At 72.1% G+C, this 55,847-nt stretch carries 56 protein-coding genes (2 of these 56 running past the window's edge); 33 read left to right on the forward strand and 23 right to left on the reverse strand.

What is annotated here, in order from left to right:
* The 3 genes in view from G3I78_RS51995 to G3I78_RS16665 are tightly spaced (at most 28 nt apart) and all read left to right on the forward strand, a layout consistent with a single transcriptional unit that may run on beyond the window.
* On the forward strand, window positions 1–1,314 hold the 3' portion of the coding sequence (locus G3I78_RS51995) for a class II fructose-bisphosphate aldolase (RefSeq protein ID WP_164425063.1). 828 nt of this gene lie to the left of the window's left edge; the window shows 1,314 of its 2,142 coding nt (coding positions 829–2,142); its start codon lies beyond the left edge, outside the window; its stop codon occupies window positions 1,312–1,314.
* A complete protein-coding gene (locus G3I78_RS16660) occupies window positions 1,311–1,796 on the forward strand; it encodes a YbaK/EbsC family protein (protein WP_164425065.1) in 486 nt (161 codons plus the stop codon). The genes G3I78_RS51995 and G3I78_RS16660 overlap by 4 nt, the downstream gene beginning before the upstream one ends.
* Window positions 1,797–1,824: 28 nt before the next feature.
* The gene (locus G3I78_RS16665) at window positions 1,825–2,880 is read left to right on the forward strand and encodes a DMT family transporter (RefSeq protein ID WP_343243774.1); all 1,056 of its coding nucleotides are present in this window, start codon (window positions 1,825–1,827) and stop codon (window positions 2,878–2,880) included.
* Window positions 2,881–2,898: 18 nt separating this feature from the next.
* Here G3I78_RS16665 and G3I78_RS16670 read toward each other — a convergent pair whose 3' ends face one another.
* Genes G3I78_RS16670 through G3I78_RS16680 form a run of 3 tightly spaced genes read right to left on the reverse strand, consistent with a single transcriptional unit; the run spans window position 2,899 to window position 6,265 of the window.
* Window positions 2,899–3,189, reverse strand: coding sequence for a hypothetical protein (locus G3I78_RS16670; protein WP_343243775.1), 291 nt, complete (start codon window positions 3,187–3,189; stop codon window positions 2,899–2,901).
* Between the two features lie 17 nt (window positions 3,190–3,206).
* Window positions 3,207–3,890: a response regulator transcription factor gene (locus G3I78_RS16675; RefSeq protein ID WP_164425067.1), complete on the reverse strand. Its 684-nt coding sequence runs from the start codon at window positions 3,888–3,890 to the stop codon at window positions 3,207–3,209.
* Entirely contained in the window at window positions 3,887–6,265 is a 2,379-nt protein-coding gene (locus G3I78_RS16680; protein ID WP_203615008.1) for a histidine kinase, read from the reverse strand. Before G3I78_RS16680 ends, G3I78_RS16675 begins: the two co-directional genes overlap by 4 nt.
* Window positions 6,266–6,561: 296 nt before the next feature.
* Between G3I78_RS16680 and G3I78_RS16685 the strand changes: the two genes are divergently transcribed.
* From G3I78_RS16685 to G3I78_RS16705, 5 genes are all read left to right on the forward strand, one after another.
* Window positions 6,562–7,011, forward strand: a complete 450-nt coding sequence (locus G3I78_RS16685; protein WP_164425069.1) for a DUF5707 domain-containing protein — start codon at window positions 6,562–6,564, stop codon at window positions 7,009–7,011.
* Between the two features lie 97 nt (window positions 7,012–7,108).
* Window positions 7,109–7,303, forward strand: a complete 195-nt coding sequence (locus G3I78_RS16690; RefSeq protein WP_164425071.1) for a hypothetical protein — start codon at window positions 7,109–7,111, stop codon at window positions 7,301–7,303.
* 93 nt (window positions 7,304–7,396) lie between these two features.
* A complete protein-coding gene (locus tag G3I78_RS16695; RefSeq protein ID WP_164425073.1) occupies window positions 7,397–7,807 on the forward strand; it encodes a DUF3052 domain-containing protein in 411 nt (136 codons plus the stop codon).
* Between the two features lie 166 nt (window positions 7,808–7,973).
* Complete coding sequence (locus G3I78_RS16700) at window positions 7,974–8,867, forward strand: glycosyltransferase (RefSeq protein WP_164425075.1); 894 nt, start codon at window positions 7,974–7,976, stop codon at window positions 8,865–8,867.
* A 355-nt stretch (window positions 8,868–9,222) separates the two neighbouring features.
* On the forward strand, window positions 9,223–12,567 hold the full coding sequence (locus G3I78_RS16705; RefSeq protein WP_164425078.1) for an AfsR/SARP family transcriptional regulator: 3,345 nt from the start codon (window positions 9,223–9,225) through the stop codon (window positions 12,565–12,567).
* Here G3I78_RS16705 and G3I78_RS16710 read toward each other — a convergent pair whose 3' ends face one another.
* On the reverse strand, window positions 12,568–14,256 hold the full coding sequence (locus tag G3I78_RS16710; RefSeq protein WP_164425080.1) for a bifunctional 3'-5' exonuclease/DNA polymerase: 1,689 nt from the start codon (window positions 14,254–14,256) through the stop codon (window positions 12,568–12,570).
* Between the two features lie 144 nt (window positions 14,257–14,400).
* On the opposite strand from G3I78_RS16710, the gene G3I78_RS16715 reads away from it, so the two are divergent.
* Window positions 14,401–15,621: a DUF2786 domain-containing protein gene (locus tag G3I78_RS16715; RefSeq protein ID WP_164425083.1), complete on the forward strand. Its 1,221-nt coding sequence runs from the start codon at window positions 14,401–14,403 to the stop codon at window positions 15,619–15,621.
* On the opposite strand, the gene G3I78_RS16720 is transcribed toward G3I78_RS16715, so the two are convergent.
* The 4 genes from G3I78_RS16720 to rpmB form a co-directional block, all read right to left on the reverse strand.
* Complete coding sequence (locus G3I78_RS16720) at window positions 15,602–16,117, reverse strand: DUF4232 domain-containing protein (protein WP_164425085.1); 516 nt, start codon at window positions 16,115–16,117, stop codon at window positions 15,602–15,604. The genes G3I78_RS16715 and G3I78_RS16720 overlap by 20 nt on opposite strands.
* A gap of 987 nt (window positions 16,118–17,104) precedes the next feature.
* The gene (locus G3I78_RS16725; RefSeq protein ID WP_164425087.1) at window positions 17,105–17,611 is read right to left on the reverse strand and encodes a hypothetical protein; all 507 of its coding nucleotides are present in this window, start codon (window positions 17,609–17,611) and stop codon (window positions 17,105–17,107) included.
* Window positions 17,612–17,677: 66 nt separating this feature from the next.
* A complete protein-coding gene (rpsN, locus tag G3I78_RS16730) occupies window positions 17,678–17,983 on the reverse strand; it encodes a 30S ribosomal protein S14 (RefSeq protein WP_164425089.1) in 306 nt (101 codons plus the stop codon).
* A gap of 39 nt (window positions 17,984–18,022) precedes the next feature.
* A complete protein-coding gene (gene rpmB / locus G3I78_RS16735; RefSeq protein WP_164425091.1) occupies window positions 18,023–18,259 on the reverse strand; it encodes a 50S ribosomal protein L28 in 237 nt (78 codons plus the stop codon).
* Between the two features lie 62 nt (window positions 18,260–18,321).
* Between rpmB and rpmG the strand changes: the two genes are divergently transcribed.
* From rpmG to G3I78_RS16760, 5 genes are all read left to right on the forward strand, one after another.
* Window positions 18,322–18,486 (forward strand): 50S ribosomal protein L33, encoded by a 165-nt coding sequence (gene rpmG, locus G3I78_RS16740; RefSeq protein WP_015658813.1) that lies wholly within the window; start codon window positions 18,322–18,324, stop codon window positions 18,484–18,486.
* A gap of 5 nt (window positions 18,487–18,491) precedes the next feature.
* Window positions 18,492–18,740 carry a type B 50S ribosomal protein L31 gene (locus G3I78_RS16745; RefSeq protein WP_164425093.1) on the forward strand — a complete coding sequence of 83 codons (249 nt, stop codon included), beginning with the start codon at window positions 18,492–18,494 and terminating at the stop codon, window positions 18,738–18,740.
* Window positions 18,740–19,918, forward strand: a complete 1,179-nt coding sequence (locus tag G3I78_RS16750; protein ID WP_164425095.1) for a GTP-binding protein — start codon at window positions 18,740–18,742, stop codon at window positions 19,916–19,918. Before G3I78_RS16745 ends, G3I78_RS16750 begins: the two co-directional genes overlap by 1 nt.
* Before the next feature lie 5 nt (window positions 19,919–19,923).
* Window positions 19,924–20,157: a 30S ribosomal protein S18 gene (gene rpsR / locus G3I78_RS16755; RefSeq protein ID WP_164425097.1), complete on the forward strand. Its 234-nt coding sequence runs from the start codon at window positions 19,924–19,926 to the stop codon at window positions 20,155–20,157.
* 234 nt (window positions 20,158–20,391) lie between these two features.
* Window positions 20,392–20,634 carry a DUF397 domain-containing protein gene (locus G3I78_RS16760; RefSeq protein ID WP_031042736.1) on the forward strand — a complete coding sequence of 81 codons (243 nt, stop codon included), beginning with the start codon at window positions 20,392–20,394 and terminating at the stop codon, window positions 20,632–20,634.
* Between the two features lie 90 nt (window positions 20,635–20,724).
* Here the strand turns inward: G3I78_RS16760 and G3I78_RS16765 are convergent, their stop codons facing one another.
* Entirely contained in the window at window positions 20,725–21,249 is a 525-nt protein-coding gene (locus G3I78_RS16765; protein ID WP_239157842.1) for an ATP-binding protein, read from the reverse strand.
* Between the two features lie 365 nt (window positions 21,250–21,614).
* On the opposite strand from G3I78_RS16765, the gene G3I78_RS16770 reads away from it, so the two are divergent.
* The 6 genes from G3I78_RS16770 (at window position 21,615) to G3I78_RS16795 (ending at window position 27,160) form a co-directional block, all read left to right on the forward strand.
* Entirely contained in the window at window positions 21,615–22,439 is an 825-nt protein-coding gene (locus G3I78_RS16770) for a helix-turn-helix transcriptional regulator (RefSeq protein WP_164425341.1), read from the forward strand.
* A 112-nt stretch (window positions 22,440–22,551) separates the two neighbouring features.
* Window positions 22,552–24,012, forward strand: a complete 1,461-nt coding sequence (locus tag G3I78_RS16775; protein WP_164425101.1) for an aldehyde dehydrogenase family protein — start codon at window positions 22,552–22,554, stop codon at window positions 24,010–24,012.
* A 132-nt stretch (window positions 24,013–24,144) separates the two neighbouring features.
* Window positions 24,145–24,681, forward strand: a complete 537-nt coding sequence (locus G3I78_RS16780; RefSeq protein ID WP_164425103.1) for a DinB family protein — start codon at window positions 24,145–24,147, stop codon at window positions 24,679–24,681.
* A 42-nt stretch (window positions 24,682–24,723) separates the two neighbouring features.
* Window positions 24,724–25,365, forward strand: a complete 642-nt coding sequence (locus G3I78_RS16785) for a PadR family transcriptional regulator (RefSeq protein ID WP_164425105.1) — start codon at window positions 24,724–24,726, stop codon at window positions 25,363–25,365.
* Window positions 25,366–25,445: 80 nt separating this feature from the next.
* Window positions 25,446–26,399, forward strand: a complete 954-nt coding sequence (locus G3I78_RS16790; protein ID WP_164425107.1) for an ATP-binding cassette domain-containing protein — start codon at window positions 25,446–25,448, stop codon at window positions 26,397–26,399.
* A complete protein-coding gene (locus G3I78_RS16795; RefSeq protein ID WP_164425109.1) occupies window positions 26,396–27,160 on the forward strand; it encodes an ABC transporter permease in 765 nt (254 codons plus the stop codon). Before G3I78_RS16790 ends, G3I78_RS16795 begins: the two co-directional genes overlap by 4 nt.
* A gap of 271 nt (window positions 27,161–27,431) precedes the next feature.
* On the opposite strand, the gene G3I78_RS16800 is transcribed toward G3I78_RS16795, so the two are convergent.
* Both G3I78_RS16800 and G3I78_RS16805 read right to left on the reverse strand, forming a co-directional pair.
* Entirely contained in the window at window positions 27,432–28,838 is a 1,407-nt protein-coding gene (locus G3I78_RS16800) for a glutamate decarboxylase (protein ID WP_164425111.1), read from the reverse strand.
* 30 nt (window positions 28,839–28,868) lie between these two features.
* On the reverse strand, window positions 28,869–30,143 hold the full coding sequence (locus tag G3I78_RS16805; protein ID WP_164425113.1) for an ion channel protein: 1,275 nt from the start codon (window positions 30,141–30,143) through the stop codon (window positions 28,869–28,871).
* Between the two features lie 116 nt (window positions 30,144–30,259).
* On the opposite strand from G3I78_RS16805, the gene G3I78_RS16810 reads away from it, so the two are divergent.
* Window positions 30,260–31,021 (forward strand): MerR family transcriptional regulator, encoded by a 762-nt coding sequence (locus tag G3I78_RS16810; protein WP_164425115.1) that lies wholly within the window; start codon window positions 30,260–30,262, stop codon window positions 31,019–31,021.
* Window positions 31,022–31,040: 19 nt separating this feature from the next.
* Here G3I78_RS16810 and G3I78_RS16815 read toward each other — a convergent pair whose 3' ends face one another.
* Window positions 31,041–31,406, reverse strand: coding sequence for a YbjQ family protein (locus G3I78_RS16815; protein ID WP_164425117.1), 366 nt, complete (start codon window positions 31,404–31,406; stop codon window positions 31,041–31,043).
* Between the two features lie 131 nt (window positions 31,407–31,537).
* Here G3I78_RS16815 and G3I78_RS16820 point away from each other — a divergent pair, with 131 nt between their 5' ends.
* Window positions 31,538–32,392, forward strand: coding sequence for a VTT domain-containing protein (locus G3I78_RS16820; RefSeq protein ID WP_164425119.1), 855 nt, complete (start codon window positions 31,538–31,540; stop codon window positions 32,390–32,392).
* Between the two features lie 37 nt (window positions 32,393–32,429).
* On the opposite strand, the gene G3I78_RS16825 is transcribed toward G3I78_RS16820, so the two are convergent.
* Both G3I78_RS16825 and G3I78_RS16830 read right to left on the reverse strand, forming a co-directional pair.
* Window positions 32,430–34,097: a threonine/serine exporter family protein gene (locus G3I78_RS16825; RefSeq protein ID WP_164425121.1), complete on the reverse strand. Its 1,668-nt coding sequence runs from the start codon at window positions 34,095–34,097 to the stop codon at window positions 32,430–32,432.
* A gap of 102 nt (window positions 34,098–34,199) precedes the next feature.
* Window positions 34,200–34,691: an inorganic diphosphatase gene (locus G3I78_RS16830; protein ID WP_164425123.1), complete on the reverse strand. Its 492-nt coding sequence runs from the start codon at window positions 34,689–34,691 to the stop codon at window positions 34,200–34,202.
* A gap of 79 nt (window positions 34,692–34,770) precedes the next feature.
* Here G3I78_RS16830 and dacB point away from each other — a divergent pair, with 79 nt between their 5' ends.
* From dacB to folE, 6 genes are all read left to right on the forward strand, one after another.
* Entirely contained in the window at window positions 34,771–36,432 is a 1,662-nt protein-coding gene (dacB, locus tag G3I78_RS16835) for a D-alanyl-D-alanine carboxypeptidase/D-alanyl-D-alanine-endopeptidase (protein ID WP_164425125.1), read from the forward strand.
* A gap of 66 nt (window positions 36,433–36,498) precedes the next feature.
* A complete protein-coding gene (locus G3I78_RS16840) occupies window positions 36,499–37,635 on the forward strand; it encodes a zinc-dependent metalloprotease (protein WP_164425127.1) in 1,137 nt (378 codons plus the stop codon).
* 193 nt (window positions 37,636–37,828) lie between these two features.
* Window positions 37,829–38,854, forward strand: coding sequence for a tRNA lysidine(34) synthetase TilS (gene tilS, locus G3I78_RS16845; RefSeq protein WP_164425129.1), 1,026 nt, complete (start codon window positions 37,829–37,831; stop codon window positions 38,852–38,854).
* 53 nt (window positions 38,855–38,907) lie between these two features.
* Window positions 38,908–39,468 carry a hypoxanthine phosphoribosyltransferase gene (gene hpt, locus G3I78_RS16850; RefSeq protein ID WP_164425343.1) on the forward strand — a complete coding sequence of 187 codons (561 nt, stop codon included), beginning with the start codon at window positions 38,908–38,910 and terminating at the stop codon, window positions 39,466–39,468.
* Window positions 39,469–39,651: 183 nt separating this feature from the next.
* Window positions 39,652–41,685 (forward strand): ATP-dependent zinc metalloprotease FtsH, encoded by a 2,034-nt coding sequence (gene ftsH, locus G3I78_RS16855; RefSeq protein WP_164425131.1) that lies wholly within the window; start codon window positions 39,652–39,654, stop codon window positions 41,683–41,685.
* Between the two features lie 119 nt (window positions 41,686–41,804).
* Window positions 41,805–42,410, forward strand: a complete 606-nt coding sequence (folE, locus tag G3I78_RS16860; RefSeq protein ID WP_164425133.1) for a GTP cyclohydrolase I FolE — start codon at window positions 41,805–41,807, stop codon at window positions 42,408–42,410.
* 4 nt (window positions 42,411–42,414) lie between these two features.
* Here the strand turns inward: folE and G3I78_RS16865 are convergent, their stop codons facing one another.
* The 6 genes from G3I78_RS16865 to G3I78_RS16890 form a co-directional block, all read right to left on the reverse strand.
* Entirely contained in the window at window positions 42,415–42,900 is a 486-nt protein-coding gene (locus tag G3I78_RS16865) for a DUF3180 domain-containing protein (protein ID WP_164425135.1), read from the reverse strand.
* A gap of 57 nt (window positions 42,901–42,957) precedes the next feature.
* Window positions 42,958–43,566 (reverse strand): 2-amino-4-hydroxy-6-hydroxymethyldihydropteridine diphosphokinase, encoded by a 609-nt coding sequence (folK, locus tag G3I78_RS16870; protein ID WP_164425137.1) that lies wholly within the window; start codon window positions 43,564–43,566, stop codon window positions 42,958–42,960.
* A complete protein-coding gene (folB, locus tag G3I78_RS16875) occupies window positions 43,563–43,922 on the reverse strand; it encodes a dihydroneopterin aldolase (protein ID WP_164425139.1) in 360 nt (119 codons plus the stop codon). The genes folK and folB overlap by 4 nt, the downstream gene beginning before the upstream one ends.
* Before the next feature lie 258 nt (window positions 43,923–44,180).
* Window positions 44,181–44,684: a nuclear transport factor 2 family protein gene (locus G3I78_RS16880; RefSeq protein ID WP_164425141.1), complete on the reverse strand. Its 504-nt coding sequence runs from the start codon at window positions 44,682–44,684 to the stop codon at window positions 44,181–44,183.
* Window positions 44,681–45,541, reverse strand: coding sequence for a dihydropteroate synthase (gene folP / locus G3I78_RS16885; protein ID WP_164425143.1), 861 nt, complete (start codon window positions 45,539–45,541; stop codon window positions 44,681–44,683). Before folP ends, G3I78_RS16880 begins: the two co-directional genes overlap by 4 nt.
* 121 nt (window positions 45,542–45,662) lie before the next feature.
* Entirely contained in the window at window positions 45,663–47,474 is a 1,812-nt protein-coding gene (locus tag G3I78_RS16890) for a phosphatidylglycerol lysyltransferase domain-containing protein (protein ID WP_164425145.1), read from the reverse strand.
* Window positions 47,475–47,648: 174 nt separating this feature from the next.
* Here G3I78_RS16890 and G3I78_RS16895 point away from each other — a divergent pair, with 174 nt between their 5' ends.
* Complete coding sequence (locus G3I78_RS16895) at window positions 47,649–48,776, forward strand: alpha/beta hydrolase-fold protein (RefSeq protein ID WP_164425147.1); 1,128 nt, start codon at window positions 47,649–47,651, stop codon at window positions 48,774–48,776.
* Window positions 48,777–48,887: 111 nt separating this feature from the next.
* Window positions 48,888–50,219 (forward strand): hypothetical protein, encoded by a 1,332-nt coding sequence (locus G3I78_RS16900; RefSeq protein WP_203615013.1) that lies wholly within the window; start codon window positions 48,888–48,890, stop codon window positions 50,217–50,219.
* A 60-nt stretch (window positions 50,220–50,279) separates the two neighbouring features.
* Here the strand turns inward: G3I78_RS16900 and G3I78_RS16905 are convergent, their stop codons facing one another.
* Window positions 50,280–51,623 carry a PH domain-containing protein gene (locus tag G3I78_RS16905; RefSeq protein WP_164425149.1) on the reverse strand — a complete coding sequence of 448 codons (1,344 nt, stop codon included), beginning with the start codon at window positions 51,621–51,623 and terminating at the stop codon, window positions 50,280–50,282.
* Window positions 51,620–52,123: a PH domain-containing protein gene (locus G3I78_RS16910; RefSeq protein ID WP_164425151.1), complete on the reverse strand. Its 504-nt coding sequence runs from the start codon at window positions 52,121–52,123 to the stop codon at window positions 51,620–51,622. Before G3I78_RS16910 ends, G3I78_RS16905 begins: the two co-directional genes overlap by 4 nt.
* A gap of 31 nt (window positions 52,124–52,154) precedes the next feature.
* Between G3I78_RS16910 and G3I78_RS16915 the strand changes: the two genes are divergently transcribed.
* A complete protein-coding gene (locus G3I78_RS16915) occupies window positions 52,155–53,306 on the forward strand; it encodes an NADH-quinone oxidoreductase subunit D (protein WP_164425153.1) in 1,152 nt (383 codons plus the stop codon).
* Here G3I78_RS16915 and G3I78_RS16920 read toward each other — a convergent pair.
* Window positions 53,271–54,353: an SAM-dependent methyltransferase gene (locus G3I78_RS16920; protein WP_164425155.1), complete on the reverse strand. Its 1,083-nt coding sequence runs from the start codon at window positions 54,351–54,353 to the stop codon at window positions 53,271–53,273. The genes G3I78_RS16915 and G3I78_RS16920 overlap by 36 nt on opposite strands.
* A 118-nt stretch (window positions 54,354–54,471) precedes the next feature.
* On the opposite strand from G3I78_RS16920, the gene G3I78_RS16925 reads away from it, so the two are divergent.
* Window positions 54,472–55,674, forward strand: coding sequence for a sensor histidine kinase (locus G3I78_RS16925; RefSeq protein WP_164425157.1), 1,203 nt, complete (start codon window positions 54,472–54,474; stop codon window positions 55,672–55,674).
* An 82-nt stretch (window positions 55,675–55,756) separates the two neighbouring features.
* On the forward strand, window positions 55,757–55,847 hold the 5' portion of the coding sequence (locus tag G3I78_RS16930; RefSeq protein ID WP_164425159.1) for a response regulator transcription factor. Its footprint extends 584 nt past the window's final position; 91 of the gene's 675 nt are visible here — the first part of the coding sequence; it begins with the start codon at window positions 55,757–55,759; its stop codon lies off the right edge, out of view.

A 55,847-nucleotide genomic window follows, 5' to 3' on the forward strand; every position in this document is an offset into this window, starting at 1 on the left:
CCGAACTTCAACGTGAAGCACCCGTCCATGCTGCTGCCGTACGCCCTGCTCTCGGCCCGCACCCGCCGCGAGGTCTACTGCGAGATCTCGCCGCAGGAAGCCCTGCTGTTCGTCGCGGACAGCGCGGCGAGGGGCCCGGCCGCCGCCGTCGCCGAGGTCTTCCGCACGCTCCGCCAGGACGTCGACCGGCTCAACACCGCCCTCGGCTCCCGGCTGCGCCTGCACCTCGACCACGCCGACGACCACGAGGTGATCCAGGCCGCCTGCGAGGCCGGGTTCGACTCGGTCATGGTCGACGGCAGCGGCCGTACCCTGCACCAGAACGTCCTGTTCACCAACGCGGCCACCGAACTCGCCCGGCGCTACGGCGTCCTGGTCGAGGGCGAGATCGGCTCCATCGACGGCGCCGGGCTGCGCAAGTGGAACAAGACCACCACCGGCGACTTCGCGAGGTTCGTCGAGAACACCGACCTCGACCTGATCGGTGCGCACGTCGGCCAGTTCCACAGCTTCGACTACGGCTTCGCCGGCACCCGGCGCTCGCTCGCCGAGGTCGGGCTGCTTGACGACCGGGCCACCGGCGACGACCTGCACGCCTTCGCGGAGGCCTGCGCGCGGGTCGAGCAGGACCTCACCGACGCCGGGCTGCCGCGCTACTCCGCCGAGCACCGGCTGGTGGCGGCGCTGGCCCGCCGGGCCGCCACGGAGGACGAAGTCCCGCGCCTGGACGCCGTGTTCCGCGAGGCGCGCAGCCGAGTCCCGGTCTTCCAGCGGCCGTTGCTCGACGCCCTGGAGCGGGAGTGGCTGGAGCGCAGGCTGGCCAAGACCCGCCGGAAGACCGAACTGTGGGACGAGGTCTTCGCCACCGAGCCCGCCCGCGAACACCGGTACGCGGCCATCGACCACGGACTCGTCCAGGCCCTCACCGGAGCCCTGGAGGGCACCGGCCGCGCGCTCGTCGTGCACGGCGGCAGCTCGCTGTCCCGGGTCGACCTCACCACCCTGCCCGGCCACGGCGTCGCCCGGGTGAACTTCGGCAGCGGCGTCTACGCCGACTACCTGGAGGCCCTGCGCGCCCAACTGCCCGCCGATCTCGCCGCCGACCTCCCCGAGGGACTCAATTCTCTTACGGGTGAAGGGACTTGGAAGCATGTGCGGCGCATGTCGTACCTTGCGGAGGCGACACGTGACTGGCGGTCCTGGACCGAGGCACCGCCGTCCTTCGTCGACACCTTCGTCAGCCGGCTGGAGCGGTGCTACGCGGCCCCGCTCCGTGGCCGTACGCCCGCCGAGGCCCCGGGAGGCCGCAGTTGAGTCCCTTCGAGCAGATCGTCGACCTCCTCGAGCGTGAGAAGGCCAGGTACCGCGTGGTCGAGCACCCGGCCGAGGGGCGCTCCGAGGAGGTGTCCGCGGTGCGCGGCACCAGCGTGGCGCAGGGCGCGAAGGCGCTGGTGTGCCGGGTGAAGGGGATCGACTCCCCGGCGGTGCTCGCCGTGCTGGCGGGCGACCGGCGCGCGGACCTGAAGAAGGTCGTCGCCGCGGTCGAGGGCAAGAAGGGCGGCTTCGCCCCCTCGGACCTCGCCGAGGAACTCACCGGCTGCGTGGTCGGCGCGATCCCGCCGCTGTCGCTGTCGGGGACGCTGCCGGTCGTCGCGGACGAGGAGTTCCTCGCCGCCCACGAGGAGATCGCCTTCAACGCGGGGCGCCTCGACCGCTCCGTGGTCATGGCCACCGAGGACTACGTACGGATCGTGGCGCCCGCGGTGGCACCCATCGCGGCGGCCGCCGCGCAGTAGGACCGACAACAAAGGGGGGTGCGTCGGCGTGCGGCTGCGCATCGGGGCACAGTTCGTCGCGCTGGCGTGCGCGTGGGGCTCGAGTTTCCTGTTCATCAAGGTCGCGCTGGACGGGCTGACCCCCGGTCAGGTGGTGTGGGGCCGGCTGGTGCTGGGCGCGCTGGCGCTCTGCGCGGTCATGGCGGTCACCCGCAGCCGGATCCCCCGGGACCCCGGGCTCTGGCTGCGGCTGTCCGCGGTGTCCGTCCTGCTGTGCGTCGTGCCCTTCCTGCTCTTCTCCTGGGCCGAGCAGCACCTCGACTCCGGCATGGCGAGCATCCTCAACGCCACCACCCCGCTGCTCACCCTCGCGGTCGGCACGGTCGCGCTGGCCGACGAACGGCTGAACCGGCGCCGTACGACCGGACTGCTCGCCGGGTTCGCCGGGGTGCTGGTGCTGATCGGGCCCGGGGGCCTGACGGGCGGGGGCGGCGACCTCCTCGCCGAGCTCGCCTGTCTGGGCGCCACCGCCTGCTACGGCGTCGCCTTCGTCTACCTGCGCCGGTTCGTCGCCCCGCTCGGACTGCCCGCGGTGAGCGTCGCCTTCGTGCAGGTCACCATCGGCGCGGTCATCATGCTGGCGGCCACGCCCTGGCTCGCCGCGCCCGCGCCCCGCGTCGACGCGCCGATCGCGCTGAGCATGCTGGCGCTGGGCGCCCTGAGCACCGGCCTCGCCTATCTGTGGAACAACAACATCGTCCAGGCCTGGGGCGCGGTGAACGCCGCCGCGGTCACCTATCTCACCCCGGTCGTCGGCGTCACGGCGGGCGTGCTCCTGCTGGACGAACGCCTGGCCTGGAACCAACCCGTCGGCGCGCTGCTGGTCATCGCCGGGATCATGGCGGCGCACGGGGCGCCGAAGGGGTCCGGGGCGGGGGAGACGTTGGAAGGGGCGGACACGGTGGAGACCGTCGAAGGGGCGGACACGGTGGGGACCGTAGAAGCGGTGGGCACGGTGGAGACCGTAGAAGCGGTGGGCGCGGTGGAGACCGTAGAAGCCGTGGACACGGCGACCCCTGCCGCAGACGAGCACGTGGTGCGCTGATACCGGCGCGCCCCCGCGTCACCGGGCCCGGTCGCCCCCACGCCTCAGCATCCGCGCGCACCAGCCGATGACCGTCGCGTTGACCACGGCGCCGAACGCCACCGCGAGCACCACCATCACCCAGCCGTCCGGGAGGGCGAGCAGGACGAGGCTGCACGGGGCCGTGGCCAGCAGCGGGATGACGCCCGCCATCGACTCGTCCGAGGAGTCGCCGACGGTCACCACGATCGCCCAGACGAGGAGCGCGGCGCAGAGGGCCAGATAGATGAGCGCGGCCGGGCTGGTGAGGGCCTTGCGGAGGGCTGTCACGGGAGCGTCCTTGCTGGTCAGAGGTGGGCGCCGGGCGGATGCGGACGGGTCAGTCCGAGGTCGTAGGCGAGGATCGTCGCCTGCACGCGGTCGCGCAGGCCGAGCTTGCGGAGCAGGGCGTTCACATGGGACTTGACCGTGCCCACGGTGATGCCGAGCTCCTCGGCGATCTCCGCGTTGTTGAGCCCGGCCGCGACCAGCGCGAGGACACCCCGCTGACTGGCGGTCAGGCTGTCCAGCTCGCGCGGGCCGTCCCCGGAGCGGAAACCGGCGCCCGCCCCGGAGGCGTAGTGGCCGATGAGCCGGCGGGTCGCAGACGGGGCGAGCACGCTCTCGCCGGTGGCCACCACCCGGATGCCCTGGAGCAGTTCGGACGGCTGTACGTCCTTGAGCAGGAACCCCGACGCACCGGCGCGCAGCGCGTCGAAGACGTACGCGTCGAGGTCGAAGGTGGTCAGCACCAGGACCCGCGGGGCGTCCGGGCGCCCGGTGATGATCCGGGTCGCGGCGATACCGTCCAGCTCCGGCATGCGTACGTCCATCACGACCACGTCGGGGGCCAGTTCCTGCGCGAGCTGCACCGCGGCGGCCCCGTCGGCGGCCTCGCCGACGACCGTCATGTCCTCCTCGGCGTCGATCACGGCGGCGAAACCCGCCCGTACGACACCCTGGTCGTCGACGACCAGCACCTTGAGACTCATCGTTCCCCTTCTCCATGGCCCGCTCGCGGAACCGGCACGATCGGCAGCCGGACGCGGACCGTGCCCGCCGCGCCGGCACGGTCTTTGTCCTCGGCTCCGGCTCCGGCTCCGGCTCCGTCTCCGGCTCCGGCTCCGGCTTCGTCTCCGGCCAGGCTGCCGCCGAGCGGTGCGATCCGCGCGGCCAGCCGCTCCCGTACCGCGGCGGTACCGGGCACCCCGGTGGCCGTGAGCGTCAACGTACCGTCGTGCGCGTCGAGTTCGAGCACCGCGGGGTCCGCGCCACCGGCCCCGAGCAGGGTCTCGGCGGCGTGATAGGCGGCCAGGTCGACGGCGGTCGGCAGCCGCTCCGGCACCCGCTCGGTCAGCCGTATCTCCACCTCGCGGCCGGTGGCCCGGCACTGGTGGGCGAGCAGGTCGAGGGCCTGGAGGGTGGGCTGCGGGCGCAGTTCGGGTCCCGTCTCACCGTCCCGGACCGCGTCCAGCAGGGCCCGCATCGCGGCCAGCGCCTCCCGGGCCCGGTCCGCCGCGGGCTCCAGCCGGCCCGCCTCCGCCTCCGCGACCATGGCGGCGGTGCGCGACAGCACGGTCGTCTCCAGCCCGTCGGCGATACGGCGCCGCTCGGCCCACGCGTCCCGGACGGCCTCCTCGGTCCACCCGGCCACCCGCGCGTCCCGCTCACCCTCGACGGCCCGGTCCCGCCGCCCCCACCGGGTCCCGGCCAGCCGGGCACCACCGATCACCGCCGCGCTCCCGGCCAGCGACCCGCCGACCACCGCCCAGACAGGGGCTGTCGAACCCCGGTCCAGCACGGCGGCGACGAGGGAGACCGTGTGGGCCGCCACGGCGAGCAGGGACCCTCTCCCGGACACCTCGCCGCTCGATCCGGTACGGGCAGCCGCGCCCAGCACCACCGCCACCCCCGTGCCGAACACCCCCAGCACCGGCGGCAGCAGCACCGGCCCGCCGTAGTCGCCCACGGCCATCGCCACCGGCCACAGCAGGGCCACGCCCAGCAGCATGCCGTACGACACCCTCGGCGCCCGGCGCAGCCACAGCAGGGCCACCGCCTGGGCCGCCGCGAGCAGCGCGAACAGCAGCCCCGCCGACACCCTCGACGCGCTCGACGTGTCCTCGGCGCGGATCACCAGGGCCGGGAGCAGGGGTTGCAGGACGAGGCCCAGCGCCGCCACCACCTGGGCCACCCGGTAGCCGCGCGGGACGGCCGCGTCCACCGGGGCCGTGCTCCGGCCGGGCAGGACCGCCCGCACCTCCCAACCGCCCTCAGGCGTCGGACCGGTGGTCAGCGTGCCGCCCAACTCCCGTGCCCTGGACCGCAGGAAGCCCTGCCCGCGGCCACCGCCGAGCCCGGCACCATGGGTGGCCGCGCCCTCCCGCGGTGCCGCGCTGGTGACCACGACGTCGGTGCGCGAGTCGCCGTAGCGGCACACCACGGTCGTCGGCGCGCCCGGCGCGTACCGGGCCACGTTGGTCAGCGCCTCGCGCACGATGCCGTACGCCGCGTCCGCGACGGCCCCCTCGGGCAGCGGGTCGATCGCGCAGTCGACGCTCTGGTCCAGCCGCCGGAACCCGGCGACCAGGGCCAGCAACCGCTCCTCGGGGGAGGGGAGTTCCTCCCGCGAGGGCGCCGGTGCCCGGACCGCGCCCAGCGCACGGGTGACCTCGCGACCGGTCTCGGCGGTGAACTCCAGTGCCTCCTCGGTGAGTTCGGGGCGCCGCTCACGCAGTCCGAGCGCCGCGCCCGCGGTGACCACGACCGCGGTCAGATGATGGGCACTGACGTCGTGCAACTCCCGCTCCATACGCCGTCGTTCGACCGCCGGGAGCCGGTGGCGCTCGGACTCGGCCCGCTTCAGCAGCGCCTCGGCCGCCCGCGCCGCGTGCCGCCGACGCCGTAGCAGCAGACCGGCGCCGCACGAGGCGGCGTACAGCAGCGCGGTCAGGACCAGGTCGAGGCCGTCGTGGTCGGTCAGGCCGTGCAGGGTGATGCCCTGGAGCGACTGCCAGCAGGCCAGCGCCGCCACGCACAGCACGGCGGTGAAGGCGTCCCGCTCGGTCGCCACGGTGAGCAGCGCCAGCGCGACACCCGCCGTGCCCAGCACCGCCGTCGCTCCCGCGGGCAGGGGGCCTGCGCCCAGCGCGCAGGCCACGGCGACCACGGCCAGCGCGGTCACGGGACGGGCGCGGCGCAGCGCGAGCACGGCCGTCACCGAGCCGGCGACCAGGGCCGCGACGAGCAGGGCGTAGCCGGACGGCACGGTCCCGCGGACCAGCTCCGCACCCGGCCACACGGCGGCCTGGGCACAGAGCAGGAGGGCCGGGAGCAGCCGGTCGTCGGTTCGGTTCAGGAAGGTCATGGCCGCTCCAGGCTAGGGCGGCGGACACCTGGTCCGGCTCCCGCTGGAGGGGGATTCCGGTCTCTTACCAGGGGTGGAGGGTGTGGAGGGTGGACGGCCGGCGGGTGCCCTCCATCTCCGGTTCGAGGCGGCGATCGTCCCGCCGCACGAGGACCGGGCGGGGGCCGGACCCTAGGCTCGATCACATCGAGGAAGCGGCTGAACGGCCCTTCCGGTGGCCGTACTCGGCTCATTGTTCGACTGGCCGTACTCGGCTCACTGTTCGACTTGTCACGACTCACTCACGGGGATCCTCCATGTCCAAGCGCATCGTCCTGTCCTCGCTCGTCGCCGTCGCCGCCGTCGGTGGCATCACCGCGGGCGGGCTCGCCGTGGCCTCGGCCGCCACGGAACCGACCGTGGAACACGCCTCGGCCCGTTACACCGCACCCACCGGCGACCGCGACGGCTCCCTCTCCTTCACCGCGGACGTCTCCGACGACTCCGGCGTCCGCGACCTCAAGGTCCTTGCCTGGCCGCTGAGTTCCCAGCTCGACCCGACCGCCGAGGAGCTCCGGGACGTGGAGAGCGCCAAGTGCGTGAGCGTCTCCGACGAGACGGCCCGCTGCACCTACACACTCACGGTCACGAAGGCGGACGCCGCCGAACTCGCCACCGGGGCTTGGCAGGTGTCGGTCCTGGCGACGGGGGAGGACGGGGACACGGTGTTCGTGGGGGACGCGGCGAGGTTCGAGGTGGGGCGCTGAATCGGGCGGGGTTTACGCGTTACCGCCAAAAACCCTCCGCCCGCTTTGGCGGTCCGCCGCCCTGCGCCCCCGATTCCACCCCGGCTACCGTCCCCGCATGAGGCGACGCAAGCGCATCGGAACGAGCCGTAGCAGGTCGTTACAGCGGGTCCGGGACCGGGCGGTGCAGCGGCGGGAGGACGTCAGGACCGGTGGTTGGCGCAGACGGTTCGGGCGGCGGGCCGAGCAGGCCCGCCCCTGGCTCCAGTTCCTGGCCGACCTCGCCACGCTGCTCGCACGGGTGGTGAGGTAGCCGGGAGCCTGAGACCGTGAAGGGGGACGGGACGGGGCGGGACCGGACCGGACGGGATCGGACTTTGACCGGACCGGTACGAGGAGGTGCCCGATGTCGACGACCGGATACTCGGGCACGCCCCTCGCCCGCAAACTCGGCGTCAAGCCGGGCCACCGGGTACGGCTGGACGCCGCGCCCACCGGCTGGGACATCCCCGGCCTGCCCGCCGACTGCGACCTCGCCGCCGGCGGCCCCCAGGACGCGGACGTCACCGTCTCCTTCCACCGCGAGCACGCCCACCTCGCCGTCCGGGCCCCCGCACTCGCCGCCGGGATCGCCGACCACGCCGCGCTCTGGATCGCCTGGCCGCGCCGGGCCGCCGGCCACGTCAGCGACATCACCGAGAACGACCTGCGCGACCTGTTCCTCCCCCTCGGCGCGGTCGACGTGAAGGTCGCGGCACTGGGGGAGGACTGGTCGGGCCTGAAGTTCGTACGCCGCAGGGAGAACCGCCGCACCTGAGTCCCCGCACCTGAACCCCCGCCCGGCCCTCCCCCCCCCGAGGCCCTCCCCGCCCCTCCAACCCGCCCACACATTCCCGTACTTGAGACGTCCTTACCGTGAACGACTAGCATCGCGCCGGTTGGTGCCGGTCGGGTGCCGGTCGCGATGTGGGTGGGGTGGGGACATGGACGCGCCGAGGATCGCCGTCGCCGTGGTGACGATGGGGAACCGGCCCGACGAAGTCGACGCGCTGCTGCGGTCGGTGGCCAAGCAGGACGTCGCCGCCGACCGGATCGTCGTCGTCGGCAACGGCTGCCGGCTGCCGGAGTTCGCCGAACGGCTCTCCCTGCCCGGCGAGGTCACCACCGTCGACGTCGAGGAGAACCTGGGCTGCCCCGGCGGCCGGAACGTCGGGCTGGCCCGGCTGCGGGAGTTCGGGGACATCGACATCGTGGTCGAACTCGACGACGACGGACTCCTCGTCGACCCCGATGTGCTGCGCCGCGTAGGGGAGTTGTTCGACGCCGACGACCGGCTCGGCATCATCGGCTTCCGCATCGCCGACGAGCACGGCGAGACCCAGCAGCGGCACGTGCCCCGGATCGGGGCGGGCGACCCGTTGCGCGGCGGAGATGTCACCGGGTTCCTGGGCGGCGGACACGCCTTCCGTATGACCATGCTCGCCGAGACCGGGGACTGGCCCGCCGAGTTCTTCTTCGCGCACGAGGAGATCGACCTGGCGTGGCGGGCGGCCGACCACGGCTGGCGCATCCTGTACGCGCCCGAACTGCTCCTCCAGCACCCGAGGACCTCACCCGCCCGGCACGCCGTCTACTACCGGGTCAACGCCCGCAACCGGGTCTGGCTGGTGCGCCGCCGGCTGCCCTGGCCGCTGATCCCGGTCCACCTCGGCGTCTGGACGGCCCTGACCCTGCTGCGGAGCCGGTCGGCGAGCGGACTGCGCGCCTGGTTCGCCGGGTTCGTGGAGGGCGTACGGGAACCGGCGGGCGAGCGGCGCCCGATGCGCTGGCGGACCGTGTGGCGGCTCACCCGCCTGGGCCGGCCGCCGGTCATCTGAGCGGCGCCGGGAAGGGACGAGGGCCCCGGTCGCTCACCTCCACCGACCGCGGCCCTCTCGCGTCCCCCGGATCCGGCCACGACGGCGACACTCCCCCGAGCTGCGCGTTCTACGCGCGCACCCTCGGGCCAGATCCGATGTAGTGATCACATCAGGTGGCGCCAACAAATCGCTAACATGTGGCCAACGCACCTATCTTTCGCTGCCCGCCGATTGGCGTGAACTCGACGGACGGCACTGTGGAACCGGCGGCGGAACCGTGGGACGGTAGCGGATTCCGGCAGCGGTGTGCGTCGGACGGCTGGCGGGAAACCGCCGTTGAGAGGGCGGAAATCCGCCAGAAGTGGGCGGCGTGATGGGGCGCGGATCGCAGTCGGGGCTGCGGTTCGGACTGCTCGGGCCGCCGATTCTGTACGACGGTGACGGCGACGCCGGTGTGCGGGTCGTCGGCAGCCGCAAGCTCCGGATCCTGCTGGCCGCGCTGCTCCTGGAGGCCGGGCGGGTGGTCTCCGCCGAGTCCCTCAAGGACGCCCTGTGGGGGAGCGCCCCGCCGGCGTCCGCGCAGGCCTCGCTGCACAACCACGTCTCCCGGCTGCGCAGGCTCCTCGACGACCCCGACCGGCTGCGGGCCGTCGGCCCCGGCTATGTGCTGCGGGTGGCGCCGGGCGAGCTGGACGTGCAGGTCTTCGAGGCCCGGGTCGCCGCCGCCCGCGCCGCGCACGCCGTCGCCGACTGGCCCGGGACCGTCCGCGCCTGCGCCTTCGCCCTCGCGCTGTGGCGGGGCGCGCCGCTCGGCGGAGTCCCCTCCGAACTCGCCGGATACGCCCTGGTGCAGCGCCTGGAGGAGGCCCGGCTGCTCCTTCTGGAGTGGCGCTACGACGCTGAGCTCGCCGTACCCGACACCCGCGCCGACGCCCTGGTCCCCGCGCTCTCCGCGCTCGCCGCCGAACACCCGCTGCGCGAGTCCTACCACCGCCAGCTGATGCTCGCCCTCCACCGCACGGGCCGCCAGGCCGAGGCCCTCGCGGTCCACCGCGACCTGCGCACCCGCCTCGTCGAGGAACTCGGCGTGGAGCCGGGGCCGGGCGTGCGGGAGGCGCATGTGGAGGTGCTGCGGGCGGGGTCGTCCACCGGCGGCGACAGGGACCGGCAGGACGAGGGTGGCGGTACGGGAACGGGGGGCGGGGTGGCACCGGCATCACGCCGCAGCGACCCCACTGGGGGACACCGGGCGGCCGGTCGCGGCGCCGCCGACGAGACGCCCGGGCCCCACCGCACCACCCCGCCCCGCTCATTTCCGGCCGACGCTACGCGCGAAGAACCCCCGCCGGCAGGGGAGTTGCCGCGCCATGCCCCCGAAGGACCGTCCTCCGCCGTCCCGTTGTCGTCGTCCGGCGCGGAAGGCCCGCCCTCCGGCACCCAGCCGCCGTCCCCCGAGGTCGAAGGCCCCGACTCCGACCCGACACCACCCACCCCCCTCCAGTACCCCCGCCCCGCCCAACTCCCGCCACCCCCCGGCCACTTCACCGGCCGCGTAGACACCCGCGAGGACCTCCGCCGCGCCCTCGCCCCCGGCGACCGGCCCGCCGTGGGGGTCGTCAGCGGCATGGCCGGCGTCGGCAAGAGCGCGCTCGCGCTGCATGTCGCCCATGGGATGCGGGAACGTTTTCCCGACGGGCAGCTCTACGTCCATCTCCAGGGCGCCAGCCCGGGCATGACCCCGCTCACCCCGTCCCAGGCGCTCACCGCCCTGCTCCGCGACCTCGGTGTCGACCCGCGCACCATCCCCGAACACCCGGACGCGGCAGCCGCGTTGCTCCGCTCCCTGCTCGCCCCCACCCGCACCCTGATGGTCCTGGACGACGCCGCGAGCGCCGCTCAGGTACGCCCCCTGCTGCCGGGCGGCCACGGCTGCGCCGTGATCGTCACCAGCCGCTCCCCGCTGACCGCCCTCGACGACGCCCACCGCTTCCCCCTCACCCCCCTCTCGGCCGAGGAGAGCGCCGACCTCCTCCAGGCGCTCTCGGGCAGGCCGGACCCGGCCGCACCGGGGACTCCCGGCACCGCCTCCGCTCCCGCGGACGCCCGCACCGCCGTAGACGCCACCCACCCCCTGATAGAACTCACCGGCCGCCTCCCCCTGGCCCTGCGGGTCGTGGCCGCCCGCCTGGCCGCCCGGCACGCCCTCACCCCCGACGTCCTCGCCGACCAACTCGCCGCCACCGAGGACCGTTTGCGGCACCTGGAGTACGACGACCTCTCCGTGCGCCGCTCCCTGGCCGTCGCCCACGACGCGCTCGCCGCGTCCGGGCGCCGCACCGACCGGGACGCCGCGCTCGCCCTGTGCCGCATCGGCGCCCTCGACCTGCCCGCGTACGGCGTCCCCCTGGTCGCCCGGCTGCTCGGCACCGACGAGTCCCGTGCCGAGGACGCCCTGGACCGGCTCGTCGACGTGGCCCTGCTGGAGGAGACGGCGTACGGCCGCTACGCCCCGCACGGCCTGGTCCGGGACTTCGCCCGCGAGCTGGCCGGCGCCCGGCACGCCCCGGACATCGCCCGCACCGCCCTGCGCTGGTACGCGGCCGTAGCCGAACGCGTCCTCACCGCGCTCGTCGAACCCGGTCCCGACCTGGACGACCGCCGCCGCCCGACCGCCGCGCAGCCGCCGGAGCACGCGGCGCACGTGCTGGCCATCCCGCCGTTCGAGTCCGCCGAGAGGGCCTTCGCCTGGGGCGAGTCGGAACTGGAGAACGTCGTCGCGCTGGCCGAACGGCACCTGGACACCCCCGACGAGCGCGCCGCCGCCCATGTCTCCACGCTGCTGCGCCTGCTCGCCCCGTTCCTCCGGCGCAGCGGCCGTGTCGCCGAGACCGAGACCCTCGGCCGGATTGCCCTCGCGGTGGCCCGGCGGCTCGGCGACGAGGCGGCCGAGGCGTGCGCCCTCACCGACCTCGCCGGCCTGCACCTCCTGACCGGCCGGCCCGGCGACGCCCTGGCCCTCACCGACCGCGCCCTGACGATCTGGCGGCGGCTCGGCGAGGTCTCCCGGACCCGGCGCTGCCTCGACGACCGGGGCCTGCTCCTCGAAGTGCTGGGCCGCTACGCCGAGTCGGCCGAGGCCCTGCGCCAGAGCCTCGCCCACTCCAGGGAGCTGAACGACCCCCACGGCGAGGCCGTGACCCGCGGCCACCTAGGAGACCTCTACGAGCACACCGACCCACGCGCCGCCCTCGCACAGCACCGCCGCTCGCTGGCCATCGGCGAGGACACCGGCAGCACGGCCGTCCGGCACACGGCACACTCCGGCATCGGCCGCGCCCACCTCACCCTCGGCGAACCGGCCGCCGCAGTCCCGCACTTCGAGACGAGCCTGCGTCTCCTCGACGACCTCGCCGACTGGCCCAGCGAGTCCCGGACCCGTCTCCACCTGGTCCGCGCCCTGCGCCTGCTGGGCCATGCCGACCGAGCCGACGCCGAGTGCACGGAGCTGCTGCGCCGCGCGGACGCCCGCACCGACCGCCGCACCGGCGCCCTCGCCCGCCACCAGCACGGTCTCCTGCTGCGCGAGCGGGGCCGGACGGAGGAGGCGTACGAGCAGTGGCGGGCCGCCCTCGACGCGCTGGAGGGTACGGACGAGCAGGCGGTCCGGCACGAACTCCGGGAGCTGCTGGGCGAGTCGGACCCGGGGGACCCGCGCTGATCACTTGGCGTCGGCATAGCACTCCACCACCGCCGTCGTGAACGGGAACCGCACCGGCGTCGCCCCGAACGTCAGCCGCCCCGCCAGGTCCGACGCCTCCCGGATCGCCGCCACCACCGCCTCGGCCTCCTCCTCGGGACAGTGCACGATCACCTCGTCGTGCTGGAAGAAGACCAGCTCGGCCGCCATCCCCGCACAGGCCTGGCGCAGCGCGGCAAGCAGCAGCAGGGCCCAGTCGGCGGCACTGCCCTGCACGACGAAGTTGCGGGCGAAACGGCCCCGGGCACGGGAGTTGGTGGACGCGTAGCCCGGCATCCAGCCCTCCTCGGCGGGCTGTCCGGACGGCTCGTCCTGCGGGATGCCGGCCTCCTCCCCGGCGTCACCGGCCCCGGCCGCAGGCGGGCACGTCCGCCCCAGCCAGGTCCGCACCAGCCGGCCCTCCTCGCCCGCGCGGGCCGCGTCGTCGACGTAGGCCACCGCCTTGGGGAAGCGGCGTCGGAGCGCGGCGAGGTTCTTCAGCCCGTCGCCCGAGGTCTGGCCGTAGACCGCGCCGAGCACGGCGAGCTTGGCCTGGTCGCGGTCGCCGGAGAAGGCCCGGTCGGAGACGGACTGGTACAGGTCGGTCGCCCGGCCCGCCACCTCCATCAGCCCGGGGTCGCGGGAGATCGCGGCGAGGACGCGCGGCTCCATCTGGTCGGCGTCGGCGACGACCAGCCGCCAGCCCGGGTCGGCGACCACGGCGCGGCGGATCACCTTGGGGATCTGAAGGGCGCCCCCGCCGTTGGTGACCCAGCGGCCGGTGACGGTCCCGCCCGCCTGGAACTCGGGCCGGAACCGGCCGTCCCGCACCCAGTCCTGGAGCCAGGACCAGCCGTGGGCGACCCAGATGCGGTACAGCTTCTTGTACTCGATCAGCGGCTTCACGGCCGGGTGGTCGACGGACTCGATCTCCCAGCGCCGGGTCGAGCGCACCTTGATCCCGGCCTGCGCGAACGCCTTGACGACATCGGCCGGCAGATCGGGCCGCACCCGGCGCCCGAAGGCCCCGGACACCTCGTCGGCGAGCTCGGCCAGCCGCCGGGGCTCACCGCCGCCGGCATACCGCTCGCCGAGCAGTTCGTGCAGCACCCGGCGGTGGGTCTCGGCGCTCCACGGCAGCCCGGCGCGGTTCATCTCGGCGGCCACCAGCATCCCCGCCGACTCCGCCGCGGTCAGCAGCCGCATCCGGTCGGGGTGCGCGGTGGTGTCGTGCCGGCGCAGCTGGTCGGCGTAGACCTCGACGAGGTCGGTCAGCGGGAGGTGGACGCTCTGCGGCTCGAAGAGGGAGGACTGCGAGCCCGGTTCGGCCGAGCGCTGGGGCGGGTCGGGCGGTACCGGGCCGCCGCGGAGCCGGGCCAGGGCGGCGGCGGCCGAGCGGGGTTCGCCGTACCTCCCCGCGTGGCCGAGCAGCAGGGTCTCGGCGTCCTCGACGTCGTAGCACCGCTCCACCCGCACCCCCGCGGCGAGCAGTCGCGGATAGACCTCGGCGGTGGACCGCCACACCCACCGCGCCACCTCGGGCCGCCCCCGCACGGCCTCCCCGAGGTCCCGCTCCCGCCTGACCGGCCCGGCGGGCAGCCCGTCCGGACCGAGGGGGGCGAGCTCCACGCCACCGTCCTCGGCCGGAGCGAGCGCCCAGCGATCGGTCATGTCTGCGAGTGTCGCAGGAGGGTCTGACAACGGACCTTCCGGACACAGCGAGACGCGGCCGGACGCAGTCAGGCTCCGCCGGACGCCGCCGGAGGGGACCGGCCCTCCCTGCGCTCGTCTCACCGGGAGTGAGACGATCCCCCGGTGAGCAGCAGCGGACACAACGGCAGGGACGGCGGCACAGGCGGCCCCACAGGCGACGGCCCGCACCCCGCCACCACCGTCGACCGCGCCTTCCGCACCGCCCTCTACGCCGACGACGACACCGCACTCGACACCGGCGCCTCCCTCCTCGCCTCCGACCCCGCGTCGGACACCGAACTGGCCCGGCGCGGCAGGGAGTTCGTGGCCCAGGCCTGGCGGCGCGGCTGGCAGCCCGCCGACGTCGTACGGATCGTGCGGCGCGAGCTGGACGACGTACACGTACGCGTGGCCGCCGCCCTGATCCGCGCCCAGGCCCCGGACGACCGCCCGCGCGGCCACCGCTGGGCCGCCCAGCTGGCCGAGCTGGCCCAGCCGGACGAGACCGACGACAGCGCGGGCCGCCCCGCCCGCGCCGACCGCTTCACGCACGCGACCGCCGTACTGGAGCTGTACCGCCTGCTGCTGCGCCTGCCCGCGCTGGAACCGCTGGACGATCCCCGGCACGGGCACAAGGCACAGCAGGAAGGGCACCGCAAAGGCGACTCCCGCATGCTCACCCGCATCCGCGCCCTCCTCGCCAAGGCGGAGGCGACCGACTATCCGGCGGAGGCGGAGGCGCTCACCGAGAGGGCGCAGCAGCTGATGGCCCGGCACAGTGTCGACGAGGCGCTGCTGGACGCGCGGGCGCCCTCGAAGGACGCTCCGGGTGCTTGCCGGATCGGGGTCGAGCCGCCGTACGAGCAGGCCAAGGCGGTGCTGCTGGACGCGGTCGCGACGGCCAACCACTGCCGGGCGGTGTGGAACGAACCGTTCGGCTTCTCCACGGTCGTCGGATTCGAGGCCGACCTGGAGGTGGTCGAACTCCTGTACACCTCGCTGCTGGTGCAGGCGCAGTCCGCGATGGCGAAGGCGGAGGCGGCCCAGCGCGCGGGTGGCCGCAAGCGCACCAAGACCTTCCGGCAGTCCTTCCTCGCGGCCTACGCCCACCGCGTCGGCGACCGTCTGCGGGCCGCCGCCGAGACCCCGGTGACCGACGATCTGCTCCCGGTCCTCGCCTCCCGTGCGGTCGCGGTCACCGACCACACGGACCGCATGTTCCCGCGGACCACGACGACCCGGCTGCGGGGCGTCAGCGACGAGGCGGGCTGGACGGAGGGCGCGGAGGCGGCCGACCGGGCGCAGGTCGCGAACCGCCCCCGGCTCAGTCGCCGGCCTGAGTGAAGGCGCTGACCGAGGCCTTGAGGTCACCGGGGTTGTCCCCGGCCTGGACCGGGCCGTACGGCCACTTGTAGCTCCGCTGGTCGGGGGCGCCCGGCAGGCTGATCTTCAGCGTCTTGACGTCCATCACATCCGAGCCGCCCGTCTTCCCGCGCTCGTAGGTGATCGTGAAGGTGGCGGTGTCGCCCTTGGCCAGGGTCAGTTTCTGCGACTTGGCGCCCGCCGTCGGCTGGAGGTTCGTCGACTCGTCCGCGGCGTACAGGTCGATGCCCGGGAAGCCCTCCAGCGTGCAGGGGGCGCTCGGGTTGGTGAGCGTGACGGGCACGTCACCGGTGTCCCCGGCGGCCGGCGCCACATTGGCGGGACCGACCTCCATGTGCAGCACCCCGATCTTGCAGCCCTTGCCACCCCCGCCGGAGGCCTTGTCACCCCCGTCGTCACAGGCGGTCAGAAGCAGAGCGGCGGCGAGGGCGGTGACGGCGAGGGGGGCGGCGCGCATGTGAAGTCCTCTGATGTGAGCGATCCGGTGCATGGATCATCACCCATGAAGTGCCCCCACGGTCGCCCACCCCCACCGAAGTCCCCGCCACGCCCCCAGGTCCAACGAAGCCTCCACTACGGCTTCAGGCCCGACGAAGCCTCCACTACGGCTTCAGGCCCGACGAAGCCTCCACTACGGCTTCAGGCCCAACGAAGCCTCCACTACGCCCCGAGGCCCGCCGAGTCTCTCCGCTATGCCCCGGGACCCGCCGAAGCCTTCGCGACGCCCCGCGGCCTGCCGAATCTCCCCGCCAAGCCCCGGAGCCGGCCAGAGCCCTCTGCCACGCCCCAGTTCCACCGAAGCCTTCGCTGCGACCCGAAGCCCGCTGAAACTCTTCGCCACGCCCCTGTGGCTCGCCGATTCTCTCTGCTATGCCCGGGGCTCGCCGAGGCCTTCGTGACGACCCGCGGTCTGCCGAAGCTTTCCGCCAAGCCCCGGGGCCGACGGAAGCCTTCGCTACGATCCGAAGCCCGCTGAAACTCTTCGCACGCCCCCGTGGCTCGCCGAATCTCTCCGCCAAGCCCGAGGCTCGCCGAAGCCTTCGCGACGACTCGCGGTCTGCCGATTCTCTCCGCCAAGCCCCGGGGCCGGCCGGAGCCTTCCGCCACGCTCCCAGGTCCGCCGAAGCCTTCGCGCTACGCCCCGAAGCCCGCTGAAACTCTTCGCCACGCTCCCGTGGCTCGCCGAATCTCTCCGCTAAGCCCCGGGTCCCGCCGGAGCCTTGGGTCATGCTCCCAGGTCCGCCGAAGCCTTCGCGACGCCCCGCGGCCCGCCGAATCTCCCCGCCAAGTCCCGGGGCCCGCCGGAGCCTTCCACCACGCTCCCCCGGGTCCACCGAAGCCTTCGCGACGACCCGAGGCCCGCCGAAACTCTCCGCCACGCCCCGACGCCCGCCGAAGCCCGCCCCCTACCCCCGAGGCCCCCGCTAAGACCCCCACCCCCCCGCTAAGACCCCAACCCCACCGTAGGCAACCCACTCGGCAACTGCCCGCCCTCAGACCGTGTGAACGTCTCGGTGCCGAGACCACCCGTCCACTTCACCTTCAGCGTGGTCTTGTCCACCGACTCGACGGCCCCGTCGGCCCGGTCCTTGCTGCCGTCCGTGCACTTGAGGCGGATGGTGTCCGTGCTCGCGCTGCCGGTGCACACCGAGCCGCCGGTGGCGAAGAGGGCGGCGCGGTCGCCGTTGACGACCAGCGCCACCGCCTTGCCCTCGGTGGTGGCGAGCCAGCTGCCCGCCACCTCACCGGCCGCTCCCGACGCCGTACCACCACTCGTGGAGGAGGAGGCGGACGCGCTGGAGCTGGGCGACGAGGTGTCGTCGGAGTTGTCGGAGTCCCCGCCACCACTGCACGCGCTCAACGCCAGCACACCCACGAGCCCCACGGCGGCGAGCCCCGCCCGCCGACGGGACACCGTGTGCGAGAAGCGCGAGAGGATCGCCGAATTCACCGGAAGCTCCAAGCTGTAGCGGACGGGCGAACGATCGCAGCAAGCTATCAGGGCCCGCCGTGAGACCTACCAGGAAGACTTGCGAACACCTGGCAGATATCCCGCGTGCGCCTGCTCCCGCAGACCGACCCGGGAGAGTCCGAAGGCCCGGAAGTAGCCGCGCGGGCGCCCGTCCACCTGGTCCCGGTTACGCACGCGCGTGGCGCTCGCGTCCCGCGGCTGGCGCCGCAACTCCCGCTGTGCCGCGAGCCGTTCCTCCTCTGTCGAGGACGGCCGGCGGATGATCTCCTTCAGCTCGGCCCGCCGCTCGGCGTACCGCGCGACGACCTCCTGGCGCTGCTCGTTCCTCGCGATCTTGCTCTTCTTCGCCATACCCGTTTCTCCCTTTTGTTCCTTTTCTCCCTCGAATCCTCAGACCCGCACACCGCGCGCGCGGATCCGCGCCACGGCCGCCTCGACGCCGATCGAGTCGACGGTCTTGATGCCCTTCGTGCTCAGCCGCAGCCGCACATGGCGGCCCTCGCTGGGCAACCAGTAGCGCTTGGACTGGATGTTGGGGTCGAAGCGGCGCGAAGTACGCCGGTGGGAGTGGGAGATGCGGTTGCCGAAGCCCGGCTGGGCCCCGGTCAGCATGCAGTGGGCGGACACAGGTGATGCACCTCTCTCGAAGCGGGTGTGTAAATGGAATTCATTTTCAGTAAGATAGCAGCATGGCACGCAACGAACTCCGTCCGGTCATCAAGCTCCGGTCCACCGCAGGGACCGGCTTCACCTACGTGACCCGCAAGAACCGCCGCAACGACCCGGACCGTATGACCCTGCGGAAGTACGACCCGGTCGCCGGCCGCCACGTCGACTTCCGAGAGGAGCGCTGACCCTCATGCGCCAGGGAATCCACCCCGCCTACGGCCCCGTCGTCTTCCGTGACCGTGCCGCGAACTACGCCTTCCTGACCCGCTCGACCATGACGAGCGAGAAGACGGTCGAGTGGGAGGACGGCCACACCTACCCGGTCGTGGACGTCGAGATCTCGAACGTCAGCCACCCCTTCTACACGGGTACCGCGCGCGTGCTGGACACCGCCGGACGCGTGGAGCGCTTCGAGCGCCGGTACGGAAAGAAGGGCTGATGCTCTCCGTCGTGATCGTCGGCGGGCTGCACGCCGACGCCCGCAGAGCGGCCGTCGAACGGCTCCTCGTCGACGTGCCGGGCAGTGTCGTCCTCCACCACGACCTGGCGACGGCCGCGGCCGGCACCGTCGTACGGACGATCCGCGACGCCACCGGCACGTTGTCCGCGGGCGAGACGCCCCTGGTCAACGACTGCGCCTGCTGCGCGCTCCGGGAGGACCTGGTCCCGGAGCTGCGCCGGCTGGACGAGGCCGGGACGCTCCGCCTCGCGGTCGTCGAACTGTGGGACTCCGTCGAGCCCAAGGCCATGGCCGAGGTCGTCGCCGCCGGCGGGCTCACCGTCACCGGCGTGATCACCGCCGTAGACCCGGCGCTCGTGCTGCCGTACCTCGGCAACGGCGACGACCTCGCCGAGCGCGGCCTGGCCGCCGCGGCCACCGACCAGCGCACGGTCGCGGACACCTTCGCGCGCCAGCTGGAGTACGCCCCCGTCCTCGCCGTCCTCGACTCCCCGGAGGCAGACGAGGAGGACCGCGAGCTGCTCGCGCAGCTCCATCCGACCGCCCGCCAGGTCCCGATCGCGGGCGGCCACCCGACGGACCTGGCGGGCTCGCGCTATCCCCTACGGCCCTCCGCGCACGCGCCGCTGGCCCGGGCCGCCCTCGCCGGCTTCGACGTGGACTCCGCGGCGGCGGCCCAGCACCCGGCCTGCGCCCTGCTCCCCACCGAGGCCGACGCGCACGGCGTCTCCACCCTGGTCTGGCACCGCCGCCGCCCCTTCCACCCGGAGCGGCTCTACGACGCGCTGGAGGACATCACCTGCGCGGCCGCCCGCAGCCGGGGCCGGTTCTGGCTCGCCGACAAGCCGGACGTGCTGCTGCACTGGGACGCGGCCGGCGGCGCCCTGTGCGTGGAGAGCGCGGGGCCCTGGCTCGCGTCCCTGCCGGACGCGGCCTGGGACATGGTCCCGCCGGTGCGCCGGGCCGCCGCCGCCATGGACTGGCACGCCGAGCACGGCGACTGCTGCCAGCACCTCGTCTTCACCTCGCCCGGCCTCGACCGCGACGGGCTCGAACGGCTCCTGGAGTCCTGCCTGTTGACCGACGCCGAGTACGCCGCCGGGCGCGACGCCTGGAAGCGGTTGCCGCCCGCCTTCGACACCCTCCTGGAGGTCTGACCCGTATGCCCCGCAAGCCCGAGCGCAAGCCCGCCAAGAACCGGCCCAACCCGCTGGACCAGGCCAAGATCACCTACATCGACTACAAGGACACCGATCTGCTGCGCAGGTTCATCTCCGACCGCGGCAAGATCCGCAGCCGCCGGGTCACCCGGGTCACGGCCCAGCAGCAGCGCATGCTGGCGCGGGCGATCAAGAACGCGCGCGAGATGGCGTTGCTGCCGTACAGCTCCCGCTGAACGCGATCGACTGGAACACCGAGGGCGCGCCATGCGTCTCTTCCTGTACACGGGGGACCCGGTCCCGGGTGCTGGAACGGATGGCGCGCCCCACACGTCACATCTGTAACCGCAGGACCACCCCGCGTGCACGTGCATCTGCTCATGCATCTGCACGTGAACAGAGCTATGATCCGGACCAGTTGACCACTGCATCACTGGCCACAAGGCCACCGCACCACCGGGGAGCGACCTGTGGACCTCGACGTGTACAACGGCATGACGGCCACGGATCTGCGCGGGGTGGCCTGGCAGAAGAGCAGGCACAGCAACTCGCAGGGTTCCTGTGTGGAGTTCGCCCGTCTCCCGGACGGCGGGGTGGCCGTGCGCAACTCCCGCTTCCCCGACGGTCCCGCGCTCGTCTACACGCGCGCGGAGATCGAGGCGATGCTCCTGGGCATCAAGGACGGCGAGTTCGACCACCTGATCGCGGGATGACCCCCACCGCTCGCGTGTGACCGACGGTAACCGCTTGCTCCCCGGGCGTAACGCGCGTAGAACCGCGGCGTCGAAAAACGCCGCGGCACATCACTCGCCCGAACCGCCCGAACCACCCGTGCCGTTCACCGAACCGCCCGCCGGGTGCGGCTGAAGCCGGAACAGCGCCCAGACGACCTTCCCGCCGAGCGTGCCCGCCATCGGGTGCCAGCCCCAGCCGTCGCTGAAGGAGTCGACGAGGAACAGCCCGCGCCCCGACTCCGCCGAGAAGTCGTCCGAGTCGCGCGCGACCGGACTGTCCTGGCTGGGGTCGCGCACCGCGCACACCAGCCGCTCCGTCCACCGCATCAGATGCAGCCGCACGGGCGGGTTGTGCTCGCCCGCGCGCGTGCTGTTGGCCGGCATCGCGTGCCGCAGGGCGTTGGTGACGAGTTCGGAGACGACCAGGCAGACGTCGTCGAAGCGGTCGCCCAGCTCCCACTGGTCCAGCGTTCTGCGGGTGAACCTCCGTGCGTCGCCCACCGCTTCGTAGCGGGCGGGCAGGGAGCAGGAGGCGGCATCGGACACGGCCGCGGGATCCAGCGGCGGAAGGCCCTGCCGTAACGGCTCGAGCATGGTCGATCCATTCGTCCCCATGCGAGGCACTCCCGGGAATTCGCGGTCGTTGCGATGCAGCGGTTGCGCGGGACCATGGTTTCGGATGCGCGGTGCAGATGCAAGGTGCAGATGCACGTGCAGTTGACCGAATTGGACCCTCCCGTACCGCTTGTTGGCCATTTTTTCCGCCATCTTCTCTACGGTTCCTTGTCCCTTCCTCCTCTCTTCCTGTCCCAGGTCTGTGCAGAATCTCTGGCTAATTGCCATCTCTGTAATCGGACGAGTACTGCTCGGAGTGTTTTAGTGGCAGACTTCGGCCCCTGAAGACGTTGGGGAGGCTGGCGAACGTGAGCGCGGGAGAGCCCGGATCGGTGGTGCGGCGGATGCTGCTCGGCTCGCAACTCAGGCGGCTGCGTGAGGCGCGGAACATCACGCGCGAGGCGGCGGGCTACTCGATCCGCGCCTCCGAGTCGAAGATCAGCCGGATGGAACTGGGCCGGGTGAGCTTCAAGACGCGTGACGTGGAGGACCTGCTGACGCTCTACGGCATCACGGACGAGCAGGAGCGGGCCTCGCTCCTGTCCCTCGCCCGGGAGGCCAACGTCGCGGGCTGGTGGCACAGTTACTCCGACGTCCTGCCGAGCTGGTTCCCCACCTATGTGGGCCTGGAGGGCGCCGCCTCCCTGATCCGCGCCTACGAAGTGCAGTTCATCCACGGACTGTTGCAGACCGAGGCGTATGCACGTGCAGTCGTCCGGCGCGGCATGAAGGGCGCGAGCGAGGCGGACGTCGAGAAGCGCGTGGCGCTGCGCCTGGAGCGGCAGAAGCACCTGACGGACGACGGCGGCCCCGAGTTCCACGTGGTCCTCGACGAGGCGTCCCTGCGCCGCCCCTACGGCGACCGCGAGGTGATGCGCGGCCAGCTCCAGCACCTCATCGAGATCTCCGAACACCCCAACGTACGGCTCCAGATCATGCCGTTCGGCTTCGGCGGCCACTCCGGCGAGAGCGGCGCGTTCACCATCCTCAGCTTCACCGAGTCCGACCTGACCGACGTGGTCTACCTGGAGCAGCTCACCAGCGCGCTCTACCTGGACAAGCGCGAGGACGTCACGCAGTACGAGAAGGCGCTCAAGGAGCTCCAGCAGGACAGCCCGGGGCTCGACGAGAGCCGGGATCTTCTACGAGGTCTCCTCCAACTCTCCTAGGGTTCTCCCCAGAAGATTGCTCAGCGTGCCCAACTGGCGTGCCGCGCAAGTACGATGACGTGTGATCAGACCGTGACGTTGATCGTGTGTCTGCTAGTGATTTGGGGATCACATGTCGTCGTACTTCACCGACCTGGCCCAGCAGTACATCGACGGTGAGTGGCGCCCGGGCACCGGCTCCTGGGACATCATCGACTTCAACCCGTACGACAACGACAAGCTGGCCTCGATCACGATAGCCACGGTCGACGAGGTCGACGAGGCGTACCAGGCCGCCGCCCGCGCCCAGAAGAAGTGGGCCGAGACCAACCCCTACGCCCGCCGAGCGGTGTTCGAGAAGGCGCTCAGGCTGATCGAGGAGCGCGAGGGCGAGATCGCCGAGGCGATCATCGCCGAACTCGGCGGCACCCGGCTGAAGGCCGGCTTCGAACTCCACCTTGCCAAGGAGTTCCTGCGCGAGGCCATCCACCTCTCGCTGCGCCCCGAGGGCCGGATCATCCCCTCGCCGGTGGACGGCAAGGAGAACCGCGTCTACCGCGTCCCGGTCGGGGTCGTCGGTGTGATCAGCCCCTTCAACTTCCCCTTCCTGCTGTCGATCAAGTCGGTCGCCCCGGCGCTCGCGCTCGGCAACGCCGTCGTCCTCAAGCCGCACCAGAACACGCCGATCGTCGGCGGCGCCCTGGTCGCGAAGATCTTCGAGGACGCGGGCCTGCCCGGCGGTCTGCTCAACGTCGTCATCACCGACATCGCCGAGATCGGGGACGCCTTCCTGGAGCACCCGATCCCGAAGGTCATCTCCTTCACCGGCTCCGACAAGGTCGGCCGCCACGTGGCCACCGTCTGTGCCTCGCACTTCAAGCGCTCGGTCCTCGAACTCGGCGGCAACAGCGCGATCGTGGTCCTCGACGACGCCGACATCGACTACGCGGTCGACGCCGCCGTCTTCAGCCGCTACGTCCACCAGGGCCAGGTCTGCATGGCCGCCAACCGCGTCCTGGTCGACCGCAGTGTCGCCGAGGAGTTCACCGAGAAGTTCGTCGCCAAGGTGCGCACCCTGAAGGCCGGCGACCCGCGCGACCCCGAGACGGTCATCGGCCCGGTCATCAACTCCTCGCAGGCGGACGCCGTTTCGGGCGTCGTCGAGCAGGCCATCGCCGAGGGCGCCACCGCCCTGGTGCACGGCACCACCACCGACAACCTGGTCGAGCCCTCGGTCCTCACCGGCCTCCCCGCCGGCTCGCCGCTGCTCAAGCAGGAGGTCTTCGGCCCGGTGGCGTTCCTCCTGACCTTCGACGGCGAGGAGGAGGCCGTACGCCTGGTCAACGACACCCCCTACGGCCTCAGCGGCGCGGTCCACACCGCGAACATCGAGCGCGGTGTCGCCTTCGCCAAGCAGATCGACACCGGCATGTTCCACGTCAACGACGGCACCGTCCACGACGAGCCGATCGTCCCCTTCGGCGGCGAGAAGCACTCCGGCATCGGCCGCCTGAACGGCGACACCATGCTGGACTCCTTCACCACCACCAAGTGGATCTCGGTCCAGCACGGCCGCAGCGGCTTCCCGTTCTGACGCACGCGCGGGGAAATGCCGTACGACCGCCGCCACGGGCTCTTTAGGACCGAACCTGTCCTAAAGGGCCCGTAGCTTCGTCGTTGTCAGGGGGAAGGGCTCCTGGCTCCACGCAAGCGAAAGGCGGCTGTCATGGTCACTCACGTTCCGGCAGAGGCGAACGGCGACGAGCGCGGAGCGCTGCTCTCCTTCCTGGAGGAGCAGCGGGGCGGCATCCGGCGGGCCGTCCTCGGGCTGACGGACGAGCAGGCCGTGAGCCGGCCGAGCGCGAGCGAACTCTCGCTCGCCGGGCTGGTCAAGCATGTCGCCGAGGTCGAGCAGAGCTGGATCGCCCGGGCCAGGGGCGAGGAGCCGGCCGTGCACCGGGACCAGTCGAACTGGCACGAATGCTTCGCCCTGGTCGAAGGCGAGAGCGTCGAGTCGCAGCTGGCGTACTGGGAGAAGGTCGCCGCGGAGACGGAGGCGTTCGCCCGCTCGGTGCCGAGCCTCGATCAGACCTTCGCGCTTCCGGACCAGCCCTGGTTCCCGCCGGAGGGCCGGGTCTCGGTCCGCTGGGTGCTGCTGCACCTGATCCGCGAGACGGCCCGGCACGCGGGGCACGCCGACATCGTCCGCGAGTCGCTCGACGGGAAGACGGCGTTCGAGCTGGTGGCTCTCGCCGGGAAGTAGCTGGTGGCGCTCGCCGAAAAGCGAGGCCATAACCTGGAGCGCATGTCAGCGATCCGTCTTCTCGTGCTGGGCGCGGTGCGCCAGCACGGGCGGGCCCATGGCTACCAGGTGCGAGGCGACCTGGAGTACTGGGGCGCGCACGAGTGGTCCAACGCCAAGCCCGGCTCGATCTACCACGCCCTGAAGCAGATGGCCAAGCAGGGGCTGCTGCACGCGCACGAGATCGCGCCGTCCACGGCGGGCGGCCCGCCGCGCGTGGAGTACGAACTCACCGAGCAGGGCACGGGGGAGTACTACACGCTGCTGCGGGACGCGCTGGTCACCTACGACCAGCGCGGGGACGTGAAGACGGCGGCCATCGGCTTCATGGTCGACCTGCCGAGGGCCGAGGCGGTGGCGCTGCTGAAGGAGCGCACGCGGGGGATCGAGGCGTGGCGCTCCTCGGTCCTCGCGCACTACGTCCCCGAGGACGGCCCCGAACAGCTCGGCCACATCGGCGAGATCATGAACATGTGGGTCCACACGGCCGACTCCGAGGCCGAGTGGACCCAGGGCCTGATCGGCCGGATCGAGGGCGGCGCCTACACGTTCATCGACGAGGGCGAGCCGTTCGTCGGCGTCCTCGCGGAGAACGAGGAGAACCCGTACGCGACAGGGGAGCGGCACCCCGGGGATGCCGGCTAATCAAGTTTGACGACTGGGGTCGGTCGCGTTAGCTTGGGAAGGTAGTCAAGTTTGACTAAGGGCTTCCTGGGAGGGGACCGATGACCCACGTGATCGTCGCGGAAGGCCTGCGCAAGAGGTACGGCGACAAAGCCGCCCTGGACGGGCTCGACCTCCGGGTCGCGCGCGGCAGCGTCCACGGCGTGCTCGGGCCGAACGGCGCGGGCAAGACCACCCTGGTCCGCATCCTGTCCACCCTGCTGCGCCCCGGCGAGGGCCGCGCCGAGGTGGCGGGCCACGACGTGGTGCGCGGCGCCTATGACGTACGGCTGCGGATCGGCCTGCTCGGCCAGCACGCGGCCCTCGACGAGGAACTCGGCGGCCGGCAGAACCTGGAGATGTTCGGCCGCCTGTACCACCTGGGCGCCCGCCACGCGCGCGTGCGCGCCGACGAGCTCCTGGAGCGCTTCGGCCTGGCCGACACCGGCCGCAAGGCGGTGCGCGCCTACAGCGGCGGCATGCGGCGCCGCCTCGACCTCGCCGCCTCCCTCATCCGCGACCCGGAGGTGCTGTTCCTGGACGAACCCACCACCGGCCTCGACCCGCGTGGCCGCGCCGAGGTGTGGGCCGCGGTCCGCTCCCTGGCCGACCGCGGTACGACGATCCTGCTGACCACGCAGTACCTGGAGGAGGCCGACCAGCTCGCCGACCGCATCTCGCTCGTGGACCGGGGCCGGGTCGTCGCCGACGGCACCGCCGACGAGCTGAAGGCCCGCACCGGCGGCGACCGCATCGACGTCGTCCTGCGGGACGCGGGCCAACTGGGCGCCGCCGTGGCCCTGTTGCCGCTCGACACGTCCGGGGTCTCCGTCGACACCGACCGCCGGCTGCTCAGCGCCCCGGTCACCGACCGGATGGCGGCGCTCTCCGCGGTCGTACGGGCGCTGGAGACGGCCGGGATCGAGGCGGAGGACGTGGTCCTGCGCCGGCCCACGCTGGACGAGGTGTTCCTGCACCTCACGGGAGACGACCGACGAGTGAAGGAGACCGTATGAGTGCGGCGTACGCGCTGACCGACTCCTGGACCATGACCCGGCGCGAACTCGCCCACTGGGGACGGCAGCCGGTGCGGGTCCTGGTCGGGCTCGTGTTCCCCGTGATGCTGCTGCTGATGTTCGGCTACCTGGTCGGCGGCGGCCGGGACGTCGAGGGGGAGTACGTCGACTACCTGGTCCCGGGGATGCTCGCGCTGACCATGGCGTTCGGCCTGGAGGCGACCATGATCGCGGTGACCCAGGACCTCGACAAGGGCGTGATCGACCGGTTCCGGTCCATGCCGATGGCCAACGGGGCGGTCCTGGTGGGCCGTTCGGCCGCCGACATGCTCCAGTCCGCGCTGAGCCTGGCCGCGATGATCGGCGTCGGGTACGCGATCGGCTGGCGGACCCAGGGCGGGCCCGCCGGACTCCTCGCCGCGGTGGGCCTGTTGCTGCTCTTCCGGTTCGCCATGCTGTGGATCGGCATCCACCTCGCGATGGTCGCCGGCAAGCCGGAGCTGGTGCAGGCCGTGCAGATCCTGGTCTGGCCGGTCGGCTTCCTCTCCAACGCCTTCGCCACTCCCCACTCCATGCCCGGCTGGCTCGGCACGGCGGTCGAGTGGAACCCCCTGTCCCAGACGGCGACGGCCGTCCGCGACCTGCTGGGCGGCCCCGGCGGCGAACCGGGCCACATCTGGGCGGCGGTCGTCTGGCCGCTGACCCTCCTCGCGGCGTTCTTCCCGCTGGCGGTACGGAGGTTCGCGCGGCTGAGCCGCTAGGCCCGGTCCGGCGGATCAGGCCGGCCGTCGCGGGCCCTGGCACGCACTCCCCCACAGCCTCAAGGTCGAGGGGGTTCAGCCGCGTTGTCGTCGGTCGCCGACTCCCCCACGCTCGAAGCAACCTCGCGCGGGAGGGCCCCCATCACGTCGCCCGCCGCGGCAGCGGCTGCTCGACACGGCCCCTCCGCCTCGCAGCCGCCCGCACCAGACCCCGCTCGGCCCCGCCAGGACGCACCGCTCCTCGCGGCCGTCCTGATCCAAACGGCAGACCCTAGTGGTGGAACCCCGTCGCCGCGTCCTTGTCCCGGGTGAACGGGTGCGGCTGGCGGCGTAGTTCGGGCAGCAGTTGGGCCAGGTCCTCGACGAACAGGTCGGCGAGGTCCTCCGAGAAGCCGTTGCGGCACACCACGCGCAGGACCGAGAGGTCCTCGCGATGGGGAGGGAAGGTGTACGCCGGGACGAGCCAGCCGCGTTCGCGCAGTCGCCGGGACACGTCGAACACGTCGTACGCCTCGACGTGTTCGGCCGTGGTGAAGGCGAACACGGGCAGCTCGTCGCCCCGGGTCAGGAGCCGGAAGTCGTCGAGCGCCGCCACGCGCTCGGCGACTCCGCGGGCCACGTCCCGCGTGGACTGCTGGACGGCCCGGTAGCCCTCGCGGCCCAGCCGCAGGAACGTGTAGTACTGCGCCACGACCTGCGCGCCCGGCCGGGAGAAGTTCAGCGCGAAGGTCGGCATGTCGCCGCCCAGGTAGTTGACGCGGAAGACGAGTTCCTCGGGCAGCGCCTCCTTGTCGCGCCACAGCGCCCAGCCCACGCCGGGGTACACGAGCCCGTACTTGTGCCCCGAGGTGTTGATCGAGGCGACCCTGGGCAGCCGGAAGTCCCACACCAGGTCCTCGTCGAGGAAGGGCGCGACCATGGCGCCCGACGCCCCGTCGACGTGCACCGGGATGTCCAGGCCGGTGCGCTCCTGGAGGGCGTCGAGGGCCGCGCACAGGTCGGCGACCGGTTCGTAGGAGCCGTCGAAGGTGGAGCCGAGGATGCCGACGACCCCGATGGTGTTCTCGTCGCACAGCTCGGCCGCGGCCTGCGGGTCGAGGTGGAAGCGGTCGCCCTCCATGGGCACCTGACGGGCCTCCACCTCCCAGAAGTTGCAGAACTTCTCCCAGCAGACCTGGACGTTGACCCCCATCACGAGATTGGGCCGCGCCCCCGGGTACCGGTCGGCGTTGCGCCGCGCCCAGCGCCGCTTCAGCGCCATGCCCGCGAGCATGCACGCCTCGCTGGAGCCGGTCGTCGAACAGCCCACCGCCGCCGACGGGTCCGGCGCGTGCCACAGGTCGGCGAGCATCGCCACACAGCGCCGCTCCAGCTCGGCGGTGCGCGGGTACTCGTCCTTGTCGATCATGTTCTTGTCCCGGCACTCACTCATCAGGACCCCGGCCTGGGGCTCCATCCAGGTGGTGACGAAAGTGGCGAGGTTCAGCCGGGAGTTGCCGTCCAGCATCAGCTCGTCGCGGACCAGCTGATGCGCGGTGGCCGGGGGCATGGGCGCGCCGGGGAGCCGGTGCTTGGGCGGGGCCTCGGTCATCCCGCCGACCGGATCGGCCGCGCCGTAGAAGGGGTTGACGGACATGGGGCGCTCGTCGGGTTTCTCGGGACCTTCGTGCAGTGGCATGGGCGTGCCCTCCTGAGGGATCAACGTCGGTCAGCGGACGGGGGTTCCGTCCTCGCGCAACTGCATCTGCGGACGCCCCGTCACCAGCAGCCAGGCCGGCAGCGAGGCGATGCACAGCAGGGCGAGGATCGCGGGCGAGGACGCCAGTACGGCGGCGGTGAACAGGCTCACCCAGCCCTGCCGGGTGACGGCGAGCAGCATGCCGAGCACCCCGGCCGTCACCCCGACCGCGGGGTGCACGGCGTCCACCAGGGCGTGGGCGCACAGCCCGAGGGCGACCCCGACGAACACGGCTGGGAAGATCCGCCCGCCGCGGAATCCGCAGGAGGCGGCGACGAGCAGCGCGGCCAGCTTCACCACCGTGAGCGTGGCGAACTCCCCGGCCGACCAGCCCTCCGGGTCAGCCGCCAGCTCGCCGATCTCGTCCAGCCCCTTGAACAGCGTCAGATGCCCGCCCACGGCCGCCAGCAGCCCCAGCACAAGACCGCCGGCCGGAATCGCCAGCATCGGATGGCGCAGCCGCCCGAACGCGCCGTGGACGTACGGGAAGGCGAGCACGGCCACCATGCCGAGCGCCGCCGCCACCGACGCGACCACCAGCGCGGCCAGCAGATCGCCCCAGCCGGGCCGGTCGAGCGCCGGCAGGTGCAGGTCGAAGCTCGGATGGGCCACCAGGGTGGTCGTCAGCGCGCCGGCCGCGGCCGCGACCAGCGGTCCGAAGACGTTGTCCCACAGCGCGCCCCTGAGCTGCCGTCCGGCCAGCGCCTCGGAGATCACCAGCGCTGCCGCCACCGGCGTCCCGAACAGCGCGCCGATCGTCGCCGCCTCCGCCAGCGCAGGCCACAGCCCGCGCGGCATCCGGGGCAGCAGCCTGCGGCCCAGCCAGAAGGCGAGCGCCACGTTCACGGCGATGATCGGGTTCTCGGGCCCGAGGCTCGGCCCGCCCGCGAGCATCAGCGCGGTCGCCAGCACCAGCCCCGGCAGCACGGCCGGCGGCAGCACGGGGGCGTTCAGCCCGGTCGTGGCCGGATCAGGACCGGCGTGCCCCGGCACCTTCCACACCACGAGGCCTACGGCGATCCCGGTGGCCGTGAGCATGACCAGCATCCACAGCACGGAGTACCGGCCCACGCCCAGCGCGTCCGGCAGGTTCCGCCACAGCACGTGCTGGAGTTGCTCGGCCGCCGCGCTCACCCCGACCAGCAGCAGACTCGCGCCTACGCCGACCGCGAGAGCGGGGAGGATCAACGGCAGCAGGGCGTGCGCCGGGGCGGCGGGTGCCTGCTGCGCGGTGTCCTGGGCCACGGGCTCACGATAAGCGGACAAAACGGTCACGACATCCGGAGGTGCCGTGCCGGGCTTGCACCTCACGCGGCGTGAGGAGGCACCGTGAAGCGCGTACCGAGAAGGGAGCGGACGAAGTGAGCTACTCCGTGGGACAGGTCGCGGGCTTCGCCGGCGTCACCGTGCGCACACTGCACCACTACGACGACATCGGCCTGCTCGCCCCGAGCGAGCGCAGCCAGGCGGGGCACCGGCGCTACAGCGACGCCGACCTCGACCGGCTCCAGCGGATCCTGTTCTACCGGGAGCTCGGCTTCCCGCTCGACGAGGTCGCCACCCTCCTCGACGACCCGGCCGCGGACCCGCGCGCGCAGCTGCGCCGCCAGCACGAGTTGCTGACCGCCCGGATCGAGAGGCTCCAGAAGATGGCGGCGGCCGTGGAGCAGGCCATGGAGGCACGCAGGATGGGCATCGATCTGACGCCGGAGGAACGTTTCGAGGTCTTCGGCGACAAGGACCCCGAGCGGTACGCCGAGGAGGCGGAGCAGCGCTGGGGCGGCACCGAGGCGTACGCCGAGTCACAGCGCCGCGCCGCGCGCTACACCAAGGACGACTGGAAGCGCATGCAGGCCGAGGTCAACGCCTGGGGCGAGCGCTACGACGCACTGATGACCGTCGGCGAACCACCGACCGGCGAGGCGGCGATGGACATGGCCGAGGAACACCGGCGGCACATCAGCACGTGGTTCTACGACTGCCCGTACGAGACGCACGTCGGCCTGGGCGAGATGTACGTCTCGGACGAACGTTTCAAGGCGTTCTACGACAGCATGCGCGCGGGTCTGGCCGAGCACCTCAGGGAGGCGATCACGGCCAACGCCGCCCGGCACGCCGGTTGAGCCGCTCCTGACCCGGGCCCTAGTCCCGGGTCAGGATCACCGCCGTCCCGTAGGCGCACACCTCCGTCCCCACGTCCGCCGCCTCCGTCACGTCGAAGCGGAACATCAGCACCGCGTTCGCCCCACGCGCGCGTGCCTGTTCGACGAGCCGCTCCATGGCCTGGTTGCGGGTCTGCACCAGCGTCTTGGTGAGCCCCTTGAGCTCACCGCCGATCATCGACTTCAGGCCCGCGCCGATCTGGCTGCCGAGGTGCCGGGACCGTACGGTCAACCCGAAGACCTCGCCCAGCACCTCCTGCACCCGGAAACCGGGCACGTCGTTCGTGGTCACCACGAGCACGTCGGGCTGAGGCCCCTGTCCACCGCCGTATTCGTCAATACCCATGGCTCACAGCTTTGTCCCGGACGGAGCACAGTGCATCCTGGGGGACCCCATGGAACCTGGGTCGCCGCGGCTGCGTTGATACTTGAGGGCAGCCCCGCCCCGCCCGCCCCACCAGCAGGAGCCACAATCCCGTGACCACGCTCGCGCTCGGCCCCGAGTGGATCAGTCCCGACTATCTGATCGAGACCTTCAGCCTGCCAGGCATCCTGCTGATCGTCTTCGCCGAGTCGGGCCTCTTCGCGTTCCTGCCGGGCGACTCCCTGCTGTTCACGGCGGGTCTCTTCGTCGCCCAGGGGCAGTACATCAGCCAGCCGCTGTGGCTGGTGTGCACGCTGATCGTGGCGGCCGCCGTCATCGGCGACCAGGTCGGCTACATGATCGGCAAGTTCTTCGGCCCGAGGCTCTTCAGCCGCCCCAACTCCAAGCTCTTCAAACAGGAGAACCTGGAGAAGGCGCACGAGTTCATGGAGAAGTTCGGTCCCAAGGCGATCGTGCTGGCCCGCTTCGTCCCGATCGTGCGCACCTTCGCCCCCATCGTGGCGGGCGCCGGCCGGATGAAGTACCGCACCTTCCTGACGTACAACATCATCGGCGGCGTCGCCTGGGGCACCGGCGTCACCCTCGCCGGCTACTGGCTCGGCCAGATCGACTTCATCAAGAAGAACGTCGAGGCGATCCTCGTCCTCATCGTCCTGGTCTCGGTGGTCCCGATCCTCATCGAGTACCTGCGCGAGCGCGGCAAGAAGAAGCGGGCGGCGGCGGAGGCTCCGCAGCAGCAGCCGTACCAGCCGATGGACGACGCGACGACCCAGCTCCGCCGCATCCCGTCCGACGACGAGCAGCAGCCGCCTCAGCAGTACTACGGCCAGCAGCAGCCGTACGGTCAGCAGCAGCCCTACGCCCAGCAGTACCCGCAGCAGCAGACCTACGGGCAGCAGCCGTACGGCCAGCAGAACCAGCAGAACCCGTACAACCAGGGTTACTGAGACCCGACCAGCGGCGCGGGGCCGTGCCGACGCGGGGTCAGAACCCCCGTGTCCTCTTCGCGGCCCTCCGCTTGCCCGCGGAGCCCACCCGGAGGAACAACCGGGAGATCTCCGACCCGAGGTTGACCCCGATCGCGATGGCCATCGCCAGCGCCGCCGCCTTGGACAGCGACACCAGCCCCTCGTCGACATGGCTCTGAGCGATCGACAGCAGCCCGAAGTACGTCGCGGAACCCGGCAGCAGGGGCCCGATCGCCGCCGTCGTGTAGGGCAGCGCGGAAGCGAACCGGTACCGGGACAGCAACTGCCCGAACAACCCGACCAGGCCCGCCGCCACGGCTGTCGAGGCAACGGGCGAGAACTCGCCGGTGTAGCGCATCGCGCCGTACACACACCACGCGACACCGCCGTTCAGGGTCACGGCGAGCACGGTGGATCGTTCCTGCTGAAGCAGGACCGCGAACGTCAACGACAGCAGCATCGACGCCCCGATCTGCCACAGCGGCCGCGAGTCCGTCGACAGCGCCTCGTCGGGGTTGAGATACGCCCCCAGCTGCACACCGACGTAGAGCATCACCAGGACGCCCACGACGATGCCCACGAAGAAGTACATGACCTCAAGGAGCCGGGCCGCCGCGGTGATGTAGAAGCCGGTCAGGCCGTCCTGGACGCCCGCCACCAGCGCCCGCCCCGGCAGCAGCGCGAACAGTCCACCGGTGACGACCGCGGACGCCTTCACGTCCACGTGGGCCAGTGTCAGGGCGATCCCGATCGCGGCCGGCGGCATCGCGGCGACCGTGAACTGGTAGAACTCCGGCAGCCCCCGCCCCGCGCACAGCCACGCCAGCCGGTCGCCGAGCATCGCGCCCAGCATCGCCGCGACGAACACCACCAGGTCACCGCCGACCAGCACGGAGGCCGCGCCCGCGAGCAGCCCGCTCGCCGTGGTCAGCACCCAGGTCGGGTACGGGTGCCGGTTGCGCCGGATCTCCGCGAGCCGCCGGTAGGCCTCCTCCAGGGAGATGGCCGCCTCGGGGTCGCTGAGGTCGTCCACGAGCCGGAACACGGCCGCGAGCCGCGTGTAGTCGGTGCCGCGCCGCCGTACGGTCCTGGAGGCCGTCACGGGGTCGTCGACCAGGGACGGCTGGTACGAGATCGACAGCAGGGTGAAGGTGACGTTCGGCTCGCAGCGGTCCAGCCCGAAGGAACGGCAGACCGCGAACATCGCCGCCTCCACGTCCTCCGCGCCCTCACCGCCCGCCAGCAGCAGCTCCCCGATCCGCAGGGTCAGGTCGAGCACGCGCGGGACGGCGGGACCGACCTCGTCCTCGGACTTCGCGACCGGCTCCGGCGCGGGCCGCTCGGCCACCGGCATCCGCAGCATCGTGCGCATCCGGTCCTGCCAGGGCACGTCCTTGGTGAGACTGACCACCGGGATGCCGGTCGGCGGGGTGAACGCGGGCGGCGCGTCCTTCGCGCTGTAGGTCCTGGGCGTGTTGAACGCCGACCCCTCCAGCTCGGCGACGGGCGCCTGCGGCACCTCCAGCCCCTTGGGCAGCGCGAACTCGGACGTGGTCTCCGCCTCGCCGCCGACGGCTCTCGGCACGGCGAGCCCGTCGGGAACGGCGAACTCGGACGTGATCTCGGAGTCGTAGAAACTCCTCGCCTCGTCCGACTGCGGCTTTCGGTGCTCCGCCTCCGTCACTCCGTAACGCTCCCTGAACGACACTTTCCGTGAGATCTCAGTATGCGCGGGCATGCGAACGGGCCGCACGCGTGCGCGTACGGCCCGCCCGTGACACAGGACTCAGTGGCCGCCCTGGTCCTTGAAGCGCTTGTAGGACCGCTCGATCTCGGCCTCGGCGTCGGTGCGGCCGACCCAGTCGGCGCCCTCGACGGACTTGCCGGGCTCCAGGTCCTTGTAGACCTCGAAGAAGTGCTGGATCTCCAGGCGGTCGAACTCGGAGACGTGGTGGATGTCGCGCAGGTGCTCCTGACGCGGGTCCGTCGCCGGGACGCAGAGCAGCTTGTCGTCGCCGCCCGCCTCGTCCGTCATGCGGAACATGCCGATCGCACGGCACTTGATGAGGCAGCCCGGGAACGTCGGCTCGTCAAGAATGACCAGCGCGTCCAGCGGGTCGCCGTCCTCGCCGAGGGTGTTCTCGACGAAGCCGTAGTCGGTCGGGTAGGCGGTCGAGGTGAAGAGTCGACGGTCCAGGCGGATCCGACCGGTCTCGTGGTCCACCTCGTACTTGTTCCGTGAACCCTTCGGAATCTCGATCGTGACGTCGAACTCCACCGGTGGCTCCTCCATGATCAGCACATAGTTCTGGTGGTTAAGTGTCCCTCACGCCGGTGTGTGATCGCGAAAGGGGCTGTTGGTCGTGCCTGAACTGAGGCCTTGGCGGGTCGTGAGACCGCGGGTGGCGCGGGTCGCGAACGCCGTACGACCCCGTCTGGCACGCGCCGCGGATGCCGTACGACCGCAGCTGACGCGAGCCGCGGGCGCCGTACGACCGCAGCTCCAGCGGACTGCCGCCGCTGTGAAACCGCAGGTCACACGGTTTGCACGGGCCGCGAAGCCGCAGCTCGCGCGTCTTCCGAGGCCGAAGACCGTCAGGACCTGGCAGTACACCGCGGGCGCCGCCACCGCCGGTCTGGCGCTGGCCGCCACCGTGGCGACCGCAGCCGGTCCGTGGGACTCCTCGGGTCAGCGTACGGCCGAGCGGGACCGGGCCGCCGCACTGGAGCGGACGGGTGGCACAGATCACGGCGGTGACTCCGGTACGACGGACGCGGCCCCGCACCCCGCCCCGAGCGCGGCGTCCGTGCTCGTCGGACTCGGCGGCGGGGGCAACTCCGTGAAGTCCGCCCCGACCGGCCAGGCCCTCTCCGGCGTCCTCGGCCCGCTCCTCGGGAACAGCGCGCTCGGCGCCCGCCACACCGCGGCCGTCGTGGACGTCGCCACCGGCAAGCGGCTGTACGGCGCGGGCGCCGGCGCCGGGCTGACCCCCGCCTCCACCACGAAGATCGCCACCGCGGTCGCCGCCTCCTCCGCCCTCGGCGCCGACCACCGCCTCACCACGCGCGCGGCCCTCGAACCCGACACGAAGGAACTGGTCCTGGTCGGCGGCGGCGACCCCACACTCACCGCCCGGCCCGACGCGGACGGCTGGGCGAGCCTTCGGGAGCTGGCCGCCGACACGGCCGCCGCCCTCGAGAAGCGCGGCATCCGCGCGGTCACGCTCTCCTACGACAAGACCCTCTACGCGGGCCCCGAGATCCACCCGATCGGGGTCAACGACAACCTCGCCCCCGTCACCGCCCTGATGACCGACGAGGGCCGCACCGACGACACCGCCAGCGGCCCCGCCCCGCGCGTGAGCGACCCGGCGACGGAAGCCACCCGCACCTTCGCGAAGCTCCTGGCGGCCCACGGCATCAAGACCACGTCCCCCGGCCCCTCCAAGGCGACCGGCCGCGCGGACACCCTCGCCGAGGTCTCCTCGCCACCGCTGTCCGCCCTGGTCGAGCGCATGCTGACCAACAGCGACAACGACATCGCCGAGGCCCTCGCCCGCCAGACCGCGATCGCGGACAGGCAGCGCGCCGACTTCGAGGGCGGCGGCAAGGCGATCCGCGCGCAGCTCAAGAAGCTCCGACTCCCGCTGTCCGGCGCCGACTTCCACGACGGCAGCGGCCTGGACCGCGCCGACCGCCTCACCGCCGACCTGCTGACCTCCCTGCTCGTGAAGGCCGGCGACCCCGCCCGCCCCGAACTCCGCGCCGTCCTCACCGGCCTCCCCGTGGCGGGCTTCACCGGCACCCTGACCAGCCGTTACGCCGACGGCGCCGCAGGTGTCGTACGCGCGAAGACCGGCACCCTGACCGGGGTGAACACCCTGGCCGGGACGGTCGTGGACCAGGACGGGCGGCTGCTCGCCTTCGCGTTCCTCGCGTCCGACACGACGGACCCCGGGGCCGCGCAGAGCGCGCTGGACCGTACGGCGACCGCGCTGGCGGCCTGCGGCTGCGGCTGACCCGGTGTCCGCTCCGCCCGTCCGCGTGGCCTGCCCCAAGCGGGGACGCTCACGTACGGTTGACGCATGACGAGCATCGGTGGTGCGGCTTCTTCTCAGATGGTCGACTGGAACCTCGCGGTGGCGACCGCGACCCGGCTCGTGCGGCCGGGCCCCGAAGTGAGCCGCGACGAGGCCCGGGCCGTCGTCGCGGAACTGCGCCGGCACGCCAAGGCCTCCGAGGAACACGTCCGCGGCTTCACCCGGATGGGGACCGACGGCGTCCACGACACTCCCGTCCTGGTCGTCGACCGCCCCGGCTGGGTCCGGGCGAACGTCGCCGGGTTCCGGGAGATCCTCAAGCCGCTCCTGGAGAAGATGCAGGAGCGGCGCGGCAGCACCCCCGGCGGCGCGGTCCTCGGCGCCGTCGGCGGCAAGGTGACCGGTGTCGAACTGGGCATGCTGCTGTCGTTCCTGTCCTCCCGCGTCCTCGGCCAGTACGAGACCTTCGCCCCCGCCACCCGCGAACTCCCCGCAGGGGAGAACGGCGGCGGCCGGCTCCTCCTCGTCGCCCCGAACATCGTGCACGTGGAGCGCGAACTCGACGTCCAGCCCCACGACTTCCGCCTCTGGGTCTGCCTGCACGAGGAGACGCACCGCACCCAGTTCACGGCCGTGCCCTGGCTGCGCGACCATCTTGAGGGCGAAATCCAGTCTTTCCTGGGGGAGACCGAGGTCGACCCCATGACCGTCCTGGAGCGCATCAGGGAGGCCGCCCAGTCGCTGGCCGGCGGACGGCCCGAGGGCGAGGAGGACGAGGACGGCGGGCGCTCCCTCGTCGAGATCGTCCAGACCCCCGCCCAGCGGGAGATCCTCGGCCGCCTCACCGCCGTGATGTCCCTCCTGGAGGGCCACGCCGACTTCGTCATGGACGGCGTGGGCCCGGCCGTGGTGCCGAGCGTCGCCGAGATCCGCGAGAAGTTCCAGCAACGCCGGGCCAAGGGCGCCTCCCGCCTGGACATGGCCCTGCGCAAGCTCCTCGGCCTCGACGCCAAGCTCCGCCAGTACCGCGACGGCGAGCGCTTCGTGCGGGCCGTCGTCGACCAGGTCGGCATGGACGGCTTCAACCGCGTGTGGACCTCCCCGAACACCCTCCCCACCAAGTCGGAGATCGCCAAACCGGCGGACTGGGTCGCGCGGGTGCACCGCAAGGCCGAGTCGTGAGCCACGCGCCGACCTCGTGAGAGGAATCCGGCCGACGGCAGGCGAACGCCCCTTCAATCACCCGTCCGAGGGACCGTGAGCCATGGGTAGGCGTGCAATGCTCGGGGAACGCCCCGGTTCTGTCACCATCTACACACTCTGAGTGACCGAACTCGGGGCTCACCCCCCGAAAACTTCATGAAGGGAACCGGACATGGGTCCCCATCCTGCGGTCGCGGCGATACGCCTGGCGGTCCGCCGCGTCCTCCACGACCTCCTCACCGACCAGCACGCCTCCACCACGCACAGCCCGCACGAGCGCCCGCCGACGCCGCTCGTGCTCGTGGCATGCTCCGGCGGCGCCGACTCCATGGCGCTCGCCTCCGCCCTCGCCTTCGAGGCCCCCCGGCTCGGCGTCCGCGCCGGCGGCGTCACCATCGACCACGGCCTCCAGCCCGGCTCCGACCTGCGCGCCGAGGAAGTCGTCCTGCGGCTGCGCGAACTCGGCCTGGATCCCGTCGAGTCCACCGCCGTGACCGTCGGCCGCGGAGGCGGCCCCGAGGCCGCCGCCCGGGACGCCCGCTACGCCGCCCTCGACGCCGCCGCGGCCCGCCACGGCGCCACCGCGGTCCTCCTCGGCCACACCCGCGACGACCAGGCCGAAACCGTCCTGCTCGGCCTCGCCCGCGGCTCCGGCATCCGCTCCCTGTCCGGAATGGCCGCGGTCTCGGGGGCCGACGGCCGTTACCGCCGCCCCTTCCTCCAGCTCGACCGGCAGACCGCCCGCAAGGCCTGCATGGTCCAGGCCCTGCCCGTCTGGGACGACCCGCACAACGCCGACCCGGCGTACACCCGGTCCCGGCTGCGCCACGAAGGCCTGCCCGCCCTGGAGAAGGCGCTCGGCAAAGGAGTCGTCGAGGCGCTCGCCCGTACGGCCCAGCTCTCCCGCGACGACGCCGACGCCCTCGACACCTGGGCCCGCCAGGCCGAGGCCGCCGTACGTGACTCGGCCGGCCTCCTGGAGTGCGCCAAGCTCTACGCCCTGCCGCCCGCCGTACGCCGCCGGATCCTGCGCCAGGCCGCCATCGAGGCCGGCGCCCCGGCCGGATCGCTGTTCGCCCGCCACATCGAGGAAGTCGACCGGCTGATCACCGGGTGGCGCGGCCAGGGAGCCATCAATCTCCCCGGCAAAGTCGTCGCCCAGCGGCAGGGTGGCAGACTGGTGATTCGGCAAGGCTGATTCCTTGGCTCCCCTCCGGGGGCGCCGGACGGCCGGTGGGACGACCGAAAGTGATGCGGGTGGACGCGAAAGACATGGGTGCCGACCTCAAAGAGGTACTCATCACCAAGGAAGAGATCGACGCGAAGCTCGTGGAGCTCGCCGCGAAGATCGACGCGGAGTACGCGGACAAGGACCTGCTGATCGTCGGCGTCCTCAAGGGCGCGGTGATGGTCATGGCCGACCTCGCCCGGGCGCTGTCCACCCCCGTCACCATGGACTGGATGGCCGTGTCCTCCTACGGCGCGGGCACCCAGTCCTCCGGTGTGGTGCGGATCCTCAAGGACCTCGACACCGACATCAAGGGCCGGCACGTCCTGATCGTCGAGGACATCATCGACTCCGGCCTGACCCTGTCGTGGCTGCTGTCCAACCTCGGCTCGCGCGAGCCGGAGTCGCTGAAGGTCTGCACCCTGCTGCGCAAGCCGGACGCCGCCAAGGTCGCCATCGACGTCGAATGGGTCGGCTTCGACATCCCCAACGAGTTCGTCGTCGGCTACGGCCTCGACTACGCCGAGAAGTACCGCAACCTCCCGTTCGTCGGTACGCTCGCGCCTCACGTCTACGGCGGATGACCCGAAGGGCCCAGCCCCGTAGGAAGATCGGGAACCCCAGCGGGCATCGCGCCGTTGGAGCATGCAGACGGGTCAGCCAGCCGTCCCGTGCGGCTTCGGGCCACAATGCTGGGGTACCGTCAGAAGAACTGTCTTATCAAACTCACTATGGCAGGAGGGACGGGGCGACATCGCTCCGTATGGATGGACGTGAAGCGATACTTCCGTGGGCCGGTCATGTGGATCGTGCTGGCCGTCCTTGCCGTGGTCGTGTTGATGCAGGTCGTCGGCTCGTCCGGCGGCTACAAGACGGTGGACACCGGCCAGGTCGTCCAGGCGATCAATGACAACAAGGTCCAGCAGGCCAAACTGACCACCGGCGACGAGCAGACCATCAAGGTCGAGCTCAAGGAAGGCGAGAAGGTCGACGGCAGCTCGAAGATCCAGGCGAGCTACATCGGCGACCAGGGCGTGACCCTCGCCAGCGTGCTGCAGACCAAGTTCCAGGACAAGCAGATCCCCGACGGGTACACCGTCTCGCCGACGAAGCAGAACGCCTTCGTCGGGATCCTGCTCTCCCTGCTCCCCTTCGTCCTCATCGTGGTCGTCTTCCTGTTTCTGATGAACCAGATGCAGGGCGGCGGCTCCCGGGTCATGAACTTCGGCAAGTCCAAGGCGAAGCTCATCACCAAGGACACCCCGAAGACGACGTTTTCGGACGTCGCCGGCTCGGACGAGGCCGTCGAGGAGCTCCAGGAGATCAAGGAGTTCCTCCAGGAACCGGCCAAGTTCCAGGCCGTCGGGGCCAAGATCCCCAAGGGCGTACTGCTGTACGGCCCTCCCGGCACCGGCAAGACCCTGCTCGCGCGCGCCGTCGCGGGCGAGGCCGGGGTGCCGTTCTACTCGATCTCGGGTTCCGACTTCGTCGAGATGTTCGTCGGTGTCGGTGCCTCCCGAGTCCGTGACCTCTTCGAGCAGGCCAAGGCGAACGCCCCGGCGATCGTCTTCGTCGACGAGATCGACGCGGTCGGCCGCCATCGCGGCGCCGGCCTCGGCGGCGGTCACGACGAGCGCGAGCAGACGCTCAACCAGCTGCTCGTCGAGATGGACGGCTTCGACGTCAAGGGCGGCGTGATCCTCATCGCCGCGACGAACCGGCCCGACATCCTCGACCCGGCCCTCCTGCGGCCCGGCCGCTTCGACCGCCAGATCGCGGTCGACCGCCCGGACATGCAGGGCCGTCTGGAGATCCTCAAGGTCCACCAGAAGGGCAAGCCGGTCGCTCCGGACGTCGATCTGTCGGCGGTCGCGCGTCGCACGCCGGGCTTCACCGGCGCGGACCTGAGCAACGTCCTCAACGAGGCCGCCCTGCTCACCGCCCGCAGCGACAAGAAGCTGATCGACAACTCGATGCTGGACGAGGCGATCGACCGTGTGGTCGCGGGCCCGCAGAAGCGGACCCGGATCATGTCGGACAAGGAGAAGAAGATCACCGCGTACCACGAGGGCGGACACGCCCTGGTCGCGGCGGCTTCCCCGAACTCCGACCCGGTCCACAAGATCACGATCCTCTCCCGAGGCCGTGCTCTGGGCTACACGATGGTCCTGCCGGACGAGGACAAGTACTCGACCACGCGCAACGAGATGCTCGACCAGCTCGCCTACATGCTGGGTGGTCGCGCCGCCGAGGAACTGGTCTTCCACGACCCGACCACCGGCGCCGCGAACGACATCGAGAAGGCCACGGCGACGGCCCGCGCGATGGTCACGCAGTACGGCATGACCGAGCGTCTCGGCGCCATCAAGTTCGGTGGCGACAACACCGAGCCGTTCCTCGGGCGTGAGATGGCCCACCAGCGCGACTACTCCGAAGAGGTCGCCGCGCTGGTGGACGAAGAGGTCAAGAAGCTCATCGAGAACGCGCACAACGAGGCCTGGGAGATCCTGGTCGAGAACCGCGACGTCCTCGACAACCTGGTCCTCCAGCTGCTGGAGAAGGAGACGCTGGGCAAGGAGCAGATCGCCGAGATCTTCTCCGCCATCGTCAAGCGCCCGGCACGGCCCGCCTGGACCGGGTCCTCGCGACGCACGCCGTCCACCCGTCCGCCGGTGCTCTCCCCCAAGGAGCTCGCACTGACGAACGGCGCCAACGGCGCGACCCCGGCGATCAGCACCGCCAAGGCCACCGCGTCGGAGCCGGCCACCGAGGCGGTTCCCGAGGAGCGTCCCGAGAGCTGACGTCCACCGTCCGCCCCGGTGACCTCACCGGGCCCGGAATGGATGCCGCGGCCCCCAGGTTTTAGCCTGGGGGCCGCGGCGTTTTTGGGCCGTGAGCGACTCTAGGAACGAGGCACCAGATGACCGACCCCGTGACGCTGGACGGCGAGGGCTCCATCGGCGAGTTCGACGAGAAGCGCGCGGAGAACGCCGTACGCGAACTCCTCATCGCGGTCGGCGAGGACCCGGACCGGGAGGGACTCAGGGAGACGCCGGCGCGGGTGGCACGGGCGTACAAGGAGATATTCGCGGGGCTGTGGCAGAAGCCCGAGGACGTGCTGACCACGACGTTCGACCTGGGGCACGACGAGATGGTGCTGGTGAAGGACATCGAGGTGTACTCGACCTGCGAGCATCACCTGGTCCCGTTCCGGGGCGTCGCGCACGTCGGCTACATTCCGGCCACCACCGGCAAGATCACGGGGCTGTCCAAGCTGGCCCGGCTCGTGGACGTCTACGCCCGCCGGCCGCAGGTGCAGGAACGACTCACCACACAGATCGCGGACTCCCTGATGGACATCCTGGAGCCGCGCGGCGTCATCGTCGTGGTGGAGTGCGAGCACATGTGCATGTCGATGCGGGGGATCCGCAAGCCCGGTGCCAAGACGCTCACCTCGGCCGTGCGCGGTCAGCTGCGGGACGCGGCGACGCGCAACGAGGCGATGAGCCTGATCATGGCCCGCTGACGGCTCAGGCGGCCGACGTGGCCCCGCTGTTGCGGTCGTCGTCCTCCGGGAGCTTGCAGACGCGTTCCAGGAAGATCGCCGCCACTATCACCGCGATGCCCGCGAGGACCGAGAAGCCGGCGTAGATGGCCTGGTCGCGGCGGGCGGGGATGTCGAGGGACTCCAGCAGGAAGGCGCCGGTGCCGCCGTACATGCCGGAGACCAGGGCGGCGACCAGGGCGCTGGCCTGGCCGAAGACGACCGCGCGGGCGGCCATCAGGGGGTCGACGCCCTTGGCGTCGGGGTCGCGCTCGCGCTGGGCCTTGAGGCGGGCGCGGATGGAGAGCGCCGTGGCCATGAGGACCACGGCGATCAGGGCGAGGACGATGGGGGCGGCCAGCGGGACGCTGGGCAGGGTCCCGACGGAGTTCCACAGGCGGGCGCCCGCCCAGGACAGGATTCCGGCGACGACGAACACGCCGGCCAGCAGCCTGATGCGCAGCTCTCTCACGGTGCCCCTTCAGCTCCCCCGTCGTCCCACGAACTGTGGCCGTCTTGACCTTAACGGCTATTCGGGCAGCTGGAGTTCCAGGTCCTTGCGGGCTTCCACGCCCTCCCGGGTGACGGTGCCGAGGAGCTCGGCGACCGGGCCGCGGCCGGGCAGCTGGGCCTCGGGCTCCACGTCGTGCCAGGGGGCGAGGACGAAGGCGCGCTCATGGGCGCGCGGGTGGGGCAGGGTGAGGACCGGGTCGTCCGAGACGATCTCGGCGTAGGCGACGATGTCGACGTCGAGGGTGCGCGGACCCCAGCGCTCGTCCCGCACCCGGTTGAACGCCTCCTCGACCGCGTGCGCCCGCTCCAGCAGGGAGGCCGGCGGGAGGGTGGTCTTGAGCACCACGACCGCGTTGAAGTACGAGGGCTGGCTGTCGGCCGCCACGCCCCACGGCTCGGTCTCGTAGACCGGGGAGACGGCCTTGACGCGGACGCCCGGGGTGTCCTCCAGGGCGTCGATGGCGCCCTGGAGGGTCTCCAGGCGGTTGCCGAGGTTGGAGCCGAGGGAGATCACGGCCCGCCTGGGGTTGTGCAGGGTGGTGTCGGCGGCGTCCACCTGCTGCACGACGGAGGCGGGTACCGGCTGTACGGTCGGGTCGCTGTGACCCGCGAAGGACGCGGTCATGCTCGGCTCCGGGTGATGGTGACGGTCACGTCGTCGAAGGGCACGGTGATCGGTGCGTCGGGCTTGTGGACCCGGACCTCGACCTCCTCTACCCCGTCGTGCTTGAGACAGACCTGGGCGATGCGCTCGGCGAGTGTCTCGATGAGATTGACGGGCTCGCCCTCGACGACGGCCACGACTTCCTCCGCCACGATGCCGTAGTGCACGGTCTTCGCCAGGTCGTCGTCGGCGGCGGCGGGCCGGGTGTCCAGGCCCAGGACGAGGTCCACGACGAAGGTCTGGCCCTCCTCGCGCTCCCGGGGGAACACTCCGTGGTGCCCACGGGCCTTCAGGCCGCGCAGCGCGACACGATCCACGCGAATCACTCCTGCAATCGTCGGTCACGGCCGGTCCGTACCGTGTGCGGGCGGCACACCGGCCTCGAACGAATCTACCTGCGAGCACTGACACAGCCGGGCCGCGGGGGCGCGGGCCGGTGCCGGGTCCAGGAGGTTTCACCATGCGTTTCCCCTGGGGAACCCGGCGGCTCACGGGTTGGTAGCCGCCCATACCCAGGGGTTCGTGATTCCAACCACTTCTTGGTCCTGACGGGTCAGGGGCGGGTCACGGACGGATCAGGACGGGGTCTCCTCGTCCTCCTCCTCGTCGTTCTCCGCCAGGACCGGGGAGGCGTGGTGGGACCAGAGCTTCCAGCCCTCCGGGGTGCGGCGGAACACGTTCGTGGCGACCACCAGCTGGCCGACGAGCGGGCCGAGCTCCTCGCCGCCCTCGGGCGCGGGACCGCCGCTGAGGATGTTCTCGGTGCAGGTCACCAGGGCGGTGTCGCCGGTGACGGAGACATGCACGTCGGTGAGGAAGAACTGGATGTAGTCGGTGTTCGCCATGATCAGCGCGTACGACCTGAGGACCTCGCCGCGACCGGTCAGCACGGGCCAGCCGGGGTGCACGCAGGAGACCACGCCGGCGTCGGCCGGGTCGTGGTACTCCTCGTCGACGCCCAGGTCGGCCGGGGTCAGCCAGAGCGCCGACACCTCCTCGAAGTCACCGCGCTCCAGAGCCTCGTAGAAGGCCGTGTTGGCGGCTTCCACCTGTTCGACGTCGGTGTGGGGGGCGCTCACCGGGCTCCTTCCACGGCGCGGGCGACCCGGACCGCGTCCGCCGTCGCGCGCACCTCGTGCACGCGTACCGCCCACGCGCCGGCGTGCGCCGCGAGGGCGGAGACGGCGGCCGTGGCGGCGTCGCGCTCGCGGGCGGGCGGCGGGGCGCTGCTCGGGCCGGCGAGGACCCGGCCGAGGAAGCGCTTGCGGGAGGCGGCGACGAGCAGGGGATGGCCGAGGCCGAGGAGGCGGTCGAGGTGGGAGAGGAGGACGAGGTCGTGCTCGGCGTCCTTGGAGAAGCCGAGGCCGGGGTCGACGACGATCCGGTCCGGGGCGATGCCGCCCGCGAGGACGGCGTCCACGCGCGCGCGGAGTTCGTCGACGACCTCGGTGACGACATCGGCGTAGACGCCCTTGATGCCGCCGCCCTCCAGGAAGCCGCGCCAGTGCATGACGACGAAGGGGGCGCCCGCGTCGGCGACGACCGGGATCATCGCGGGGTCGGCGAGGCCGCCGCTGACGTCGTTGACGAGGGTTGCGCCCGCGGCGAGGGCCCGGGCCGCGACCGAGGCGCGCATGGTGTCGACGGAGACGGTGACGCCCTCGGCGGCGAGGCCGCGGACGACGGGGATGACGCGGCGGAGCTCCTCGGCCTCGTCGACGCGGGTGGCGCCTGGCCGGGTGGACTCGCCGCCGACGTCGACGAGGTCGGCACCCTCCGCGACAAGGGCGAGGCCGTGCTTGACGGCGGTCGTCGTGTCGAACCAGCGGCCGCCGTCGGAGAAGGAGTCGGGGGTGACGTTCACGACTCCCATGACCGCGCAGCGGTCCCATTCCGGAAGGCCGGCGACGCGCCCGCGTCCGCTCTGCTTGCTCATACGTTCAGCCTAGGCCCAGCGTGGAGCCGTACGGCCGTGCGGCCCGGACGGAGGCCCTCGGGCTGGATGAGGGGGTGAGGCTTCCGTCCGGGCCTGTCCCGGGTGGCCCGTGGGCCCGTGGTCACGCCGCTCTTACGTCCGTCTCGGCGACCACGTGGGCACACGCGCGCGGGGTGTGCGTACGGCGGCGCAGGAAGCGCGGCAGGGGGAGCGCGAGGTTGACGAAGCCCTCGGCCTGCATGGCCGCGAAGCCGATGCGCGGGAGGTCGCCGGAGGCGCGGTAGACGACGAAGCGGGGCTCCCAGCGGGGCTGGAACTTCGCGTTGAACTTGTAGAGGGACTCGATCTGGAACCAGCGCGAGAGGAAGACGAGCAGGCCCCGCCAGGCGCGCAGCACCGGGCCCGCGCCGATCTTCTCGCCGCGGGCGAGGGCCGAGCGGAACATCGCGAAGTTCAGGGACACGCGCGTGATGCCGAACTTCGGGGCCGCCTGGAGGGCCGCGACGATGAGCAGTTCGTTCATGCCGGGGTCGGCCGAGCGGTCGCGGCGCATGAGGTCGAGGGAGGCGCCGTCGGTGCCCCAGGGCACGAAGTGCAGGATCGCCTTGAGGTCGCCGTAGGGGCCGGGCTGGTCGTCGGCCTTGTGGGCGGTCGCGATCAGGCAGTCGCCGTCGGCGAGGTCGCCGATGCGGCCGAGCGCCATGGAGAAGCCGCGCTCGGTGTCGGTGCCGCGCCAGTCGTCGGCGGCCTGGCGCAAGCGCTCCAGCTCGGTCTCCCCGAGGTCACGGACGCGCCGGACCCGGGTCTCGTAACCGGCCCGCTCGATACGCTTGACCATCTGGCGGACATTGCGCATCGCGCGGCCGGCGAGCGAGAAATCCGCGACGTCCACCACCGCCTCGTCGCCCAGTTCGAGGGCGTCGAGGCCGGTCTCACGGGTCCACACCTCGCCGCCGGTCTCCGAGCAGCCCATGACGGCGGGCGTCCAGGAGTGCGCCTTGGCCTCGTCCATGAAGCGTTCGATGGCGCCGGGCCAGGCCTCGACGTCGCCGATCGGGTCACCGCTGGCGAGCATCACGCCGGAGACGACGCGGTAGGTCACGGCGGCCTTGCCGCTGGGGGAGAAGACGACGGCCTTGTCGCGGCGCAGCGCGAAGTGGCCGAGGGAGTCGCGGCGGCCGTGCTTGTCCAGCAGGGCGCGCAGCCGGGCCTCGTCGTCCTCGGTGAGCCGGGCGGCGGGGTGCTCGGGGCGGAAGGCCAGGTAGATCGTGGTGACCGCCGTGAGCAGGCCCAGGGCGCCCAGGGAGACGCCGACGGTCCACGAGGTGTCGCCCTCGTAGTCGACGGGGCCCTCGAAGCCGAAGAGGCCGTACAGGACGTGCGTAATGCGATCGGCCAGGCTCGGGTCGCCGACCATGCGGTGCGGGTGGACGCTGACGATGACCAGCCCGAGCACGAGGGAACCGGCGCCCATGAGGACGAAGTTGGCGAGCGCGCGCCAGCGGCTGCGCGGGTCGGGCAGCGCCTTGAACTGGTCGCGGTGGCGCAGCAGCGGCGCGAGCAGGGCGAGCGAGATCGCCACGCCGAGGAGCGAGTGGCGGTACGAGAACTGCGCCAGCGCGCCCGCCGGCAGCAGGGCCACGGCCGCGCGCCAGGCCCGGCGCTTGCGGCGCCTGAGTCCGTGGGCGAGCAGCAGCAGCAGGACCCCGGTGCTCAGCGACAGCGCGGCCGCGAACGGGCCGAGCGCGCCGGGCAGTACCTCGGCCATGGTGTGCATGCGGCTGTGCCGGAAGCGTGGGAAGACGCCGGCGGCGATGTCCAGTAGCCCCACTAGTGCGCAGGCTCTGGCGACGAGGACGGGGACTACTTCGGGGCGCGGGCCGTGCAGGGCACGCCGCAGCCGTGTGGATCGGATCGGAACCCCGCCCGACATTTCCTCATCTGTCCTGACAGACATCGCATCCCGTAGCTCTGCGAGTGACTTTGGATCCGGAGCCCTGATTCGGGCATCCGGCGACATTGCGCCCTCTAGGACGGTGTCTCGCGAGAAGAGGTTCACTCACCTTCTCAAAGCCGTTTCAAAGGCCGAGGAAAGCGAAAGCAAGCAATGGGTCTCACGAGCAACAACACGCTGGTGGCAGCGGTCCTGGTCGCCGTGGTGCTGTTCGTCGGCACGGTGTGGCTGTGGCCGAGGCTGGCCCGGCGCGGCTGGCGGTCCGTCAGCGGCCGGGTCGGGCTGCTGCTCGCGACACAGTGCATGCTCTTCGTCTCGGTCGGGCTCGCCGCCAACCAGGCCTTCGGCTTCTACGCCTCCTGGGCCGACCTGCTCGGCCGGGAGACCGACCAGGGCGTGGTGGTCGACCACACCCTGGGCGACCGTCCGGCCGGGCCCCTGAAGGTGACCGACATAGGAAACGTGCCCGGCAGGGGCGGCTTTCGGCCATCGTCGGGCGGGCAGATCCAGAAGGTCGACATCGTCGGGCGTACGACACACATCGCCACACCCGCGTACGTCTATCTGCCTCCGGAGTATTTCCAGTCCCGCTATCGCGCGCGCACCTTCCCAGCGGCCCTCGTCCTCACCGGTTATCCCGGCACGGCCAGGGCGCTGGTGGACAAACTCCACTATCCGCGCACGGCCCTGGAACTCGCCAAGAGCGGCCGTATGCAGCCGATGATCCTGGTCATGATGCGGCCGACGGTCGCGCCGCCCCGGGACACCGAGTGCGTGGACGTTCCCGGCGGCCCGCGGACCGAGTCGTTCTTCGCGAAGGACCTGCCGGAAGCGGTGACCGCGCACTACAGGGTGGGCCGGGAGCCGGGGAGTTGGGGGATCATCGGCGATTCGACCGGCGGCTACTGCGCGCTGAAGCTCGCCATGCACCACCCCCGTGTCTACGCGGCCGGGGCGGGTCTGTCGCCCTACTACAGGGCTCCGGTGGACCCCACCACGGGCGATCTCTTCCAGGGCGACAAGGCGCTGCGCAACCGCGCGAACCTGTGGTGGTGCCTCAAACACCTGCCCGGCCCTGACACCTCACTGCTCGTCACCAGCAGCAAGGAGGGCGAGACGAACTACAAGGACACGTTGAAGTTCATAGACCGGGTGAAGGCCGCGGGAACGACCCGGATCTCGTCGATCATCCTCGAAAGCGGGGGTCACAACTTCAACACCTGGCGGCGGGAGATCCCGGCGACCTTGCAGTGGATCAGCGGGCGACTCGGTGATCAATAGGCCGAATTCGACGGCCGGCCGGATTCCCGATGTCGTGTGAAGGCTGCGGGGTGGCTGTGTTTTTACGGGGCGGGGCACCACGATTCGCCTACGCGCGGTAAGTTTCTGGCCATGCCACGTGGACGTCACCGCCATTCCCCGCCCTTGCACAGGCTGCTGCCTCCTTCGGCGATCGCCGGCGTCTCCCTCGTCTGCGCCTTCGGCCCCTGGTTGTTCTCGCAGACCGCCGTGCTGCGCGTCATAGCCGCGTTCGCCGCGGCGGTCGCGGTGGTCGGGGCGGCCGTCATGCGCCGCTGGGACGCACAGGCGGGCAAGCAGGTCGCCGATCTCACGCGTGCGCGTGCGAGCGACGAGTGGCGGCACGAGGAGCGGGCCGCCGAACTCGAGACCGACCTCGAGGAGTCGCGCGAGCTGCGCGCCAAGCTGGAGCAGCGGCTGCGCGCCAAGCGCGCCGAACTGGCGGGCCTGCGCAACGAACACGCGGCGCTGCTGCGGCGGTACGCCACGGCGGAGACCGAGCGGGCGAGCGCCCTTGAGGGCCGCCGGCTGCTGGAGATAGAGGCGACCGCGGAGCCGTCCCGGGCGTTGCCGGCTGCGGAGGCGGTCGGGGCGGACGAGGAGACCGCGACCGGGACTGCCGGGGCGTCGGAGGGCTCGGAGGCTTCGGAGGAGACGCCGGAGCGGCCCGCGATCTTCTCCCCGGAGGGGTCCCGGCTGTTCCTGCGGGCCAGCGCGGCGCTCAAGCGGCTGGACGAGGGCGGTGCCGGGGCGGCCGAGTCCGAGGCCGAGGCCGACGCCGAGTCCGAGGACGCTGAAGTGGACGCGGCTCAGGACCCGGCGAACGACGGCGGGCCCGAGGCCGGTCCGAAGGCCAAGGCGGACGCGAAGGTCAAGCCGGACGCGAAGACCAAGCCGGACTCGACGGTCAAGCCGGACTCGACGGTCAAGGTGAAGGCCGAGGTCAAGCCCCGTCCGGTGACCGCCGGTTCGGGTGCGGCGGACGCCGCCGGCACCGAGGCGGAGGCCGCGCAGGAGGACGAGGCGCGGGGGAAGCCCGAGGCGGTCGACGGGCATGAGCACGCGGCCGCCGCCACCTCGGTCAGAGCCGACCGGCCCACGCAGCAGCCCGCGGGGCACTTCATCGCCCCGACCGCGGTGGCGGTCGTGCCCGCCGCTCCCGCCCGGCGCCCCCGGGTCGAGGGCGGGTTCGACTTCTTCGGCACCAAGGCGGGCACCTCGCGCGACGCCCTGGAGGCCGTGCAGAACGAGGACCTCGCCGACGTGGTCGGCCAGGAGGCCCTCGCCCTGCACAAGGCCGAGTCGGAGGCGGAGTTCAAGCCGGCCGACGAGGAGTCCCGGGGCATCGGCCAGGTCATCGACCTGACGGCGCACGACGAGACGGAGCAGATCGACCTCCAGGGACTGCGCAGCGCGGTCTCCTGACGGGACGTACGGACGTTCACGGCACGGACGCTCACGCCACGGACGCTCGCAGGGGCGCGGTCAGACCATCCACCGGTCGGGCCGCGCCCCTTTCCGTCCCGTCCGAGACCGCTCCGCCTGCGCCCCGAGCAGCTCCGCGGCCTCCTGAGCGTCCCTCAGCCGGGCCGTGACGGTCTTGTTGGCCCCCGTGTCCACATGGACGTCGGCGACCCGCCACAGCCGCTTCCAGGGCCCCTGGGAGAGCCGTACGCTCTGGACCTTCGCGTGCGGGACGAGCGCCAGGCTCCGGCGCAGCAGTCCCTGGCGGGCCGCGAACACCGCGTCGGTCACGGCGAGTCCGTAACCGCGCCACCACAGGGGCACGCACCGGCCGGCCCGCCGCGGGGGCCGGGACAGCGCCGAGGGCGGCGGCACGGTGACGCCGGGCAGCACGCGCGCGACGACCGCCTCGGCGACCTCGCGCGGGGCGACCGGTACGAGCACCGAGTTGGACGAGCCGGCCACGTCCAGCTCGACCCGCACCCAGCCGCGCCGCCGCCACAGCAGCGGCTCGACGATCCGCACGGTCTGCACCCGCCCCGGCGGCACCGTCTCGTGGGTGCGGTCCAGGAGCCCGTGGTCGATGCGCAGCCCGTCCGGGGACTCGCCCACCGTCCAGTCGTACTCGGTGACGAACCGCCCCACGCTGCTCGCCCCCGCCGCGCCGAGCAGCGGCACGGCGGTCGCGAGGACCGTCCACGCGCTGTGGGTGGCCAGCCACAGCAGGGTCGGTACGACGAGGGCGGCGACCAGCGTGACCCAGGTGGCGCCCGTCAGCACCAGGGAGAGCGCGAGATCGCGCGGAGGCGTGCGCAGCAGCTCGCGCGCCGGGGCCTCGCCGACCTCGTGCGCGGTCTCGGGCGCGAACCCGGCGGCGCGCGCGAGGAGTTCCGCGCGCAGCGCCCGTGCCTCGCGCTCCCCGAGGAAGGCCAGCTCGTCCTTCTTGTCGGTGCCGACGACGTCCAGACGGAGCTTGGCGACGCCCGCCACGCGCGCGAGGAGCGGCTGTGTCACGTCGATCGCCTGGATGCGCTCCAGCCGGATGTGCGCGGTGCGCCGGAACAACAGCCCGGTCCGGATGCGCAGTTCGGTGTCGGTCACCGCGAAGTGGGTGAACCACCAGGTGAGAAAGCCGTACAGGGCGGCCGCCGGGACGATGACGGCGAGCGCGATCAGCAGGGTGGTGGTCGTCAGCCGGGTCAGCTGGCGCTGCGCCTGGTCCGGGTCGTGCACGGCCCACCCGATGACGACGGCCACCGGCGCCCACGCCCGCCTGAGCGGCGTTATGGGATGCAGCCGCCGCTCGGTGACGGGCGCCTTCTCCCGCTTCTCCTGTACGGCGTCGTCGACGCCCGGCGTCGTCACAGGCCCGCCGATCGGGCCTCGCCGAGTTCGGTGAGCCGGTCGCGCAGCCGCTCCGCCTCGGCCGGGTCGAGGCCCGGGATGGTCGCGTCGGTCGCCGCGGCTGCCGTGTGCAGCTGCACGCTGGACAGCCCGAAGTGCCGCTCCACGGGCCCGGAGGTGACCTCCACCAGCTGCATGCGGCCGTACGGCACGACGGTCTCCTCGCGCCACAGCACGCCCCGGCTGATCAGCAGGTCGTCGGCGCGCTCGGCGTAGCGCCAGGAGCGCCAGTTGCGGCCGATGAGCACCCAGCCCCAGCCCATGAGGGCGAGCGGCAGCACCGCGAAGGCCGCCCAGGCCGGTCCGCACAGCAGCCCGAGCAGCAGGCCCAGGCCCACGGCGAGCAGTCCGAGCCACACCACCAGCAGCAGCCGCCGCATCCGCAGCAGCCCCGGCGGCAGCCCGGTCCACACCGGTTCGGCCCCTGCGGTCTCTGTCTCCTGCCCGCTCCCCGTCTCCATAGGGCCAGCGTACGTAGGAGAGACTGTGTCCATGACTCCCACGACGGAGACCACGGTCGGCATCGGCGGTGCCGCGGAGAGCACCGACATGGTGCTCAACATCGGACCGCAGCACCCGTCCACGCACGGGGTGCTGCGCCTGAAGCTGGTCCTGGACGGCGAGCGCATCGTGAGCGCCGAGCCGGTGATCGGCTACATGCACCGGGGCGCGGAGAAGCTCTTCGAGGCGCGCGACTACCGCCAGATCATCATGCTCGCCAACCGCCACGACTGGCTGTCGGCGTTCTCCAACGAGCTGGGCGTGGTCCTCGCCGTGGAGCGCATGCTCGGCATGGAGGTCCCCACGCGCGCGGTGTGGACGCGCACGCTGCTCGCCGAGCTGAACCGGGTGCTGAACCACCTGATGTTCCTCGGGTCGTACCCGCTGGAGCTCGGCGGCATCACCCCGGTCTTCTACGCCTTCCGGGAGCGGGAGGTCCTCCAGAACGTCATGGAGGAGGTCTCCGGCGGCCGGATGCACTACATGTTCAACCGGGTCGGCGGCCTCAAGGAGGACCTCCCGGCCGGCTGGACCACGCGTGCGCGTACCGCCGTCTCCGCGGTGCGCTCGCGCATGGACCGCTTCGACGACCTGGTGCTCGGCAACGAGATCTTCCGGGGGCGCACCCGGGACGTCGGCGTCCTCGCGCCCGGGACCGTGCACGCGTACGGCGTGAGCGGGCCCATCGCGCGCGGTTCCGGCGTCGACTTCGACCTGCGCCGCGACGAGCCCTACCTCGCCTACGGCGAACTCCAGGACACGCTGAGGGTGGTGACCCGCCAGGAGGGCGACTGCCTCGCCCGCTTCGAGGTCCTCCTGGAGCAGACCCACAACGCCCTCGACCTCGCCGACGCCTGTCTCGACCGGCTCGCGGACCTGGAGCCCGGGCCGATCAACCAGCGGCTCCCGAAGGTCCTGAAGGCGCCCGAGGGGCACACGTACGCGTGGACCGAGAACCCGCTCGGCATCAACGGCTACTACCTCGTCAGCAAGGGCGAGAAGACCCCGTACCGGCTGAAGCTGCGCTCGGCGTCGTACAACAACATCCAGGCGCTGGTCGAGCTGCTGCCGGGGACGCTGGTGGCCGACATGGTGGCGATCCTCGGGTCACTGTTCTTCGTGGTCGGGGACATCGACAAGTAGGGCGTCGACAAGCAGGGCGTCGGTGAGCGGCCCGTCGGCGAGCGGCCCGTCGACGCCGACGGGCTGGATGAGCCAGCCGAAGTCGCCGAGCCCGCCCGGCGCGGTCAGCTCGGCCGCCTCACCGGCGCGCGCGAGGGCGCGTACGTACTCGGCGGGTTGTGTGGACGCGAGCGCGAGCGGGGGTCGTGCGCCCGCGATTCCCAGGGCGCGCAGGGCATCGCGCTGGGTCAGCACGCGCCCTCCGGACAGCCCCTGCGCGACGGCGCACGCGTCCAGCGCCACATGGGCCGTGAGATCGCACGACCCGTCCGGCACCGGCGCCGTCTCCCGCCCCTCCCGGAAGCCGGTCAGCGTCCCGAAGAGGGGGCGCGCGTCCCTGGTGTGCGCGTAGTCGACGGCGACCGCGAGACCCCGCTCGACCGTCGCCACGGCCGCCGCCCACGCCTCGTCCCGGGGCAGGCCGATCTCGGCCCGCAGTCCCTCCTCGGCCGGCAGCGGCCACCACCGGCCCAGCCACTCGGCCTCCGCGCCGGTCACCGGTTCCCCGGGACGCTCGCGGCCGTCCCGTCGTACGAGAACCCGGCGCGGCACGCCCGAGGGGTCCGTCTCGGCGACCTCGACGGGGACGTTGTCCAGCCACTCGTTGGCGAACAGCAGCCCGGTGACGCCCGTCGGGGGCTCGGGCAGCCACTCGATCCGGTGAGCGAGGTCAGCGGGGCGGTCGGCGATCTCGACGGCGTGCACGCGGGTGCGTGCGGCCACCTCGGCGGGCAGGGCCGCGAGGACTCCGGTGGCCAGCTCGCCGCGCCCCGCGGCCATGTCCACGAAGTCGAGCCGCGCGGGACGGCCCAGCGCCTCGTCGACCCGGCACAGCAGCCGGGCCACGGCCGCCGCGAAGAGCGGCGAGGCGTGCACGGACGTACGGAAGTGTCCGACGGGGCCCTCCGGCCTGCGGTAGAAGCCCTCCGGCCCGTACAGGGCGGCCTCCGCCGCGGCCCGCCAGCCCGTCCACTCGCCCCTCGGCCCGTCCGCCGTCCCATCGGTCACGCGGTCAGGCTAAGCGCACAGAGGAACGGAACCTCCACCTTGGGGAGTACGCGCGGGCGGTACGGATCGGCCCTCCGGTTGACCCCTGCACACATCACGCTTCCCTACGCTGGGTTACGTGCAGCGCCTCTACGACTTCCTCCGCAGGCACCCGACAGGTGTCGACGCCTTCTGGGCCGTCTTCCTGTTCGGGGTCTCGCTCGCGAGCGAATCCGCCCGGCAGGAGTCCCGGGGCACCGAGTCCCCGCTGGTGATCGTTCCGGTCATCCTGTTGTTGTGCCTGGTCATCGCGTTGCGGCGGCGGTTGCCGGAGGAGATGCTGCTGCTGGCCATCGGGCTCGGGGTGGTGCAGCTCGCGCTGGACATGGAGACCACCAGTGCCGACTTCGCCTTCCTGGTGATCGTCTACACCGTGGCCGCGACGGGCGCCCGCTGGGCCTCCAGACTGGCGCTGACCGTCGGTCTGTGCGCGGCTCCGGTGGCGCAGATGAGGTGGTGGAACGAGAACACCAACGGCCTCGGCAACGTCGCCCTCATGATCTTCCAGACCGTGCCCTTCGCCCTGGCCTGGGTGCTCGGCGACTCGATCCGCACCCGGCGCGCCTACTTCGCGCAGCTGGAGGAGCGCAACGCCCGACTGGAGAAGGAGCGCGAGGCGCAGGCCAAGGTCGCCGTCGCCGCCGAGCGCGCCCGGATCGCCCGCGAGCTGCACGACGTCGTCGCGCACAACGTCTCCGTGATGGTCGTCCAGGCCGACGGCGCCGCCTATGTGCTCGACGCGGCGCCCGACCAGGCCAAGAAGGCCCTGGAGACCATCTCCTCCACCGGTCGCCAGGCCCTCGCCGAGATGCGCCGCCTGCTGGGCGTGCTGCGCACCGGCGAGCACCAGGAGGGCGGCGAGTACGTCCCGCAGCCGGACGTCGAGCAGATCGAGGACCTGGTCGAGCAGTGCCGCGGCTCCGGGCTCCCCGTCGACTTCAAGGTCGAGGGCACCCCGCGCCCGCTGCCCAGCGGCGTCGAGCTGACGGCGTACCGCATCGTGCAGGAGGCGCTCACCAACACCCGCAAGCACGGCGGGCCGAACGCGGGCGCGAGCGTGCGCCTGGTCTACTTCGACGACGGGCTCGGCCTGCTCGTCGAGGACGACGGCAAGGGCGCCCCGCACGAGCTGTACGAGGAGGGCGGCGCCGACGGCGCGGGCCACGGACTGATCGGCATGCGCGAGCGGGTCGGCATGGTCGGCGGCACCCTGGACGCGGGCCCCCGCCCCGGCGGAGGATTCCGCATCAGTGCTCTGCTGCCGCTCAAACCAGCGCATTGACGCCGACGCACGCCCCCTGTTGACACCTGTCACGCCCCCTGATCACTACGCCTGACGACCCCGAGGAAACGGAAGAGACCCGATGACGATCCGCGTGATGCTCGTCGACGACCAGGTGCTGCTGCGCACCGGGTTCCGGATGGTGCTCGCCGCCCAGCCGGACATGGAGGTCG

The organism is Streptomyces sp. SID13726, assembly GCF_010548375.1.
Taxonomy (GTDB): Bacteria; Actinomycetota; Actinomycetes; order Streptomycetales; family Streptomycetaceae; genus Streptomyces.

Coding starts and splice junctions, on each gene's coding strand:
- G3I78_RS16675 (WP_164425067.1), bottom strand. CDS start 3,890: ATGAGTCTCAAGGTGCTGGTCGTCGACGACCAGGGTGTCGTACGGGCG.
- G3I78_RS16680 (WP_203615008.1), bottom strand. CDS start 6,265: ATGACCTTCCTGAACCGAACCGACGACCGGCTGCTCCCGGCCCTCCTG.
- G3I78_RS16685 (WP_164425069.1), top strand. CDS start 6,562: ATGTCCAAGCGCATCGTCCTGTCCTCGCTCGTCGCCGTCGCCGCCGTC.
- G3I78_RS16690 (WP_164425071.1), top strand. CDS start 7,109: ATGAGGCGACGCAAGCGCATCGGAACGAGCCGTAGCAGGTCGTTACAG.
- G3I78_RS16695 (WP_164425073.1), top strand. CDS start 7,397: ATGTCGACGACCGGATACTCGGGCACGCCCCTCGCCCGCAAACTCGGC.
- G3I78_RS16700 (WP_164425075.1), top strand. CDS start 7,974: ATGGACGCGCCGAGGATCGCCGTCGCCGTGGTGACGATGGGGAACCGG.
- G3I78_RS16705 (WP_164425078.1), top strand. CDS start 9,223: ATGGGGCGCGGATCGCAGTCGGGGCTGCGGTTCGGACTGCTCGGGCCG.
- G3I78_RS16710 (WP_164425080.1), bottom strand. CDS start 14,256: ATGACCGATCGCTGGGCGCTCGCTCCGGCCGAGGACGGTGGCGTGGAG.
- G3I78_RS16720 (WP_164425085.1), bottom strand. CDS start 16,117: ATGCGCGCCGCCCCCCTCGCCGTCACCGCCCTCGCCGCCGCTCTGCTT.
- rpsN (WP_164425089.1), bottom strand. CDS start 17,983: ATGGCGAAGAAGAGCAAGATCGCGAGGAACGAGCAGCGCCAGGAGGTC.
- rpmG (WP_015658813.1), top strand. CDS start 18,322: ATGGCACGCAACGAACTCCGTCCGGTCATCAAGCTCCGGTCCACCGCA.
- G3I78_RS16745 (WP_164425093.1), top strand. CDS start 18,492: ATGCGCCAGGGAATCCACCCCGCCTACGGCCCCGTCGTCTTCCGTGAC.
- G3I78_RS16750 (WP_164425095.1), top strand. CDS start 18,740: ATGCTCTCCGTCGTGATCGTCGGCGGGCTGCACGCCGACGCCCGCAGA.
- rpsR (WP_164425097.1), top strand. CDS start 19,924: ATGCCCCGCAAGCCCGAGCGCAAGCCCGCCAAGAACCGGCCCAACCCG.
- G3I78_RS16765 (WP_239157842.1), bottom strand. CDS start 21,249: ATGCTCGAGCCGTTACGGCAGGGCCTTCCGCCGCTGGATCCCGCGGCC.
- G3I78_RS16770 (WP_164425341.1), top strand. CDS start 21,615: ATGCTGCTCGGCTCGCAACTCAGGCGGCTGCGTGAGGCGCGGAACATC.
- G3I78_RS16775 (WP_164425101.1), top strand. CDS start 22,552: ATGTCGTCGTACTTCACCGACCTGGCCCAGCAGTACATCGACGGTGAG.
- G3I78_RS16780 (WP_164425103.1), top strand. CDS start 24,145: ATGGTCACTCACGTTCCGGCAGAGGCGAACGGCGACGAGCGCGGAGCG.
- G3I78_RS16785 (WP_164425105.1), top strand. CDS start 24,724: ATGTCAGCGATCCGTCTTCTCGTGCTGGGCGCGGTGCGCCAGCACGGG.
- G3I78_RS16790 (WP_164425107.1), top strand. CDS start 25,446: ATGACCCACGTGATCGTCGCGGAAGGCCTGCGCAAGAGGTACGGCGAC.
- G3I78_RS16795 (WP_164425109.1), top strand. CDS start 26,396: ATGAGTGCGGCGTACGCGCTGACCGACTCCTGGACCATGACCCGGCGC.
- G3I78_RS16800 (WP_164425111.1), bottom strand. CDS start 28,838: ATGCCACTGCACGAAGGTCCCGAGAAACCCGACGAGCGCCCCATGTCC.
- G3I78_RS16815 (WP_164425117.1), bottom strand. CDS start 31,406: ATGGGTATTGACGAATACGGCGGTGGACAGGGGCCTCAGCCCGACGTG.
- G3I78_RS16840 (WP_164425127.1), top strand. CDS start 36,499: ATGACGAGCATCGGTGGTGCGGCTTCTTCTCAGATGGTCGACTGGAAC.
- tilS (WP_164425129.1), top strand. CDS start 37,829: ATGGGTCCCCATCCTGCGGTCGCGGCGATACGCCTGGCGGTCCGCCGC.
- hpt (WP_164425343.1), top strand. CDS start 38,908: ATGCGGGTGGACGCGAAAGACATGGGTGCCGACCTCAAAGAGGTACTC.
- ftsH (WP_164425131.1), top strand. CDS start 39,652: ATGGACGTGAAGCGATACTTCCGTGGGCCGGTCATGTGGATCGTGCTG.
- folE (WP_164425133.1), top strand. CDS start 41,805: ATGACCGACCCCGTGACGCTGGACGGCGAGGGCTCCATCGGCGAGTTC.
- folK (WP_164425137.1), bottom strand. CDS start 43,566: ATGACCGCGTCCTTCGCGGGTCACAGCGACCCGACCGTACAGCCGGTA.
- folP (WP_164425143.1), bottom strand. CDS start 45,541: ATGAGCAAGCAGAGCGGACGCGGGCGCGTCGCCGGCCTTCCGGAATGG.
- G3I78_RS16890 (WP_164425145.1), bottom strand. CDS start 47,474: ATGTCGGGCGGGGTTCCGATCCGATCCACACGGCTGCGGCGTGCCCTG.
- G3I78_RS16895 (WP_164425147.1), top strand. CDS start 47,649: ATGGGTCTCACGAGCAACAACACGCTGGTGGCAGCGGTCCTGGTCGCC.
- G3I78_RS16900 (WP_203615013.1), top strand. CDS start 48,888: ATGCCACGTGGACGTCACCGCCATTCCCCGCCCTTGCACAGGCTGCTG.
- G3I78_RS16910 (WP_164425151.1), bottom strand. CDS start 52,123: ATGGAGACGGGGAGCGGGCAGGAGACAGAGACCGCAGGGGCCGAACCG.
- G3I78_RS16915 (WP_164425153.1), top strand. CDS start 52,155: ATGACTCCCACGACGGAGACCACGGTCGGCATCGGCGGTGCCGCGGAG.